Raw genomic sequence first — 56,072 nt, 5'->3', positions numbered from 1 at the left:
GTACAGGCTTGATGTGACGCGGGTCGCGGGTGAACAGCGGTTCGATGTAGAACGGCTTGTCGGCCACCACCACGAAGTCCACCCAGGACGCTGGAATGTCCACGCGTGGCAGGTCGCTGACGTCATCCACCAACTGGTTGACCTGGACAATGACAATCCCGTCGCTGAAAGCCGCCGGCTCGATCAGCGCCGGCGTGTCTTCGGTGCTGGGGCCGGTGTAGATGTTGCCGGCGCGGTCGGCCATGAAACCGGCCGAGAGCACCACGTTGGGAATCAGGTCCACCACCAGCCGGGCGTAGAGTTCGATGTAGGTGTGGATCGCGCCGACTTCCAGCAGGCCATCTTCCAGCAACTGGCTGATGCGCAGGCTCTGGGTGCCGGCGAAGGAGAAATCGAGTTTACGGGCAATACCGCGTTCGAACAGGTCCAGGTGCTCGGAGCGGCCGACGCTGGGCATGATCATGTGCAGATCGTGCAGCTTCGAAGGATCGGCCTTGGCCAGGGAACGCGAGAGGAAATCCGCCTGCTTCTGGTTGTTGCCTTCCAGCACCACTCGGTCGCCGGGCTCTATCAAGACCTGCAATGCCTCGACGATCCGGTCGGTGGGCAATACCACGCCATCGACCATGCCCTTCACCTGTTCGAGACGCCGCTGCTTTTCGCCGCGCCGCCGCGTCCAGCGCGAGTCGGGGGATATTGTTGTTGTCATGACCACTCCACGGGTTCGCTGTCGTGGGGGTTACCTTAGGAGTGATGAGGAGAGGACATCAATCAAGCTGGACGGCGGATCGTTACGCTTGGAGTAATGGTTGAAAGGAATCTGTATTCCGCATGGCGCGAGCTCTGTGGGAGCGGGCTTGCTCGCGAAAGCGGCGGTTCAGCCTGCATCGGTGCAGAATGGACAACCGCCTTCGCGGGCAAGCCCGGCTCCCACAAGTTCTGTGGTGTTCACAAAAGTAACGTCCACCGTCAATCCCTTGTGGGAGCGAGCCTGCTCGCGATGGCGGTGGGTCAGTCTGCATATGCTCTGAATGGGCCTCCGCTATCGCGAGCAGGCTCGCTCCCACAGGGTTGTGGTGGACTCAGATTCTGCGGCTTGCGTCAGGATCAGCAGATGTCCATCAGTCGCCGGACCCGCTCCAGAAGTTCCACAGCATTCTCAAATCAGTTGAGCGAGAAGCCCATGATCTTCATCCATATAGCCTTCGTATTCGGCAAGATTGCGCCGCTCATGGCAAAGCGCAAATATGCGGACCTGAAGCTTGCTGGCATCTGCCGTGTGAATCAGGCATTGAAAAACCAGATAACGCTTGTCCGAACGATAACCGCTCAAGCGCAGTGCCGTGAGCGTCAGAGCACCAAAGGGTCTTCACCCAGCAAGCTGATCTTGTCCTGTTGCGCTACTCGCGTCACGAAGCTGTTGCCAGCTGCGAATTTTGCGGCCCAGTCCTGAGGCGTGTAGAGCGTAGGGTTAAGAGGACGGCCCAGTTGCTCTTCCAGGGGCATAAGCCGCTCCATCACCTCACTGTAGTGCAGCCCATCGCCGATCAGCATGAGATCTATGTCACTGGATGCGTTTGCCTGATCCTTGGCGATAGAGCCGTAGACGAACGCCCATCTCAGCTGTCTGGAAAAAGGTTCCAATGCCTGGCGAATTGGCTCGGCCAGACCGATGGTCTTGCGAACGATGCCCAGCAGTTCAGCGTAAATAGGGCAGCGTGTATTGGCTTGATAGTGGGTTTGGTTACCTTGACGAGTCATCGTCAAAACACCCGAATTCTGCAAGCGCTCCAGCTCGCGCATCAGACTGCCTTTGCCCACTTGAGCCCTGCGAGCAATCTCATTGGTGTAGAAACTCTGTTCCGGTTTCCCGAACAACAAACTCAGGATCCGTTGCTGGGTTACGGTAAACAATGCATCGCTGAGAGAGAGATGATCCATGGGACTTATCAAGTCTTAAGGCCTTGCGGAGGGGCTAATGAGTCCGGCGGCGATTACCAACTCCTCCAACGCCAGTAAATCCGGCACCTTCGCCACATGCTCCCCCACCTGCACCGCCGCCTGCTCCAGCCCGCACAGCGGCACGTCGACGTAGCTCAATTGGCTATCAAGCTTGTAGGAGCGCGGAATGCCCTGCACCAGCAGGGCGATGAATTTCAGTTCCGCGCGACCGCCCAGGGCATTGAGCACGGCGATGCGGGCGCGCTCGCCGATCACGGTTTTCTGGTCGCAGGCCGACTCGAAGCTCAACAACGGGATCTGCCGTTCACGCCAGCTGACCCAGCCCAGGAACCACGGCGGAGTGTCCATATCGAAGGTGCCGCGCTGATAGTCGATCAGCTCGGCCACGGCCACGTTGGGCAGCACCAGATGCCGGTCGGCCAGGGGTAACAGCAGCCCGGTCAGGTAACGGGTACGGTGGTCATGCATCGGTCTTGCTCCAGTGGGCGATGCTCTCGAGCAGCACGGACTCCTGATAGGGCTTGCCCAGGTAGTCGTTGACGCCGATGGCCATGGCCCGGTCGCGGTGTTTCTGGCCGGTGCGGGAGGTGATCATGATGATCGGCAGGTGCGCCAGGCGCGGGTCGTTGCGCACTTGCGTCGCCACTTCGAAGCCGTCCATGCGGGGCATTTCGATGTCCAGCAGCATCAGGTCCGGGGTATGTTCGCTCAGCAGCGCCATGGCATCCACGCCGTCCTTGGCGGTCAGGACGTGCATGCCATGGCGCTCCAACAGGCGGCTAGTGACCTTGCGGACCGTCACCGAGTCGTCCACCACCAGCACCAGTAACGGCCGTTGATGCTCGCCCTCGCCTTCGGTCAGTACCGGCCGACGTGGGACCTGGCTGGGCATGGCGCGCAGCGGCGCCAACAGGTCGAGAATCAGCACCACCCGGCCGTCACCGAGGATGGTTGCGCCAGACAGGCCCTGCACCGCCGAGAATTGTGGGCCGAGGCTTTTGACCACGATCTCCCGGGTTCCGACGGTGGCATCCACCTGCACCGCAACATGCCGTTCGTTGCACTGCACCAGCAACAGCGGCAAGGGCTGGCTCTGGCCCAGCAGTTTCGGCCGGGGCGCGGTTTTCAGCAGCTCGCCCAGGTAGCACAACTCATACCGCTGCCCGGCGTAGCTGTAGGTCGGTGGATCGAGCTGGTAATAAGCCTCCAGCTCGGCGGGCAGCACCCGCACGATGCTTTCGATGGTATTCAAGGGGATCGCGTACTGGTCTTCGTGACATTGCACCATCAAGGCCCGGTTGACCGACACGGTAAAGGGCAGGCGGATGCGGAAATGCACACCCTGCCCCGGGGTCGAGTCGATGACCATGCTGCCGCCCAGTTGCCGCACTTCTTCGTGGACCACGTCCATGCCGACGCCGCGCCCGGAAATCTGGGTGATTTTCTCGGCGGTGGAGAACCCCGGCTGCAGGATGAACTGCAACACGTCGCGGTCGCTGATGTCACTGTCCGGTGCCAGCAACCCGCGCTTGATCGCCTTGCGCCGCACCGCGTCCAGCGGCACGCCGGCGCCGTCGTCGCGGATGTCGAAGACGATGTCGCCACCTTCCCGGGACAGGTCGAGGCTGATACGTCCACGGGCCGGTTTGCCTGCGGCAATGCGCACGTCGGCCGGTTCCAGGCCATGATCGACGGCATTGCGCAGCATGTGTTCCAACGGCGCGGCCATGCGCTCCAGCACGTTGCGATCCATCTCGCCTTCGGCGTTATCGACGACAAACTCCACATCCTTGCCCAGCTCCTGGGCCACTTGCCGGACGATGCGCTGGAGCCGCGGCACCATGCGCTCGAACGGCACCATGCGCGTGCGCATCAGGCCTTCCTGGAGCCGGGTATTGATGCGCCGCTGTTGCTGCAGCAGGGTCTCGGCATCATGGTTGCTGCGGTCCAGGGTTTCCTTGAGATCGAGCAAGTCCGAGGCGGACTCGAACAGCGCCCTGGACAACTGCTGTAATTGGGAATGCCGGTCCATCTCCAGCGGGTCGAATTCTTCGTAGCCCAGGCGCTCGGCTTCCACTTGCTGGCGACTGAGGATCCGCCCCTGGGTTTCGGTGTCCAGCCGTCGCAACTGGTCGCGCATGCGCTCGATGGTGGTTTCCATCTCGTTCAGGGCCACCTGTGCGTCGTTGACTTGCTGTTCGATTCGGCCACGGAAGATCGAGGTTTCCCCGGCCAGGTTCACCAGGTCGTCCAGCAGTTCGGCGGACACCTTGACCATGTCCGCACCGTCGCCCGATGCACCTGGCTCGGGCTTGACGGCCACGGGCGTCGTGGCCGCCGCGGGCATGACCGGGGCCACGGCGGGCGACGGAGCCGGCGTAGTGCTGTCCTGCGGGTGGTTGACCGCCTGGATCTGCGCAATCAGCCGGTCCGCCGGCGGGCACGCCAGGCCGGCCCGTACGGCATCGAGCATGTGGGCCAGGCGGTCATGACTGCTCTGCAGCAGGTCGAACAGCGCCGGCGTCGGTTGCAACAGGCCTGCGGACAAACCTTCGTAGAGGTTTTCCAGCTCATGGGCCAGGTCACCTATGGGCCCGATCTCCACCATCCGCGCACCGCCCTTGAGGGTGTGCAGGTCCCGCAGCAGGGTTTCCACCGCCTGGCGATTCGACGGTTCAGCCTGCCAACGCAGCAAAGCCGCGCCGGAGCTGTCGAGGATGTCGAAACCTTCTTCCAGGAAGATTTCCAGCAGCTCGGGATCATGGCCAGCGGCATCGCCCGGGATCGACCCGGCGCCTTCGATGGCGTTCGGCTTGTCCTGACGGAACCGGCGGATGGCGTCGATCAACGAAACCGGATCGCCCAAGGTCTGGCCCTGCTGCAATTGTCCGAGCAACAGGTCGAGGCGCTCGTGGCTGCTGTTGAGCAGGTGAGCCAGCTCATCGCTGTGGCTGTAGCGGCGATCCACCAGGCCTTCGTAGAGATTTTCCAATTCCTGGGCCAGATCGCTGATCGGCCGGATATCGGCCATCCGTGCGCCGCCCTTGAGGGTGTGCAGGTCCCGTTGCAACGAGGACAGCGGCGCGCTGTTGTCCGGGTCCGCCAGCCAGCGGTGCAGGGCCTGGGCCGCGCTCTCCAGGATGTCCTGGGCCTCTTCGAGGAAGATCGAGGTGATGTCGTCGCCCATCGACGTGTCAGCGGGTACGTCGCGTTCGAGTTCGGCGGTTGCATGACCCAGCTCGCGGATGCTCAAGGTACGGCTGCCATCGCTGCGGATCAGGCCGGTGGCCGACGGGTCGAGACCGCCCTCGAGCAACGCGTGCAGGGCCTTTACCCGCTCGGGCCGTGGATGCACGTGCTGACCGGCCGCCAACTCATCGAGCATGTCGATCAGCGCTTCGTGGGCTTGTTGCGCCTGCTGGAAAAATTCGTCGCTGACCGCCAGGCTGCTTTCTTCCACGGCGCCATAGAGATCGAGCAAGGCTTCGCAGAGCTCATCCACTGGCTGCAGATCGGCCAGGTGCGCCCCTTCGCCGAGGGTCGTCAACTCATCCAGCAACGCGCTTAATTCCTGGCCCTGGCCGGGGTGCTGCTGCCAGCGTTGCAGCAGGTTTTCGGCGTCCAGCAGGATATCCATGCCCTGGGCGAGAAAATCGTTGATCAGTTGCGGGTCGCGCTTGTTCCGCGCGCCATTGTCCGAGGTACCGCTGACCGCCTGCAAGCGCTCGGCCAACAGGGCCTGGGTACGTTGGATCAGGTCCGCAGCCCCGGGGATGGGCGCCAGCGGATCGCTGTGCAGCTGGCGCAGCCCCAGGCGCAGCAGGCCTTCGGCCTCCAGCAGGCACTCGACTTCATCCAGGTCGAGGGCAATCAGGTGCACCCTGTATTCTCGGGCAAGTCGGTCCATCGCCCCGGCCAGCTCGGCAATTGGCAACACGCCGGCCATCGATGCGCTGCCCTTGAGGGTGTGCAGGGCGCGCTGCAATTCATCGCTGGCCTGCAAGGGCAGGTGTTCGGCGGCCTGGTCGAGAAAACGGTTGAGGCCGGCGAGATGCCCCTGGGCTTCCTTGTCGAAGATCTTCAACAGCAGCGGGTCGAGGGCAGCCACGTCCCCCTGGTCTTCATCGAGCTCATCGCTGCCCTTGGCCAGGGCGTGCGCGCGTGCGGCCAAGCGGTCGACATCGTCACGCTGACGCTGGAGATGGGCGGCAAAATCAGCGACCAGCGCGGGCAGCAGCCGAACCGTGTCGTCCACCAGTTGCAGGACCGTAGCACTCGGCTCGACACTGCGCTCCAGCACCCGGTTGAGCAGGTTCTCCACCGCCCAGGCCAGTTCACCCAGCACCAGCGCCCGGACCATGCGGCCGCTGCCCTTGAGCGTGTGGAAGGCCCGGCGTACTTCGACCAGGGCGACCTGGTCAGCGGGTTGAGCGGCCCAGCGCGGCAGGTACTCGTGCAGCACCTCCAGCACTTCGCCGGTTTCTTCGAGGAAGACCTCGCGCAACTCTTCGTCCACCGGATGCTCATCCACCGGAGGCGGCAGCAGACTGCCCGGCGTGTTCCTGGCTGGCGGATTGACCGCCGAGACCGGGCTGGCCAGCATGTCGGCAAGGGACTGCACGGTCTGTGGATCATTCAGTTCCTGCAAGTCCTGCATGACCTGGGCTTCGTTGGGACTCAGCACGTCATCGAGCAACGGCACCCGGGCTTCGTCCGGAAGATAGCCGAGCGCGGCCAGGCTCCCCTCGACCCCATCCAACAGCGGCTCGTCCGGTGTTTCCGGGTCTTCGCTCAAGCGCTCCAGGTAGTATTCAAGGCCGGTGATCACGTCGGCCAGGTGGTCGAGCTCTTCCCAATCCGGTCGGGCCTGGCCCAGCAGCAAGTGGTCACGGATGAATCCGTTGCAAGCCTCCACCAGGCCGGCAGCGCGAGTCAGGGGGATCATCGCCAATGCACCGCGGACCTGGGTCAACAGGGTCGGCAGGGTCTGTAATTGCTCGCTGTTCCAGTCGGCGTCGATGTAGTCGACGATCATGTCCTTGGCCTGTTGGAGACAGGTGTGGGCCTCTTTGATGACGATCTGGTGGATCTGGGTCAGGTCGGTGGTGGGCAGTTGGCTGTCCTCGCGACTTTCAGGCTCGACGGTGCCGACCATGCCGGCGAGGTTGGCCTCGACATAGAGCAAGGCACCGGCAACGTCCATGAGGGTAGCGTCGTCGGGCTCGCGCTGGCCTTGGGAGAGGCTCAGCACCACCGCCAGTTGATCGATGATGACCTTGCGCGGCTGGCCGAAACCGAGCACCGCCAGGGTATCTGCAATCTGCCGCAGGGGCGCCAGCAGGCTGTCCAGCTCCGAGGCGTGCTGGCGGTCGCTGCGCACGAACAGGTCCAGCCGCTCCTTGACCCGCACCAGCTCCTCGCAGAGTGCGGTGAGCACCGAGCGCATGGCATCGCGGTCGGGCCCGGCCAGGCGCGCACGTTCTTCGTCGAGCATGGCGCTGTCAGGCAGCGCGTCGTCCAGTGAGTAGCGTTCTTTCATGATCTGCATCTGCCCGCTGGGATGTTCGGCCTTGGCAATATAGAACAACAAGCTCTTGAGCAGGTGCGGCGGTGCCGGTTGATTGATGCCGGGCATGCCCTGGTCGAGCAGGCGCTTGAGTTCCTTGTCGGCTTCCTTGAACAGACTGCGCAAGGCCGGGCTGTTGGCGATGCGCCCGTCACGCATGCCTTCTACCAGCGCCGACGCCACCTGCCACAGGGCATTGAGCGGCGCCCCGGCGCACAGTCCTTCCAGACGATGGAAGACCTTGGCCAGGTAACCGAGATGGGTGGCGTCATCCTGCTCGCGCAACAGGCCCACCAGAGCCACTTGCAAGGTCTGACGCAATTTGCGCAAGGTGCCGGGCAGGTCCGCCGGCTCGAGCCGCTTCAGAGCCGCATCGCCGAGGGGCGCGATATCGGGCAACTCCGGGCTGAACAGGCTGGTTTCCGATAACAGGCTTTCGCCTCGGGCACTGCGCAGGTCGTTGATCAGCGGCAAGACCACGAGTGGCAGGTCGCGGCGGGCCCCCTGGATGCGATCCAGGTACATCGGCAGTTGTCCCGAGGCCTGGCTCAACAGACTGATGGCTTCGTCGCGGTGGGCAATACGGTTGTTCTGCAGGGCGACGCACAGGTGCTCCATTTCTTCGGCCAACAACGCCGCGCCATAGAACTCGACCATCTGCAAGCCACCATGCACCTGGTGAATGCAGGCCAGGCATTGTTCAAGGGCATCCACCGCCTGCGGGTCATCCACCAGCCGGTTGAGGGCCAGATGGGCCTGCTTCAGCGTTTCGGCAATCTCGCCCTTGACCCATTCCAGGGCTACGTAGTCGTGCCGATCACCCATAACCACTCCAATCAACAGTCATATGCCAAGGGGTTGGGTAACCCTGTGGCGAGGGGATTTATCCCCTCGCCACAAATAATCCTCATCGCCAGGCAAATCCGGCTGTTCAAGCCTTGTCTTCATCAACAGCAGGCCCCGCCGGCAAGGTAAAACCCGACACCGACCGACGCAACTGGCTGGCCATTTTCGCCAGGTTGCCGATGCTCTCGGCGGTGGCGGTAGAGCCGGACGAGGTCTGCGTGGTGATCTGCTGGATCACGTTCATCGTCAGGGAAATCTGCCCCGCCGAAGTGGTCTGCTGCTGCGCCGCGTTGGAAATGCTCTGGATCAGCGCCGCCAGGGTCTTCGACACGCCCTCGATCTCTTCCAGGGCCACGCCGGCATCCTGGGCCAGCCGGGCGCCGCGCACCACTTCGCTGGTGGTCTGCTCCATGGAGATCACCGCTTCGTTGGTGTCGGCCTGGATCGCCCGCACCAACGTTTCGATCTGCCGGGTCGCGGCCGAAGAGCGCTCCGCCAGTCGCTGCACTTCGTCGGCCACCACCGCGAAGCCGCGCCCGGCATCCCCGGCCATGGACGCCTGGATCGCAGCGTTGAGGGCCAATATGTTGGTCTGGTCGGCAATGTCGTCGATCAGGCTGACGATGTCGCCGATTTCCTGGGATGACTCGCCCAGGCGCTTGATGCGCTTGGCGGTGTCCTGGATCTGCTCGCGAATGTTGTCCATGCCATGAATGGTGTTGTGCACCACCTCGTTGCCCTTGTTGGCAATTTCCACGGAACGCTCGGCCACCGCCGACGACTCGGCGGCGTTGGCCGATACCTGGTCGATGGACTGGGCCATTTCATTGATTGAAGTCGAAGCTTCGCTGATCTGCTGGGCCTGATGCTCCGATGCCTGGGCCAGGTGCATGGCGGTGGCCTGGGTTTCCTGCACCGCAGCGGCGACCTGGCCGGCAGTGAGGTTGATGGTGGCGACCAGGTCGCGCAACTGATCCACCGAATAATTGATCGAGTCGGCGATGGTGCCGGTGAAGTCCTCGGTGACCGAAGCGGTGACGGTCAGGTCGCCGTCGGCCAGATCGGCGATTTCGTCCAGCAGACGCATGATCGCGTTTTGGTTGCGCTCGTTCTTCTCCGCGGTTTCGTGCAGTTGGCGGTTGGTTTCACGCACCATTACCAGACCGATCAGAATGATCGACATCAGCGCCAGCAGCCCCAGCACGTAACCGCCAATGGCGTGGACGGAACGGCCACCGGCCAGGTTCTCCAGTGCCGTGGTCAGGTGCGAGGCTTCGTCCAGCAGGGTCTGCGACAGGTTGAAGATGTTGCCGGCCGATTCGCGGACCTTGAACAGTTCCGGCGAGGTTTCGAGGATTTCGTCCACCGAGCCCGAGACGAACTCGAACAGCTCACTGATTTCGCTCAGGCGTGCCCGGGCATCGCGATCCTGGACCTGGGAGATCTTCAACGCCGGATCGCCCTGCAACATGCCGTTGAGCACCTGGCCGAAACGCGCGGCATCGCGGCCAAAGGTATCGGCGGCCTGGCTGGCGTTCTCATCCCCCGCCAGCACGGTGTTCACCGCACCCAGTATGCGCTCGGCCAACAACGACTGGCGCTGGGCCATGGCCACCTGGGCCGCAGGCGCCCCCCGCTGCAGCAGGATCTCGACGACTTTTTCGTATTCGACCTGCAACTGCGGCACGGTTTCGGCCAGTGTCGCCGCCACCTGATGCAGCGACAGCACGGTCTGCTCGCTGGACAGGATGGCGTCGGTGTTCTTGAGCAGGCGCTCCCAGTCCAGTTGCACGGCGCGCAGCTGCGGCCGCAGGGTCGAAGGCGCCGGCGGCAGGCCGGTCACCGGGTCGCCCTGCTTGAGGTAGCCCCAGCGCTGGGCAAAATCGTTGCGTGCATCGCTCAGCAATTTGAACGCCGCAGCCTTGCCGGCGGCAGCCTCGGTGGCGTTCTTGGCAATGCGCTGGGACAGCACCCGCAACTCACCGGCATGACCGATGTACTGTTTATCGTAGGTGGACTGGGTGTTGAGGTACGCGAAATTGGCGAACAACAACATGATGAAGACAATCAGCGCGACGAACAGCACGATGATCTGCGAACGACTGCGCGACGCTTCCAGTGGCTTGCCTGTGTTTGCTTTGATCATCGATTTTCGCCTGTACTGCCCAAGACCCTGACCCACCGCTGTTACCCCTGAGGGAGCGAGCACGCTCGCTCCCACAGTCAACTTGCCACATCCATGAATCCCGTCGACTGCGTCAGCGCAAAAGGGCTGAACACCTGCCACTGCCGCTCGCCACGAAACCGGCCCTTGACGAAAGCGGCTTCCGGGCAGTCGCGCTCGCCCGCCTGCATCGGCTCCAGGCTGTCCTGGGTGAAATGCTGCAACCCGAGGACTTCATCCACCAGCAACCCGGCGAACACTTCGCCATGATCCACCACCAGCACCCGCCGCTGCTTGCGCGCCGTCGACAGTTCATGACCGAAAAAACCGCACAGGTCCATCAGCGGCAACAGTCGGCCCCGCAGGTTGGCCACGCCACGAACCCACGGCTTGACCCCGGGCAGATGCGTATGGCGCGGCTCGTGCAACACTTCGCTGACCTCATCCATGGGCGCCACGAACCAGCGTTCGCCCAGGCGAAAGCCGATACCGCTCCAGGCGTGCCGGTGGGTCGGTTGGGACGGCAGGTCCGCCGCCAGCGACCGGCAGCGTCGATCGATCTGCAGCAGCAGCTCGAACGCAGTCAGGGATGGGCTCATGGCCGCGCCGTCAACCCGCCAGGACGTTGTTCAGGGTCTTGATCAGGGTTTCTTCGTCGACCGGCTTGGTCAGGTAGTCCTTGGCGCCTTGACGCTTGCCCCAGACCTTGTCGGTTTCCTGGTCCTTGGTGGTGATGATGATGACCGGGATGTGGCCGGTCTCCAGATCCTTGGTCAGTTGGCGTGTGGCCTGGAACCCGTTGAGGCCGGGCATGACGATGTCCATCAGCACCGCGTCGGGCTTTTCCTGGCGGGCCAGGGCCACGCCGTCGGCGCCGTTCTCGGCCTTGAGAACCTGGTGACCGTGTTTTTCCAACATGCCGGTCAGCTTGTACATTTCAGTCGGCGAATCATCGACGATCAGAATTCGTGCCATGGTGTTCCCCATTCTTGTCGACCCCAGGCCCTGCGGCCGGGCGTCATTTAATGTGCCTGGTGCGGCTGGACGGCGGCAAAGCCCGGGACATGAGCTTGTATCGCGCCCAGCAGTTCTTCCTTGCTGAAAGGCTTGGTCAAAAACTGATCGGAACCGACGATACGTCCCTTGGCCTTGTCGAACAGCCCGTCCCGGGACGACAGCAGTATCACTGGCGTGGCCTTGAAGGCGCTGTTGTTCTTGATCAGGGCGCAGGTCTGGTAGCCGTCCAGACGCGGCATCATGATGTCGACAAAGATGATGCCCGGGTGATGGTCGGTGATCTTGGCCAGGGCATCGAAGCCATCGACCGCCGTGATCACCTCGCAACCCACATTGCGCAGCAAGGTTTCGGCGGTACGGCGAATGGTCTTCGAATCGTCGATGACCATGACCTTCAAGACGCTGGGTTGCTGCTGCGTAGGATGCTCTGCCATTGCCACTGCGAACCGGTTTTAAACGCGTAAATGCGACCGACGGCGCAAGCCCTTGATGTTCAAGGCCCGCGCGCCACATGGCAGCCTTTTTAGCACAGTCTCCAGCGCCGGGCTATCGGCCGGACGGCACGGTGGTTTTTCCTTGACCGCGAATCCGCCGGGCGCCACTCTGACGCCACTTTTTCACGCCATTTGTGCCCCATCAGATTTCGAGGAACCAAGCCATGAGCGTACGCGTCGGCATTGTCATGGACCCTATTGCCAGCATTTCCTACAAAAAGGATAGCTCGCTGGCCATGCTGCTGGCCGCTCAAAAGCGCGGCTGGGAATTGTTCTACATGGAACAGCGCGACCTCTACCAGGCCGAAGGCCAGGCCCGGGCGCGCATGAAACCGTTGAAAGTCTTCGCCAACCCGGAAAAATGGTTTGAACTGGGCGACGAGAACGATGCGCTGCTGAGCGACCTGGACGTGATCCTGATGCGCAAGGATCCGCCCTTCGATATGGAATTCGTGTATTCCACCTACCTGCTGGAACAGGCCGAAACCGCTGGCGTGCTGGTGGTCAACAAACCCCAGAGCCTGCGCGACTGCAACGAGAAGCTGTTCGCCACGCTGTTCCCGCAATGCACCCCACCGACCATCGTCAGCCGCCGCCCGGATGTCCTGCGCGAGTTTGCCGATCATCATGGCGACGTGATCCTCAAGCCCCTGGACGGCATGGGCGGTTCTTCGATCTTCCGCCACACCGCCGGCCACCCGAACCTCTCCGTGATCCTGGAAACCCTGACCCTGCACGGCAAGCAGCAGATCATGATCCAGGGCTACCTGCCGGCCATCGTCGATGGCGACAAGCGCATCCTGATGATCGACGGCGAGCCGGTGGACTATTGCCTGGCGCGCATTCCGGCAGCGGGCGAAACCCGCGGCAACCTGGCCGCCGGCGGCCGTGGCGAAGCCCGTCCACTGACCGAGAAGGATCGTTGGATCGCGGCCCAGGTGGGCCCGGCCCTGCGGGAAAAAGGTCTGCTGTTCGTGGGCCTGGATGTGATCGGCGAGCACCTGACGGAAATCAACGTCACCAGCCCGACCTGCATCCGCGAGATCGATAATGCCTTCGGCACCGACATCGGCGGGATGCTGATGGATGCCATAGAGAAGCAGCTGCAAGCTAGAAGCTCCAAACGGCAAGATTAATGCGTACAGCTTGTCGCTTGCAGCTTGCAGCTAAAAACCAACATTGCGCTATCATGCCGGGCCCTGAAAAAAAGCAATGTTGGTTTTTGCTGCCATGACCCTCCCGTCCGATCTGCCCCTAGAGCTCGCCCATCGTGGCGTGCGCCCGGCTGATCGTCTGGGCTTTACCCTGTTCCTGGCGGCGCTGATCCACCTGGCCCTGCTGCTGGGCGTCGGGTTCGCCACGGTCGAGCCCAAGCAGATCAGCCAGACCCTGGAAATCACCCTGGCCACCTTCAAGAGCGAAACCAAGCCGAAGCAGGCGGATTTCCTCGCCCAGGAAAACCAGCAGGGTAGCGGCACCCTGGAAAAGAAGGCGGTTCCCAAGACCACCGAGATCGCGCCGTTCCAGGATAACCAGGTCCAGAAGGCCACCCCTCCTCCGGCCGCCAAGCCCGAGGTCCAGGAAACGGCCCCCAAGGCGGCGGTGACCACTGTGGCACCGAAGCCGAAGAAGGCACCGGTCAAGGAAGAGGTCAAGCCCGACCCCAAGCCCAAGGCTCCGGCGCCGACCTTTGACAGCTCCCAGTTGTCCAGCGACATCGCCAGCCTGGAAGCCGAACTGGCCCAGGAACAGCAGCTCTATGCCAAGCGTCCGCGCATCCACCGCCTGAGCGCCGCTTCGACCATGCGTGACAAGGGCGCCTGGTACAAGGATGAGTGGCGCAAGAAGGTCGAGCGCATCGGCAACCTCAATTACCCCGAAGAAGCGCGGCGCAAGCAGATCTACGGCAACCTGCGGCTGATGGTCTCGATCAACCGTGACGGCTCCCTGTATGAAGTGCTGGTGCTGGAGTCCTCCGGCCAGCCGCTGCTGGACCAGGCGGCCCAACGCATCGTGCGCCTGGCGGCGCCGTTCGCGCCGTTTACCGGGGATTTGTCCGACATCGACCGACTGGAGATCATCCGCACCTGGAAATTCTCCCGGGGAGATCGGTTGTCCAGCAACTGACACCAATTCCTGTGGGAGCGAGCCTGCTCGCGATAGCGGTCTGCCAGTCGACATTTATATTGGATGATCAATAGCTATCGCGAGCAGGCTCGCTCCCACAAGGGTTCTACACCTATCTCGGGTATTTCCTGCACATCCCCAGCTTGTCAGTTCGCCCCTGCGCCGCCACACTATCGCCTATGAAAAACGTCAGCCCCACCTACCTCAAACATCATTTCCTGATCGCCATGCCGCATATGGCCGATCCGAACTTCGCCCACACCTTGACCTACATTGTCGAGCACACGGCCAATGGCGCCATGGGGCTGGTGATCAATCGCCCGCAGGAACTGAACCTGGCGGATATTCTCGAGCAGCTGCGACCTGAGGTGGAGCCGCCGATCCTGTGCCAGCACGTGCCGATTTTCATCGGCGGGCCGGTGCAGACCGACCGTGGCTTCGTCCTCCATCCGTCGGGTCCCAGCTACCAGGCCACCGTGGACCTCAACGGCGTATCGCTGTCGACCTCCCAGGACGTGTTGTTTGCCATCGCTGACGGTGTCGGGCCGGAGAAAAGCCTGATCGCCCTCGGCTACGCTGGTTGGGAAGCCGGGCAGCTGGAGGCCGAGCTGGCCGACAACGCCTGGCTGACCTGCCCGTTCGACGCCGACATCCTGTTCAACACCAGCAGTGAACTGCGCCTGGAAGCGGCGGCCAACCGCCTGGGGATCAACCTCAGCCTGCTCACCAGTCAGGCAGGACACGCCTGATGGCCCTGCGCCTGCTGCTGGGCTTCGACTACGGCACCAAACAGATCGGCGTTGCGGTCGGCCAGGTCGTTACCGGCCAGGCCCGCGAGCTGTGTACCCTCAAGGCGCAGAATGGCGTGCCGGACTGGAACCAGGTCGAAGCGCTGATCAAGGAGTGGAAACCCGACGCCGTGGTGGTCGGCCTGCCGCTGAACATGGACGGTACGCCCAGCGACATGTGCGTGCGCGCTGAAAAATTCGCCCGGCGACTCAATGGTCGCTACAACCTGCCCTTCTATACCCACGACGAACGCCTGACTACGTTCGAAGCCAAGGGCGAGCGCCTCGAGCGTGGCGGGCAGAAAGGCAGTTACCGCGACAACCCGGTGGACGCCATTGCCGCCGCCCTGCTGCTGCAGGGCTGGCTCGATGCCAACAGCGCCCTGTTCGACACCTGATTTTGAAAGCGCCGCCAAGGCGCTTTCTTTTAGCGATAGACCGGGCCTCACCGCCGGCCCGGGAACCTGAAGGAGCCAGCATGAGCCTGCCCAATCCTGCCGACCTGATCAGCCAGATGGCGATCCGTCTCACGGCACACCTGGAACAACGCGGCATCCGCGAACCGCGCTACATCGGTATTCGCACCGGCGGCGTCTGGGTCGCCCAGGCCCTGCTCGAGGAACTCGGCAGCCAAGCACCGCTGGGCACCCTGGACGTGTCCTTCTACCGCGATGACTTCAGCCAGAACGGCCTGCACCCACAAGTACGCCCTTCGGCGTTGCCGTTCGAGATCGAGGGCCAGCACCTGGTCTTGATCGACGACGTGCTGATGAGCGGCCGGACCATCCGCGCCGCCATGAACGAGTTGTTCGATTACGGCCGCCCGGCCAGCGTGACCCTGGTGTGTCTGCTGGACCTGGACGCCGCCGAGCTGCCGATCCGGCCGAACGTGGTCGGCGCGACGCTGGCACTGGCCGCGCACCAGCGGGTCAAACTCTCCGGCCCCGCACCGCTGCAACTCGAACTGCAAGACCTTGCCCTTTAACTGCCCTTGTAAGAGTCCATCGCGATGACGCCTCTCGAAACCAAGCGCCCGCTGCAGCTCAACGATCAGGGCCAGCTGCGGCACTTCCTGTCCCTCGACGGCCTGCGCCGCGAGCTGCTGACGGAAATCCTCGACACCGCCGACTCGTTCCTTGAAGTCGGCGCCCGGGCGGTGAAGAAAGTCCCGTTGCTGCGCGGCAAGACCGTGTGCAACGTGTTCTTCGAAAACTCCACCCGCACCCGCACCACCTTCGAACTGGCGGCCCAGCGGCTGTCGGCGGACGTGATCACCCTCAACGTGTCGACGTCCTCGGCGAGCAAGGGCGAAACCCTGCTGGATACCCTGCGCAACCTCGAAGCCATGGCGGCGGATATGTTCGTCGTGCGCCACGGCGACTCCGGCGCGGCACACTTCATTGCCGAACACGTCTGCCCGCAGGTGGCGATCATCAACGGCGGCGACGGCCGTCACGCCCACCCGACCCAGGGCATGCTGGACATGCTGACCATCCGCCGGCACAAGGGCAGCTTCGAGAACCTTTCGGTGGCGATTGTCGGCGACATCCTGCATTCGCGGGTCGCCCGCTCGAACATGCTCGCCCTCAAGACCCTCGGTTGCCCGGACATCCGCGTGATCGCGCCGAAAACCCTGCTGCCCATCGGCGTCGAGCAATACGGCGTGAAGGTCTACACCGACATGACCGAAGGCCTCAAGGATGTGGACGTGGTGATCATGCTGCGCCTGCAGCGTGAACGCATGACCGGCGGCCTGCTGCCCAGCGAAGGCGAGTTCTACCGCCTGTTCGGCCTCACCACCGCCCGTCTGGCCGGGGCCAAGCCGGATGCCATCGTCATGCACCCGGGGCCGATCAACCGCGGCGTGGAGATCGAGTCGGCGGTGGCCGACGGACCGCACTCGGTGATCCTCAACCAGGTGACCTACGGCATCGCCATCCGCATGGCCGTGCTGTCCATGGCCATGAGCGGGCAAACGGCCCAGCGCCAATTCGACCAGGAGAACGCCCAGTGAAGCTCAGCATTCTCGGCGCACGCGTGATCGATCCAGCCAGCGGCCTGGATCAAGTGACTGACATTCATATCGATGCCTGCAAAATCGTTGCCCTGGGTGCCGCCCCGGCCGGTTTCGTGGCGGTCGAGACCCTCGACGCCCAAGGCCTGGTGGCCGCCCCCGGCCTGGTCGACCTGAACGTCGCCCTGCGCGAGCCCGGCTACAGCCGCAAGGGCAGCATCGTCAGCGAAACCCGGGCCGCCGCCGCCGGTGGCGTGACCAGCCTGTGCTGCCCGCCACAGACCAAACCGGTGCTGGACACCTCGGCCGTGGCCGAACTGATCCTCGACCGCGCCCGCGAAGCCGGCAATACCAAGGTCTTTCCGATTGGTGCGTTAAGCAAAGGCCTCGACGGTGAACAACTGGCGGAGCTGATTGCGTTGCGCGATGCCGGCTGCGTGGCGTTTGGCAACGGTCTGAACAGTTTTCGTAACACCCGCACCCTGTGCCGCGCCTTGGAATACGCAGCCACTTTCGGTCTGACCGTGATATTCAACTCCCAGGATCACGACCTGGCCGAAGGCGGCCTCGCCCATGAAGGTCCGACCGCCAGCTTCCTCGGCCTACCGGGCATACCGGAGACCGCCGAGACCGTGGCCCTGGCCCGTGACCTGTTGCTGGTGGAGCAAAGCGGTGTGCGTGCGCACTTCAGCCAGCTGACCAGTGCCCGCGGCGCGGCGCTGATTGCCCAGGCCCAGGCCCGCGGCTTGCCGGTGACCGCCGATGTGGCGCTGTATCAACTGATCCTGACCGACGAAGCCCTGATCGATTTCAACAGCGTCTACCACGTCCAGCCACCGCTGCGCACCCGCGCCGACCGGGATGGCTTGCGCGAGGCGGTGAAGTCCGGGGTGATCTCGGCCATCTCCAGCCATCATCAACCCCACGAGCGCGATGCCAAACTGGCACCTTTTGGCGCGACCGAACCGGGCATCAGCAGCGTCGAACTGCTGCTGCCGCTGGCAATGACCCTGGTGGAAGACGGCCTGCTCGACCTGCCGACGCTGCTGGCGCGCCTCAGCGCCGGCCCAGCCCAGGCGCTGCAACTGCCGGCCGGTAAACTGGCGGTGGGTGCGGCAGCGGACCTGGTGCTGTTTGACCCGGCAGCCTCCACCGTGGCCGGGGAAGCCTGGCGCTCCAAAGGCGACAACTGCCCGTTCCTGGGCCACAGCTTGCCGAGTGTGGTGCGCTATACCTTGATGGATGGGCGGGTTACTCACCAGGCCTGACACTGCGTTGCGCCCATCGCGGGCAGACTCGCTCCCACATTGGATTTCAGGTACTCACACAATCTGTGCGTGCTGAAGATCCCTGTGGGAGCGAGCCTGCTCGCGATGGGAGCAACCCGGTCTTACCGAAACGCCCCACGCTTCTGCGCATTGCGAATCGAAACCTGGTCGTTCAGCGTCCAGAAGTCATACAGCACCCCCAGGAAGAACACCCCGCCGGTCAGCAGGTAAATGATCCCGCTGAGCCATTTGCCCTGATACATCCGGTGCACGCCGAACACCCCGAGAAACGTCAACAGGATCCACGCCACGGTGTATTCGATGGGGCCTGGGGTGAAGCGCAGGTCCGCTTCGCGGTCCATGGCAGGGATCAGGAACAGGTCGATCAACCAGCCGATGCCCAACAGGCCGAAGGTGAAGAACCAGATCGTGCCGGTGACCGGCTTGCCATAGTAGAAACGATGCGCCCCGGTGAAACCGAAAATCCACAGCAGATACCCGATGATTTTGCTGTGGGTATCGTGTGGGGCGTCCAGCTGATAGCTGTTCATGAATGACCTCTTTTGCCTCGATAGTTAAATTTGTTCGGACCTTTTGTGACTTTTGTGTGTCTTGCCGACAAGCGGCATGCGACACCCTGAACTCGGTAAAGCCCCCGTAAACCGGGGCCTGTGTCGGACAATCGGGCCAAAGTGTCGCAATTTAAGGGGTGGGGCGAAGGATTTCGAATCGACAAACGGACTCGGAATCAGCAAAAAAGCTGTTATAAAGTTGCGCGCTAACCTTCAAGAGCCCTGCCTAATGCGTCCATTTTTCAAGACATGGCTAACCATTTGCCTATTATTGCCCCTGGCCGCCCACGCCACCAATCGTGAGCAACGTCTTCCCAACGTCAACGGCTACACCCCGAAATCCCATGTTTCTGCTCCTTCGAGCAAGAACAAGCCAAGCGTCCAGTACACGACCACTGGCAGCAGCAAGCTGGTGCCCCCCATGGCGACCAAAGCGAGCAGCAACGTATTGAGCCGTGCCGTGAATGTACTGGGCACACCTTATCGTTGGGGCGGAAGCAGTCCAAGTAAAGGCTTCGATTGCAGTGGTCTGGTGAAATACGCTTTCAACGACAGCACTTTCGACCTGCCACGCACTTCAAATGCCATGGCAGCCGGTCACGGTGAGAAAGTCGAGCGCAAGGACCTCAAGCCCGGCGACCTGATTTTCTTCAAGCTCAAGAGCCGCCGGGTCAACCACGTGGCCATCTACCTGGGCAACGACCGTTTCATCCATGCGCCACGTCGCGGCAAGTCGGTGACTATCGACACTCTGAACAAGCCGTACTGGGACACCCACTACGTGGTTGCCAAGCGGGTGTTGCCGAAAGAGCCGGGTGGGATGCGGGTCGTCCAGCGCTGATGATCGTTCCCACGCTCTGCGTGGGAATGCCTCAGCGGACGCTCTGCGTTCGGCTCTCAGGGACGCGGAGCGTCCCCGGCTGCGTTCCCACGCAGAGCGTGGGAACGATCGGAAAACCCCTCAGAAATTATCCGGCGTACGCGCCCGCTCCCGTGCATGTTCACGGCTGATCAAGCCTTTGGTCACCAGATCCTTCAAGCACATGTCCAGCGTCTGCATCCCCAGCGAGCCTCCGGTCTGGATCGCCGAGTACATCTGCGCCACCTTGTCTTCACGGATCAGGTTACGAATCGCCGATGTACCCAGCATGATTTCGTGAGCGGCGACCCGGCCGCCGCCGATCTTCTTGATCAACGTCTGGGAAATCACCGCCTGCAATGATTCCGACAACATCGAGCGCACCATGGACTTCTCGTCTCCCGGGAACACGTCCACCACCCGGTCGATGGTCTTGGCCGCCGAGGTGGTGTGCAGGGTGCCGAAGACCAGGTGCCCGGTTTCGGCGGCGGTCAGCGCCAGGCGGATGGTTTCCAGGTCACGCATCTCCCCCACCAGAATCACGTCCGGATCCTCCCGAAGGGCCGAACGCAAGGCCGTGGAAAAACCCTGGGTGTCGCGGTGCACTTCGCGCTGGTTGATCAGGCATTTGCGCGGTTCGTGGACAAACTCGATGGGGTCCTCGATGGTAAGGATGTGATGGTGCTTATGGGTGTTGAGGTAGTCGATCATCGCCGCCAGGGTGGTGGACTTGCCTGAGCCGGTCGGCCCAGTCACCAGCACCAACCCGCGGGGGGCCTCGGTCACTTTGCGAAACACCTCGCCCATGCCCAGCTCTTCCATGGTCAGGACTTTCGACGGAATGGTCCGGAACACCGCCCCCGCGCCGCGATTCTGATTGAACGCGTTGACCCGGAACCGTGCTACCCCAGGTACATCGAAGGAAAAATCGGTTTCCAGAAACTTTTCGTAATCTACCCGTTGCCGGTCATTCATGATGTCGTAGATCAATTCATGAACCTGCTTGTGGTCCAGTGCTGGCAGGTTGATCCGCCGCACATCGCCATCAACCCGGATCATCGGCGGCAGCCCGGCGGACAGGTGCAGGTCCGACGCCCCCTGTTTGGCGCTGAACGCCAGCAGTTCAGTGATATCCATAGCGCTCCTCAATTCCAGTAGAATGCCGCGAACCTCAGACCGCTGGCGCTTCTTTATGTCCACGATAGCAGACAACATCGCTCAGGTTAGATCGCGCATCCGCGCTGCGGAGCAAGCCGCCCACCGCGCCGTAGACAGCGTGCAACTGCTGGCAGTGAGCAAGACCAAGCCCGCCCAGGCCCTGCGTGAAGCCTATGCCGCGGGCCTGCGGGACTTCGGTGAGAACTACCTGCAGGAAGCGCTGGGCAAGCAGGCCGAACTGACCGACCTGCCCTTGATCTGGCACTTCATCGGCCCCATTCAATCGAACAAGACCCGCGCTATCGCTGAACATTTCGACTGGGTGCACTCCGTGGACCGTTTGAAAATTGCCCAACGCCTGTCCGAACAGCGTCCGGACGGCTTGCTGCCGCTGAACATCTGCATTCAAGTCAACGTCAGTGGGGAAGCCAGCAAATCCGGTTGTACCCCGGAAGATCTGCCGGCCCTGGCCGAGGCAATCGGCGCGTTGCCACGCCTGACGCTACGCGGACTCATGGCAATCCCCGAGCCGACCGAAGAACGCGCCGCTCAGGACGCAGCCTTCGCAGCCGTCCAACGCTTGCAAGCCAGCCTGGCCCTGCCGCTGGATACCCTGTCCATGGGCATGAGCCACGACCTCGAATCCGCCATTGCCCAGGGGGCCACCTGGGTCAGGATCGGTACCGCCCTGTTTGGTGCTCGCGACTACAGCGGGAACCAGCCGTAAGCCATGCCGACTCAACTCTTCAATCAAGGACCTGTCATGAGCAACACGCGTATTGCCTTTATCGGCGCCGGCAACATGGCCGCCAGCCTGATCGGTGGCCTGCGGGCCAAGGGTCTGGACGCTGCGCAGATCCGCGCCAGCGATCCGGGGGTCGATACCCGTACCCGGGTGAGCGGCGAGCACGGCATCGAAACCTTTGCCGACAACGCACAAGCCATCGATGGCGCCGACGTCGTCGTGCTGGCGGTCAAGCCGCAAGCGATGAAAGCCGTGTGCGAAGCCCTTCGCCCAAGCCTCAAGCCCCATCAACTGGTGGTGTCGATTGCCGCTGGCATCACCTGCGCCAGCATGAACAAGTGGCTCGGCGAGCAGCCCATCGTGCGTTGCATGCCCAACACCCCGGCGCTGTTACGCCAGGGCGTCAGCGGCCTGTTCGCCACCCAACAGGTCAGCGCCGGACAACGCCAGCAGGCTGAGGAGCTGCTGTCGGCCGTCGGCCTGGCGCTGTGGTTGGAGACCGAGCAGCAACTGGACGCGGTCACCGCCGTTTCCGGTTCAGGCCCGGCGTACTTTTTTCTGCTGATCGAAGCCATGACCGCCGCCGGCGAAAAACTGGGCCTGCCCCGCGAGATTGCCGCGAAGCTGACCTTGCAGACCGCCCTAGGCGCTGCCCACATGGCCACCTCCAGCGACGTCGATGCGGCTGAGTTGCGCCGCCGCGTGACCTCGCCGGCCGGCACCACCGAAGCGGCCATCAAATCGTTCCAGGCCGGGGGTTTCGAAGCCCTGGTGGAAAAAGCACTCGGCGCCGCCGCGCACCGCTCGGCCGAAATGGCCGAACAACTGGGCCAATAAGGAGCCATTCATGATTGGATTGAACACCGCTGCGGTCTACGTGCTGCAAACCCTTGGCAGCCTGTACCTGCTGATCGTGCTGATGCGTTTCGTGCTACAACTGGTGCGCGCCAACTTCTACAACCCGCTGTGCCAGTTCGTCGTCAAGGCCACCCAGCCGCTGCTCAAGCCCCTGCGCCGGATCATCCCGAGCCTGTTCGGCCTGGACATGTCGTCGCTGGTACTGGCGATCCTCGTGCAAATGGCCCTGATGGCCCTGACCCTGCTGCTGACCTACGGCACCACCGGCAACCCGCTGCAACTGCTGATCTGGTCGATCATCGGCGTGACCGCGCTGTTCCTGAAGATTTTCTTCTTCGCCCTGATCATCAGTGTGATTCTGTCCTGGGTCGCCCCGGGCAGCCACAATCCGGGCGCCGAACTGGTGAACCAGATCTGCGAACCGGCCCTGGCTCCGTTCCGTCGCATCGTGCCGAACCTCGGCGGCCTGGATATCTCGCCGATCCTGGCGTTCATGGTGCTCAAGCTGCTCGACATGCTGGTGATCAACAACCTGGCGGCCATGACCATGATGCCGGATATCCTGCGCGTCCTGATCTGACGAGGCGAACATACCTTGTGGCGAGGGGATAAATCCCCTCGCCACAGATAAATACCCTTGCAAGAAATCCCCCCGCGCCTTTGCTTGCCGCTAACCCCAGCGGTCTTTAGACTTACGCCTCATTTCAACGAGAGCAGGGTCGATGCCAGCTGCCTTTCCCCCCGATTCCGTTGGTCTGGTGACGCCGCAAATGGCGCATTTCAGCGAGCCCCTGGCCCTGGCCTGCGGTCGTTCGTTGCCAGCCTATGACCTGATCTACGAAACCTATGGCACGCTCAACGCCACGGCGAGCAATGCCGTGCTCATCTGCCACGCCTTGTCGGGGCATCACCATGCCGCCGGCTACCACAGCATCGACGACCGCAAGCCCGGCTGGTGGGACAGTTGCATTGGCCCCGGCAAGCCGATCGACACCAACCGGTTCTTCGTGGTCAGCCTGAACAACCTCGGCGGCTGCAACGGCTCCACCGGCCCCAGCAGCCTCAACCCGGATACCGGCAAGCCCTTCGGCGCCGATTTCCCGGTGCTGACCGTGGAAGACTGGGTCCACAGCCAGGCCCGCCTGGCCGACCGTCTCGGGATCGCCCAGTGGGCCGCCGTGATCGGCGGCAGCCTGGGGGGCATGCAGGCCCTGCAATGGACCATCACCTACCCGGACCGCGTGCGCCACTGCCTGGCAATCGCCTCGGCCCCCAAGCTGTCGGCGCAGAACATCGCCTTCAACGAAGTGGCGCGCCAGGCGATCCTCACCGACCCGGAATTCCACGGTGGTTCGTTCCAGGAGCACGGCGTGATCCCTAAGCGCGGGCTGATGCTGGCGCGGATGGTCGGGCATATCACCTACCTGTCCGACGACTCCATGGGCGAGAAATTCGGCCGTGGCCTCAAGAGCGAAAAGCTCAACTATGACTTCCACAGCGTCGAGTTCCAGGTGGAAAGCTACCTGCGTTACCAGGGCGAGGAGTTCTCCGGGCGCTTCGACGCCAACACCTACCTGCTGATGACCAAGGCCCTGGACTATTTCGATCCGGCGGCGAGCTTCGACGATGACCTGGCGAAAACCTTCGCAGGCGCCACCGCCAAGTTCTGCGTGATGTCGTTCACCACCGACTGGCGCTTCTCCCCGGCGCGCTCGCGGGAGCTGGTGGACGCGCTGATGGCCGCGCGCAAGGACGTCTGCTACCTGGAAATCGACGCGCCCCAGGGCCACGACGCCTTTCTGATTCCGATCCCGCGCTACCTGCAGGCGTTCGGCAACTACATGAACCGTATTACGCTGTGAGGACGCCATGAGAGCCGATCTGGACATCATCCAGGAATGGATCCCCGCCGGCAGCCGTGTGCTCGACCTGGGCTGCGGCAACGGCGAACTGCTGACCTGGCTGCGGGACCACAAGCAAGTCACCGGCTACGGCCTGGAAAACGACCCGGACAACATCGCCGAGTGCGTCGCCAAGGGCATCAACGTCATCGAACAGGACCTGGACAAGGGCCTGGGCAACTTCGCCAGCAACAGCTTCGACATCGTGGTCATGACCCAGGCCCTGCAAGCGGTGCACTACCCCGACAGGATCCTCGACGAAATGCTCCGGGTCGGACGCCAGTGCATCATTACCTTCCCCAACTTCGGGCACTGGCGCTGCCGCTGGTACCTGGCGAGCAAAGGTCGCATGCCGGTATCGGAGTTCCTGCCCTACACCTGGTACAACACACCGAACATCCACTTCTGCACCTTCGCGGACTTCGAAGCGTTGTGCCGCGAACGCCAGGCCAAGGTCATCGATCGCCTGGCGGTGGACCAGCAGCACCGCCACGGGTGGGCCAGCAAGCTATGGCCTAATCTGTTAGGTGAGATAGGCATTTATCGGGTCAGCAGCCCAGGTCTCGCTGACCACCAGGTCGCGGTGTAATCCCTGCCTAATCAGGAGCACGACATGAAACGTCTAGCGTTGTTTCTCATTACCGCCTGCCTGAGCATCGGCGTCATGGCAGCCGATGCCATCAGGCCGGACCGCAAGGAAGTGTTCGGTGACGTCACGGTGCACTACAACACATTCAACTCGACCTTCCTGACGCCGGATATCGCCAAGGCTGCCGAGCTGATCCGCAGCAAGAACCAGGGCATCATCAACATCTCGGTGCTCAAGAGTGGCAAGCCTTTGTCGGCCCAGGTCAGCGGCTCGGTCAAAGACCTCACCAGCAGCAGCGTCCCGCTGAAGTTCAAGCAGGTGACCGAGCAAGGTGCGATCTATTACATCGCCCAGTATCCGGTGAACCAGCGGGAAGTCCGCACCTTCGAGATCAAGGTGCAGACCGGCGACAAGATCAATACCTTCAATTTCAACCAGGAACTGTTCCCCGGCGAATGATGAACCTCACCCAACTCGTACTCGCCAGCCATAACGCCGGCAAACTCAAGGAACTCCAGGCCATGCTCGGCGGGTCGGTGCAGTTGCGCTCGATTGGCGAATTCAGCCAGGTGGAACCGGAAGAAACCGGCCTGTCGTTCGTCGAGAACGCGATCCTCAAGGCCCGCAACGCCGCACGCATCTCCGGCCTGCCGGCGCTGGCGGACGACTCGGGACTGGCGGTGGATTTCCTCGGCGGCGCTCCGGGTATCTACTCGGCTCGTTATGCCGACGGCAAGGGTGACGCGGCGAACAACGCCAAGCTGCTCGACGCCCTCAAGGACGTGCCCGAAGCCGAGCGCGGCGCGCAGTTTGTCTGTGTGCTGGCCTTGGTGCGCCACGCCGACGATCCACTGCCGATCCTCTGTGAAGGCCTGTGGCATGGGCGTATTCTCACCGAGGCCAGCGGCGAGCACGGCTTCGGCTACGACCCGCTGTTCTGGGTGCCGGAGCGCAACTGTTCCAGCGCCGAGCTGGGCCCGGTGGAAAAGAACCAACTGAGCCACCGCGCCCGCGCCATGGCCCTGCTGCGTCAGCGCCTGGGCCTGCAATGAACAATGACTCTCCCGCGCCGCTGATTCATGGCGGCGCACACACGCCTCGGGCACCGCTGCCAGTGTTGCCGCCCCTGGCGTTGTATGTCCACATTCCGTGGTGCGTACGCAAATGCCCGTATTGCGACTTCAACTCCCACACCGCCAGCCCTCAGTTGCCAGAAGAAGAGTACGTCGACGCCTTGCTGGCCGATCTCGACCAGGATCTGCACAGCGTATATGGTCGTAAACTGAGTTCGATTTTCTTCGGCGGCGGTACCCCCAGCCTGTTCAGTGCCCAGGCCTTGGGCCGGCTGCTCCAGGGCGTCGAGGCGCGGATAGCCTTCGCAGACGACATCGAAATCACCCTGGAAGCCAACCCGGGTACCTTCGAGCAAGAGAAATTCGTGGCTTACCGGGCCTTGGGCATCAATCGCCTGTCCATTGGTATCCAGAGCTTCCAGCAGGCCAAGCTCCAAGCCCTGGGCCGGATCCATAACGGTGACGAAGCGGTGCGCGCCGCCGGCATGGCGCGCCAGGCCGGGTTCGATAATTTCAACCTGGACCTGATGCATGGCCTGCCTGACCAGTCCCTTGAGGACGCCTTGAGCGACCTGCGCCAGGCCATCGCCTTGAAGCCGACCCATCTCTCCTGGTATCAGCTGACGCTGGAGCCCAACACGGTGTTCTGGAACCAGCCGCCAACGTTGCCGGAAGACGATACGTTGTGGGACATCCAGGAAGCCGGACAAGCGCTGCTGGCCGAACATGGTTACGCCCAATACGAAGTATCGGCCTACGCCCAACCGGGTCGAGCGGCGCAGCATAACCTCAATTACTGGAGCTTCGGCGACTTCATCGGCATCGGTGCCGGTGCCCATGGCAAGCTCAGCCATCCAGACGGGCGCATCGTGCGCACCTGGAAGACCCGCCTGCCCAAGGACTACCTCAACCCGGCCAAGCGCTTCCTGGCCGGCGAGAAAACCCTGGCCAACGACGAACTGCCCTTCGAATTCCTGATGAACGCCCTGCGCCTGACCGACGGGGTGCAAGCGCGGCTATACCCGGAACGCACCGGCCTGCCCCTGCAAAGCCTGGCCGAAGGTCGCCGCGAAGCCGAACAAAGCGGGTTGTTGCAGGTCGAACCGTCACGTCTGGCGGCCACCGAGCGCGGCCAGCTGTTTCTCAATGACTTGCTGCAGAAATTTCTGAGCTGATCAACACAAGGAAATCGAATGGATCTGGTACTCGACCTGCTCGCCACCGTGTCCCGCTGGAGCCGCAGTAACCTGTCAGAAATCTCCCTGGCACTGGTCGGCTGCCTGCTGGTGCTGTTCGGCGCAGACATCAAGGCCTGGGTCGAACAACGCCTGGGCAGTATCGCCGGCGCGTTGCGCGTCCCGCTGATCGCCTTGCTGTGCATGATCGGCAGCGGCGCGGCGCTGATCTACGCCACGCCCTGGGTGGTGCGCGGGCTGAGCCAGTTCAACAATTACAGCCTGGCACCGGTGCTGTTGGTGGTGTTGGTGTTGATTGGCGTGGTGGCGGATCGGCGCTGACCTTCGCAGCGCCCTGAAACAACTGTGGGAGCGAGCCTGCTCGCGATGAGGCCTTAACATCCAACATCAATGTTGACTGTCAGGCCGTCATCGCGAGCAGGCTCGCTCCCACAGGGGATCCCATTTCAACAGGATCTACTGGTACTTACGCCAACTTCTCGAACTTCAAATCCCAAACCCCATGCCCCAGCCGTTCGCCACGGCGCTCGAACTTGGTGATCGGCCGTTCGGCCGGGCGTGGTACGTATTTGCTGTCTTCGGCGAGGTTGCGATAGCCAGGGGCGACGTTCATCACTTCCAGCATGTATTCGGCATAGGGCTCCCAATCGGTGGCCATATGCAGCACACCGCCGACCTTCAACTTGCTGCGCACCAGCTCGGCGAACGAAGCCTGGACGATACGGCGCTTGTGATGACGACTCTTGTGCCATGGGTCCGGGAAGAACAGCATCAGCCGGTCCAGGCTGTTGTCGGCCACGCATCGGTTGAGCACTTCGATGGCGTCGCAATCGTAGACCCGCAGGTTGGTCAGCCCTTGGGTCAGGACGCCATTGAGCAACGCGCCGACGCCGGGACGGTGCACTTCCACGCCGATGAAATCCTGCTCCGGCGCAGCCGCGGCCATTTCCAGCAGCGAATGACCCATGCCGAAACCGATTTCCAGAGAGCGCGGGGCCGAGCGGCCAAATACCTGGTCGAAGTCCACCGGCGCATCGGCCAAGGGCAGGACGAACAGAGGGGCGCCCTGCTCCAGGCCGCGCTGCTGGCCTTCGGTCATGCGCCCGGCGCGCATCACGAAACTCTTGATGCGGCGATGCTGGCGCTCTTCGCCTTCGTCCGGCTGGACAGGCGTGTCGTTCGATTCAATCATCAATGGCTCTTACTTGATCAGACCATCCAGCGGCGAGGAGGCGCTGGCGTAAAGTTTTTTCGGCATGCGCCCGGCGAGGTAGGCCAGGCGCCCGGCGACAATGGCGTGTTTCATCGCTTCGGCCATCAGGATCGGCTGCTGGGCGTGGGCGATGGCGGAGTTCATCAGCACCGCTTCGCAGCCCAGCTCCATGGCAATGGTGGCGTCGGAGGCGGTACCGACGCCGGCATCCACCAGTACCGGGATTTTGGCTTCTTCAAGAATGATCTGTAGGTTGTACGGGTTACAGATCCCCAGGCCCGTACCGATCAGGCCGGCCAGCGGCATGACCGCGATGCAGCCGATTTCCGCCAGTTGCCGGGCGATGATCGGATCGTCGCTGGTATATACCATGACGTCGAAACCTTCCTTGACCAGGGTTTCAGCGGCCTTGAGGGTTTCGATCACGTTGGGAAACAGGGTTTTCTGGTCCGCCAGCACTTCCAGCTTCACCAGGTTGTGGCCATCGAGCAGCTCACGGGCCAGGCGACAGGTGCGCACGGCCTCGATGGCGTCGAAGCAACCGGCGGTATTCGGCAGGATGGTGTAGCGATCCGGCGGCAGGATATCCAGCAGGTTCGGTTCGCCCGGGTTCTGGCCGATGTTGGTCCGGCGCACCGCGACGGTGACGATCTCGGCGCCCGAAGCCTCGATGGCCAGGCGGGTTTCTTCCATGTCGCGGTACTTGCCGGTACCTACCAGCAAGCGCGACTGGTAGGTACGACCGGCCAGGACGAAGGGCTTGTCGCTACGAACGATGCTCATGGGAAATCCTCTGTTGGGGTGAGGTTCTTGCGAAATGCTGCGAAACCGTTAGTGGCCTGTGTGGCTAATTCGTGCACTCAACTTCGGCGCCAGAACTTGCCAGGCTGCGTTGCCACTCCTCGCCGTAGCGGGGCTACGACTCGTCATGGCGCCTTGCCTGACAAGCCCTGACACTCGAGTTTGAGTACTCGAATTAACCGTACAGGCCACTAGCCGCCGCCGATGGCGTGCACGACTTCAACCTGGTCACCCTCATTGAGGGCGGTATCGGCATGCTGGCTGCGCGGGACGATATCCAGATTGAGTTCCACCGCGACGCGACGCCCGGTGAGATCCAGACGGGTCAGCAGGGCCGCAACGGTTTCACCGTCGGGCAATTCAAAGGGTTCGCCGTTCAACTGAATGCGCATGCCGGATGCCGCCATCATTTTTAGGGGCTGGCATTCTAGCCCGATCAGCCTGGGTGACCCAAGTCCCTTGGTCAGCTACAAGCTTCAAGCGGCAAGTTGCAGGCGCCAGGCGGCGAGGCCCAGGCAGAGCCAGCCGATCAGGAACGCTACGCCACCGAACGGGGTGATGATGCCAAGCTTGCTGATACCCGTGAGGGTCAACAGGTAGAGGCTGCCGGAGAACAACAGGATGCCGAGCACAAACGAAATCCCGGCCCAGGTGACGATGCGGCCGGGGATGTGCGTGGCCAGCAGCGCAACGCCGAGCAAGGCCAGGGTGTGCACCAGTTGGTAGGTGACACCGGTGTGGAAAATCGCCAGGTAATCGGCGCTCAGGCGGTTTTTCAGGCCGTGAGCGGCAAAGGCTCCGAGTGCCACGCCGGTGAAGCCGAAAAAGGCAGCCAGCATCAGAAAGCTACGCAGCATGAGAACTCCAGTCAGACTCGGTGGACAGGGTCTGTATAATGGCCCGCTCGACGGGTTCGGCCAAGCCATCTCTATGCTGCGTACATTGTTTCGACGATTCCTCAAAGCCCTGCTCTGGTTCGCCGTCGGCAGCGTTGTCCTAGTGCTGCTATTGCGTGTGGTGCCGCCGCCATTCACGGCGCTGATGATTGAGCGCAAGGTTGAATCCTGGGTCGACGGCGAACCGATCGACCTGCAACGCACCTGGCAACCCTGGGATCGGATCTCCGATAGCCTCAAGGTTGCGGTGATTGCTGGCGAAGACCAGAAATTCCCCGAGCACTGGGGCTTCGACATCGGCGCGATCCAGGCCGCATTCGCCCATAACGGCCGCGGCGGTTCGATTCGCGGCGCCAGCACCCTCAGCCAGCAAGTCTCGAAGAATCTGTTCCTGTGGTCGGGCCGCAGCTGGCTGCGCAAGGGCTTCGAAGCCTGGTTCACCGCGCTGATCGAAGTGCTTTGGCCCAAGCAACGGATTCTTGAGGTGTACCTCAACAGTGTGGAATGGGATAACGGCGTGTTCGGCGCCGAAGCCGCAGCACGACACCACTTCCGCGTGGGCGCCGACGCCTTGTCCCGCCAGCAGGCAAGCCTGCTGGCGGCGGTACTGCCCAACCCGAGGAAATGGAGCGCCAGCCGGCCAAGCCCGTACGTACTGCGCCGGGCAAGCTGGATACGCCAGCAGATGAATCAATTGGGGGGCGACAGTTATCTGCTGGGACTCAATGACTCGCGGCGGGCGCCCTGGGCCCAGTAATACCCCCTGTGGGAGCCTACTCGCGATAGCGGTGTATCAGACACATTGATGCTAACTGACATACCGCCTTCGCGAGCAGGCTCGCTCCCACAGAGAAGTCTCGGATATCCACAGAATGCTGTACACCGCCTATCCCTGTGGGAGCGGGCTTGCTCGCGAAAGCGCTGTATCAGACACATTGATGCCCACTGGCACACCGCCTTCGCGAGCAAGCCCGCTCCCACAGGGGGCTGCATCGTTTCCAATATCGGGCACAAACAAAAACGCCCCGATCATCGCTGATCGGGGCGTTTTTTATTGCCGTTACACCGGTTAAGCCGCAATCGACAGCTTGAGCTTGTTCATCGCGCTTTTCTCAAGCTGGCGAATCCGCTCCGCCGACACGTTGTACTTCTGCGCCAGGTCGTGCAGCGTGGCCTTTTCCTCTGCCAGCCAGCGCTGGTAGAGGATGTCGCGACTGCGCTCGTCCAGCACTTCCAGGGCTTCATGCAGGTTGGTGTTGGAATTGTCGCTCCAGTCGGCGTCTTCCAGCTGGCGCGCCGGGTCATACCGGTGGTCTTCCAGGTAGTTGGCCGGCGATTGGAAGGCGCTGTCGTCGTCCGCTTCGGCGGCCGGGTCGAAGGCCATGTCCTGGCCGGTCAGACGACTTTCCATTTCGCGGACTTCGCGAGGCTCCACACCGAGGCTTTCGGCTACCCGATGGACTTCTTCGTTGTTCAGCCAGGCCAGACGCTTCTTCTGGCTGCGCAGGTTGAAGAACAGCTTGCGCTGGGCCTTGGTGGTCGCCACCTTCACGATGCGCCAGTTGCGCAGAATGAACTCGTGGATTTCCGCCTTGATCCAGTGCACCGCGAACGATACCAGGCGCACACCCATTTCCGGGTTGAAGCGCTTGACCGCCTTCATCAGGCCAACGTTGCCTTCCTGAATCAGGTCGGCCTGGGCCAGCCCGTAGCCGGAATAGCTGCGGGCGATATGTACGACAAAACGCAGGTGGGCGAGCACCATTTGCCGAGCCGCCTCAAGATCCTGCTCATAATAGAGACTCTCGGCCAGTTCACGCTCCTGCTCCGGTGTCAGCAACGGGATGCTGTTCACCGTGTGCACATAGGCCTCCAGGTTCGCACCCGGGACCAGAGCATACGCAGGTTGCAAAGAAGTGGTCATACGAAAAAACCTCCGACTCACATAACTCGTGCAGTTCAGCACTGCGAAAATTGACCGGGAACCATAGGACAAGTTCCCACAAAAACTGAAAGGTCAATACGCGCAAAATGACTCTATTTTGGCGCAAGCTCACGCAAGTGGCGTGCGACCGCAATCCATGCACCGATATAACCCAACAGCACCGCGCCAAGCAAGAGCGACAGACCGTCGGCGACTGGCACTCCGGCCAGCGCGAAATCACTGCCGTACAAACCGGCCAGCCCCACTACCGCATCGTTCAGCCAGTCCAGGCCGAACGCCAATACACCCCAGGACAGGATCCCGGCACCGAAGCCATACAACGCGCCCATATAAAGGAAGGGCCTGCGCACATAACTGTCCGTACCGCCGACGAGTTTAATCACTTCTATCTCGGTGCGGCGGTTTTCAATATGAAGACGAATGGTATTGCCTATCACCAAAAGTAATGCAGACACCAGCAGCACCGTCAGACCGAAGACAAACCGGTCGCCGAGCTTGAGGATCGCCGCAAGACGCTCGACCCAGACTAGATCAAGTTGCGCCTGTTGTACCTTTGGCAATTCGGAAAGTCTTTGTCTTAATGCTTCAAGAGTCGGCTTGTCGACTTCCTTCGGCGTCACCAACACCACGCCCGGCAATGGGTTTTCCGGCAGCTCCTTGAGCGCCTCGCCCAAGCCGGACTGCTGCTGGAACTCTTCGAGCGCCTGATCGCGGCCGATGTATTCGGCATCGGCCACGCCCGGCATGGCTTTGATCTGCTCGCGCAATGCCTGGCCTTCGCCCGGCGTCGCCTCCAATTGCAGGTACAGGGAAATCTGCGCCGCGCGCTGCCAGGAACCTCCCAGGCGCTCCACGTTATTCAGCAGTAATGACAGCCCCATCGGCAGGCTCAGGGCGACCGCCATGACCATGCAGGTGAAGAAACTGCCGATCGGCTGCTTGCCCAGGCGCCGCAGGCTGTCGAGCAGGCTGGCGCGATGGCTTTCGATCCAGGCATGCAGCAGCGTGCTGAAGTCCGGGCCGTCGTCCTCGTCGCGTTTTTTCTTTTGCGGTTGCGGGTCGGAGGCCTTGGGGGCCACACGCTCGGCCACTTTCGGGCTGCGGGTTGCGCTCATACGCCAGCCTCCCCGTCACCGATCAGACGACCGCGCTGCAGCGTGAGCATGCGGTGGCGCATGCGTGCGATCAGGGCCAGGTCGTGACTGGCGATCAGCACGCTGGTGCCCAAACGGTTGATGTCTTCGAATACGCCCATGATTTCCGCCGCCAGACGCGGGTCGAGGTTACCGGTGGGTTCGTCCGCCAGCAGCAAGGCCGGACGGTGAACGATGGCGCGGGCGATGCCGACGCGCTGTTGCTGGCCGGTGGACAGGTCGCCCGGGTACAGGTCGGTCTTGTCCGACAGGGCCACCCGCTCCAGGGCCGAATCCACTCGCTTGTTGATCTCGGCCTTGGACAAGCCAAGGATCTGCAAGGGCAACGCCACGTTGTTGAACACGGTGCGATCGAACAGCAACTGATGATTCTGGAACACCACGCCGATCTGCCGCCGCAGGTAGGGAATCTGGGCATTACTGATGGTGCTCAAGTCCTGGCCGGCCAGCAGCAACTTGCCGGTGGTGGGCCGCTCCATCGCCAGCAGCAGGCGCAGCAATGTGCTTTTACCGGCGCCGGAATGGCCGGTGACAAACAGAAACTCACCCCGACGCACCCGAAAGCTCAGCTCATGCAGGCCGACGTGACCGTTCGGATAGCGCTTACCGACCTGTTCGAAACGAATCATGAATGCTCCCGCTCGGCAAACAGTGCCTGGACAAAGGGCTCGGCCTCGAAGGTACGCAGGTCGTCGATGCCTTCGCCCACGCCGATGTAGCGGATGGGTAGGCCGAACTGCTTGGCCAGGGCGAAGATCACCCCGCCCTTGGCGGTACCATCGAGCTTGGTCAGCGCCAGCCCGGTCAGTTCGACGGTCTGGTTGAATTGCTTGGCCTGGTTGATGGCGTTCTGGCCGGTACCGGCGTCCAGCACCAGCAGCACTTCGTGGGGCGCGTCGGCATCGAGCTTGCCGATTACCCGGCGAACCTTCTTCAACTCTTCCATCAGGTTGTCTTTGGTGTGCAGGCGACCGGCCGTATCGGCGATCAGCACGTCAATGCCACGGGCCTTGGCGGCTTGCACGGCGTCGAAGATCACCGAAGCGGAATCGGCGCCGGTGTGCTGAGCGATCACCGGGATCTTGTTGCGCTCGCCCCATACTTGCAACTGCTCCACGGCAGCGGCGCGGAAAGTATCGCCGGCGGCCAGCATGACCTTCTTGCCTTCAAGTTGCAGTTTCTTCGCCAGCTTGCCGATGGTGGTGGTCTTGCCGGCGCCATTGACGCCGACCACCAGGATCACGAACGGCTTGTTTTGCGAAGCGATCACCAGCGGCTGCTCCACCGGCTTGAGCAGGTTGCCCAGTTCGGCTTGCAAGGATTTGTACAGCGCGTCGGCATCGGTCAACTGTTTGCGCGCGACCTTCTGGGTCAGGCTCTGGATGATCACCGACGTTGCCTCGACGCCGACATCGGCGGTCAGCAGGCGGGTCTCGAGGTCATCCAGCAATTCGTCGTCGATGACTTTCTTGCCCAGGAACAGGCTGGCCATGCCCTCGCCAATGCTGGCGCTGGTCTTGGACAGGCCTTGCTTGAGGCGGGCGAAAAAACCGACCTTGCCGGGTTCGGAGGAAGGTGCGGGCTCGACGACAGGCGGTGTATCAACCACGACTGGCGGCGCCTCGACGACAGGCTCCGCAACCGGTTGTGGCGGGGCTGGGATCGGCGGCGTGACATGGGGAGCCAGTGCGTCCTCGACCAATGCCACCGGCTCTTCCGCCACCGGCAGGGTCGGCCAGGGGCTCTGCCCGACGGGAGGCGTCAACGGCAGCTCGACCGCCGGTGCCGCGGGCTCAGGCTCGGCCGGTTGCAGCACCGGTTCGGCCAGTGGCAGAACGATCGGTGCAGCGTCTTCGGCCACCGTCTCTGCCGCAGATTCAGCGGCAGGCTCGGGCAGCGGTTGCGGCTGTTCGACGACGGTTTCCTGCGGCTTCTTGCGCAGCCATCCGAACAGGCCTTTTTTTTCGCCAGCTTCAGCTGGGGTCTTCTTGTCGTCGTTGGAACCAAACATGGAGGACGGCTATCTCACGGTAGCGACGCGCCACGAGGGCGCCTCGGTGATGAATATTCGATGCTGAACAGACTGCGTTTCATCCAGCTTGTTCACGCGCAACAGATTGTCGAAATGTCCCAAGGACACCTCATCGTCGATTTTTTCGAAGGACTGGCAAGGCATCGTCGGCGAAAACGCAGGGATCCACGGAAAAAACCGACGCTTCTGCGCATAACCCGGACAACCCCGGGCCGATAAAAGGCCCGATAGGCGTGGCCGCCAGTAAAACGGATCAGTATCCTAGCACCCTCTCGCCCGCCGACGCTAAGACCTAGCGGGCAGCCCAACAGGTTTAAACACGAATGAATGCTCTTGCCCGCCGCGTTGCAGGCCTGCTGTTCAGCACAGTTTGTCTGCCCCTTTCAGCCCTGGCTGCCGATCCACAACCCACCCATGAATTCACCCTCGATAACGGCCTGAAGGTCGTGGTGCGCGAAGATCATCGTGCCCCGGTGGTGGTTTCCCAGGTCTGGTACAAGGTCGGCTCCAGTTATGAAACACCGGGCCAGACCGGTTTGTCCCACGCCTTGGAACACATGATGTTCAAGGGCAGCGAAAAAGTCGGCCCCGGCGAAGCATCGCTGATCCTGCGGGACCTGGGTGCCGAGGAAAACGCCTTCACCAGCGATGACTTCACGGCTTATTACCAGGTACTGGCCCGGGATCGCCTGGGCGTGGCCTTCGAGCTGGAAGCCGACCGCATGGCCAGCCTGCGCCTGCCGCCTGAAGAGTTCAGTCGCGAGATCGAAGTCATCAAGGAAGAGCGCCGAATGCGCACCGACGACAAGCCGATGTCCAAGGCCTTCGAGCGCTTCAAGGCCATGGCTTATCCGGCCAGCGGCTATCACACGCCAACCATCGGCTGGATGGCCGACCTGGACCGCATGACCGTCCAGGAACTGCGCCACTGGTACGAATCCTGGTACGCGCCGAACAATGCCACCCTGGTGGTGGTCGGCGACGTGACACCGGACGAGGTCAAGACCCTCGCCCAGCGTTATTTCGGCCCGATTGCCCGGCGTGCCGTGCCGACGGCGAAAATCCCCCTGGAATTGGCCGAACCCGGCGAGCGCCAGATCACCCTGCATGTGCAGACCCAACTGCCCAGCCTGATGCTGGCCTTCAACGTGCCGAGCATCGCCACCGCGACCGATAAGCGCTCGGTCAACGCCCTGCGGCTGATCTCGGCCCTGCTGGATGGCGGCTACAGCGGCCGGATTCCGACCCAGCTGGAGCGCGGCGAAGAGCTGGTGTCCGGCGGCTCATCGAGCTACGACGCCTACACCCGCGGCGACACACTGTTCACCCTGTCGGCGGCGCCCAATACCCAGAAGAACAAGACCATGGCCCAGGCCGAAGCCGGCCTTTGGCGCTTGCTGGAGCAATTGAAAACCACCGCCCCGACTGCCGAGGAGCTGGAGCGCGTCCGTGCCCAGGTAATCGCCGGCCTGGTCTACGAGCGCGACTCGATCACCAGCCAGGCCACCGCTATCGGCCAGTTGGAGACCGTCGGGTTATCCTGGAGGCTGATGGACACCGAACTCGCCGAATTGCAAAGCGTGACCCCGCAAGACATCCAGAAGGCAGCCCAGCTGTATTTCACCCGCTCGCGCCTGAGCGTTGCGCACGTCCTGCCCGAGGAGAAAGCTCATGAGTGAGCGCAAATCATCACGCCCGCTGCTGATCGGCCTGGTGCTCATCGCCCTGGTCGCAGCCCTGGCCTTCTACCTGTCCCCTGCCACTGACGTGACTGCCAGCCAGGCCCTGGATAACGCCAAGTCCGGCAACAAGTTGCAATCGCTGGCGGAATTGGACGGCAAGGCGCCCGGCCACCGTCAACTCGACGTGCAAACCTGGAAAACCGCCGACGGCGCCAAGGTACTGTTCGTCGAAGCTCGGGAACTGCCGATGTTCGACTTACGCTTGACCTTCGCCGCCGGCAGCAGCCAGGACGGCAACGTTCCCGGCCTGGCGCAGTTGACCAACGCCATGCTTAACGAAGGCGTGGCCGGCAAGGATGTCAGTGCCATCGCAGAAGGGTTCGAAAGCCTCGGCGCGGACTTCGGCAACGGTGCCTACCGGGACATGGCCGTGGCCTCCCTGCGCAGCCTCAGCGCGGTGGACAAGCGTGAGCCGGCATTGAAGCTGTTCGCCGAAGTGGTCGGCAAGCCGACCTTCCCCGCCGACTCCTTCGCCCGCATCAAGAACCAGATGCTCGCCGGCTTCGAGTACCAGAAACAGAACCCCGGCAAACTGGCGGGCCTGGAACTGATGAAGCGCCTGTACGGTGAGCATCCTTACGCCCATTCCAGTGATGGCACCGCGCAAAGCATTCCGCCGATTACCTTGGCCCAGGCCCGGGCCTTTCACGCCAAGGCCTACGCCGCCGGCAACGCGGTGATTGCGATGGTGGGAGACCTGTCTCGCGCCGAGGCCGAGGCGATTGCCAACCAGATGTCCGCCGCACTGCCCAAAGGTCCGGCCCTGGCAAAAACACCCTCGCCCGTCGAACCGAAGGCGAGCGTCAGCCACATCGAGTTTCCGTCCAAACAGACCAACCTGATGCTCGCACAACTGGGCATCGACAGGGATGACCCGGACTTTGCGGCCGTGTCCCTGGGCAACCAGATCCTCGGCGGCGGTGGTTTCGGCACGCGCTTGATGACCGAAGTGCGGGAAAAGCGCGGCCTGACCTACGGCGTGTACTCCGGCTTCACGCCGATGCAGGCCCGTGGCCCGTTCATGATCAATCTGCAGACCCGCGCCGAAATGAGCGAAGGCACTCTCAAGCTGGTGCAGGATGTGTTCGCCGAGTACCTGCAGAACGGTCCGACCCAGAAAGAACTCGATGACGCCAAGCGTGAGCTGGCCGGCAGTTTCCCCCTGTCGACCGCGAGCAACGCCGACATTGTCGGCCAACTCGGAGCCATGGGCTTCTACGACCTGCCGCTGAGCTACCTGGAGGACTTCATGCGTCAGTCCCAGGCGTTGACGGTAGATCAGGTCAAGGCCGCCCTGAACAAACACCTGAGCATAGACAAGATGGTCATCGTCACGGCCGGCCCGACCGTGCCGCAAAAGCCGTTGCCGGCCCCCACTGACAAACCTGCCGAGCAACCGCTCGGGGTTCCGGAGCACTAATGGCCCGTCCACCGAATTCCAGCAAGAAACCCACTCACAACGGCATCAACCAGCTGCGTATCATTGGCGGCGAATGGCGCAGCCGGCGCCTGAGCTTCCCCGACGCCCCGGGCTTGCGCCCGACACCGGATCGGGTGCGTGAGACCCTGTTCAACTGGCTCGCCCCCTACGTGGCCGGCGCCCGGGTGCTCGACCCGTTTGCCGGCAGCGGCGCGCTGTTTCTCGAAGCGCTGTCCCGTGGCGCCGCCATGGGCCAGGCACTGGACGCCAACAGCCTGGCGGTCTCCAGCCTGAAAGAACACCTGGGCACCCTGCGTTGCACGGTCGGCCAGGTGCAGACCGCCGACGCCTTGCGCTATCTGGACAGTCAACCGGCCAGCCCTTTCGACCTGGTGTTTCTCGACCCACCGTTCAACCAGAACCTGTTGCCGACGGTCTGCGCGCTGCTCGAGGAACGCCAGTGGCTGGCCGAGGATGCCTGGGTCTACACTGAAAGTGAAACCGCTCCATCGATCCTCGGCTTGCCGGGCAATTGGCGCTTGCATCGCGAGCAGAAATCCGGACGGGTGTACTACGCATTGTGGCAACGCATGGCAGAAGCCGTCGACTGACGGCTGGCCGCAGCATCGAGAACAATAATAATGGCCGCTGCATCTGAACGCTTCGTCCCCGCCAGGGGCCTTGGCAACCCCCACCTGCAAACCCTGTGGGGCCCGTTATGGCGCAAGACCACGCACATCGTTCGCCAACGCGAGCGCCTGTGGCTGGACGACGGTGACTTCCTCGATCTCGACTGGCACGGCCCACACAGCGTCAAGGCGCCACTGGTGCTGGTGCTTCACGGGCTGACTGGTTCCTCCAACTCACCTTACGTGGCTGGTTTGCAACAAGCCCTTGGGCATCAGGGTTGGGCCAGCGTCGCGCTGAACTGGCGCGGCTGCTCAGGCGAACCGAACCTGCTGCCCCGCAGCTACCACTCCGGCGTCAGCGAAGACCTGGCCGCCACCATCACTCACCTGCAGACGCGACGCCCCCTGGCGCCATTGTTTGCGGTGGGTTATTCGTTAGGTGGCAATGTATTGCTCAAGCACTTGGGAGAAACCGGCAGCGCCAGCCAATTGCTCGGCGCCGTGGCCGTTTCGGTGCCATTTCGGCTCGACCAGTGTGCCGACCGCATCGGACAAGGGTTTTCCAGGTTCTATCAGGCGCATTTCATGCGGGAACTGGTGGCTTACGTGCGCAACAAGCAACGCCGGTTCAAGCACGACGGACGCCACGAAGGCCTGGCCACCCTGGCGGCGCTGGGCCCGCTGGAGAACATGCGCACCTTCTGGGATTTCGACGGCCGGGTGACGGCGCCGCTGCACGGTTTTTCCGATGCCTCGGACTATTACCGCCGCGCATCCAGCCGCTATTACATGAGCGAAATCAACACCCCGACCCTGGTCATCCAGGCCGCCGACGACCCCTTCGTGTTCCCCCACAGCCTGCCCGAACCCCACGAGCTGTCCGCCTGCACCCAACTTGAACTGCATGCCCAGGGTGGGCACGTGGGATTCGTCGAAGGCACCTTACGCTCGCCCGGATACTACCTGGAGCGACGTATTCCCCAATGGCTGGCAAGCCTGGGTCACGGATGAACTGCCGCCAACATCATTCCCCCTGTGGGAGCGAGCCAGCTCGCGATAGTGGACTGTCAGTCACTTCAATGTTGCTGACCCGCCGTCATCGCGAGCAGGCTCGCTCCCACCCCATTACTCGCCCTTCGCCACCCCACGCTGCGGATCATTGATCCATTCACTCCACGACCCGGCATACAACCTCCCCAACGGATACCCCGCCAGGCACAAGGCAAATAGGTTATGGCACGCAGTCACGCCGGAGCCGCAATAGGCCACCAGCTCAGTCGGCGAACGATCGCCCAGTTTCTCGGCGAAGCGCTTCTTGAGCCGATCTGCCGGCAGAAACCGCCCATCAGAACCAAGGTTATCGGTAAATGCCGCGCATTGCGCTCCCGGGATATGTCCGGCCACCGGGTCGATCGGCTCGACTTCGCCCTTGAAGCGCGGCAACGCGCGGGCATCCAGAAGCGTCATGTCCGGTTGACCGAGGCATTGTTGCAGCGCCTGGGCGTCGAGTAGCAAGGCCTCATCCGGCGACCCGCTGAACATCCCGCGGCCGCCCGCCGGCGGATCGAGGCTCAGGGGCAAACCCTCGGCATGCCAGGCCTTGAGCCCGCCATCGAGAAGATACACGCCCTCGCGCTTACCCAACCAGGCCAGCAACCACCAGGCCCGGGCCGAATAGGCACCGGGACCATCGTCGTATAGCACGATGTCGCTGTCGTTATTGATGCCCCAGGCACGCAAGCGCTCTATCAACGCTCCGGGCTCGGGCAGCGGGTGACGTCCGGTCACCCCCTTGATCACCGGGCCACTCAGGTCACGCTCAAGATCGGCGAACGATGCACCGGCGATATGCCCCTCGGCGTAGCTGCGCTGGCCATAATCCGGGTCATCGAGGGCAAAACGGCAATCGAGGATCACCAGCCCGGGCTGTGCCTTCCTCTGCTCGAGGGCTTGAGGGCTGATGAGTTGAGCGATGGGCATGGCGAGCTCCTGTGGCGAAATGGGTGGCCTGTGGGTTCAGATCCGATTCCTACTGCCCTTCCTCCAGCGTCTGAGGCAGAGGGACGTAATATTCTTTGAACAGTGCATCCACCGCTTCGCGAGCCTGATCGGTCACGAAACCGGCCTCCAGCACCAACACCTGGTATACCCCGCGCTTGATGGCCTGTTCACTCAAATGACTGGAGTTTTCCCGCGTGGTGCAAAGAAAACGCACCCAGGACGTCAGGATGATCCAGGCATTAAGGGTCAGGGACTCGATCTGCACCCGGTCCATCTTCAGGATGCCGGCCGCGACGAAGCCCTCATAGATGGCGGTCCCGTGGATCAGGCAACGCTGGGAAAACCGGCGATAGCGGGCCGCAAGGTCCGGATCGCTGTCGAGCAGATGCTCCAGGTCCCGGTGCAGGAAGCGATAGCTCCACATCGCCGACAACAGCTCCTTGAGATAGAAGCGCTTGTCCTCCACCGTGGCCGCCCGGCCCTGGGGCGGGCGCAGGAAGCTGTCCACCAGGTTTTCGTACTCACTGAACAGCACGGCGATGATCGCCTGCTTGTTAGGGAAGTGGTAGTAGAGGTTGCCCGGAGACATGTCCATGTGGGCAGCAATGTGGTTGGTGCTGACACTGCGCTCGCCCTGCTGGTTGAACAGTTCGAGACTGTTTTGCACGATGCGCTCGCTGGTTTTCATTCGTATGGCCATGGCTTGGGCTTTAATTCGACGAAAGCATTGCGGCATCTTACGACCTATCGCCCGGAGGACAAACCCAAAGCCGGCAAGGATGTCATTTGACTTTCTAGAGCATAAGCTCTAGAAAACACCCACACTAATAAGAACTGGTGCCTGACGATGCCTGCCGACATTGCTTATCTGCGTGATTCCCAACAGCAATTGAATGAGCTGCAGTCACACTTCGAGGCACAACGCCAGGCCTATGCCGCTCATCCAATGCCGCCGGTAGAGCAGCGCCGTCAATGGCTCAAGTCTCTCCGGGAAATGCTGAGCAATGAACGACAAGCCCTGATCGATGCCATCAGCGAGGATTTCAGCCACCGCAGCGCCGACGAAACGCTGTTGGCCGAGCTGATGCCGAGCCTGCGCGGCATCCATTACGTCAGCCGACACCTCAAGGGCTGGATGAAACCCTCCCGGCGCAAGGTAGGCATGGCCTTCCAGCCGGCGTCGGCGAAGGTGATCTACCAGCCGCTGGGCGTGGTCGGAGTCATCGTGCCGTGGAACTATCCTCTGTTCCTGGCCATCGGGCCGTTGGTCGGGGCCTTGTCGGCGGGCAATCGGGTGATGCTCAAGCTCAGCGAAGCCACACCGGCCACTGGGCTGTTGCTCAAGCAATTGCTGGCGCGGATCTTTCCTCAGGATCTGGTATGCGTGGTGCTCGGTGAGGCAGATGTCGGCGTAGCCTTTTCCAGGCTACCGTTCGACCACCTGTTGTTTACCGGCGCTACCAGCGTCGGCAGGCATGTCATGCGGGCCGCCGCCGAGAACCTGACCCCCGTCACCCTGGAACTGGGTGGAAAGTCGCCCGCCATCGTCTCCACCGATGTGCCCCTGAATGATGCCGCCGAGCGCATTGCCTTCGGCAAGATGCTGAATGCCGGACAAACCTGTGTCGCACCTGATTACGTGTTGGTGCCGCAAAAACGCATCGGCGAATTCGTCGATGCCTATCGCGAGGCGGTTCGCAGGCTTTATCCGACCCTGGCTGACAACCCGGACTACACCGCGATCATCAACGAACGACACCTGGCACGGCTCAACGGCTACATCAGCGACGCTACCAGTAAGGGTGGATTACTGATCGAGTTGTTCGACCAAGGCCAGGGACGCCGCATGCCCCACAGCCTGCTACTTAACGTCAGCGACGACATGACTGTCATGCAGGATGAGATCTTCGGCCCGCTGCTGCCCGTCGTGCCCTATGACGACCTGGACCAGGCGTTTGCCTACATCAATCAACGGCCTCGTCCGTTGGCACTCTACTATTTCGGCTACAACAAGGCCGAACAGAATCGCGTACTCCACGAAACCCACTCCGGCGGCGTCTGCCTGAACGACACCTTGCTCCACGTCGCTCAGGATGACTTGCCATTCGGTGGCATCGGTCCCTCGGGAATGGGGCATTACCACGGGCACGAAGGTTTCCTGACTTTCAGCAAAGCCAAGGGCGTGCTGAGCAAACAGCGCTTCAATGCTGCCAGACTGATTTATCCGCCCTATGGCAAGCCACTCCAGAAGCTGATTCAGAAGTTGTTTGTCCGTTAACCAGGTGCCTGATCGGGTAATAACAATAATGAACCCAAGCCTGACCGATACACCCGCGCTGTCACGACGTGGCCTACTGAAATTCAGCCTCGGCGCCAGCGCCCTCCTGAGCACAGTGGGGCTGGGGGCCAGCCTGAGCGGTTGCTCGCCAAGCCTACCGGCCAAGGGCCTTGCCGCCCTGCGGGACAGCGACCTGCCGTTCTTGCGCGCAGTCATTCCAGTGATGCTGGAGGGCGCCGTGACCGTTGAACAACGCACCGCCGCCGCTGACGCCACCCTTGAAAGCCTGGATACCGGCCTGGCCCACCTGTCCCCACCCATGCTCAAGCTCACCCGACAACTGTTCGATGTACTCACGCTGGGTATTACTCGCGGGCCGCTGACCGGTGTCTGGGGCTCGTGGGAAACCGCCAGCGCCGATGACATCCGCCAGTTTCTCGATCGCTGGGAGAACAGCTCGCTGGACCTGCTACGCCAAGGCCACAGTTCATTGCTGCAAATGGTGATGATGGCCTGGTACAGCCGGGTCGAGGCTTGGACACACTGCGGGTATCCAGGGCCACCCACAGTTTGAAGAGGCCGATGAGGGGCCCGCTCCCACAAGAGGCCCATCGCCCATCCATCACAACAAGAGAGCCCGAACATGCCCGTACCCGACCCCTTCCGCGAGGGCCTCGCCCGCGGCTGGACCACCTACAACGGCGCTCGACTGCCCCAGGACCTGACCCTGGAAGCAGACGTGGCAATCATCGGCAGCGGCGCGGGCGGCGGTAACACGGCGGAGATCCTCAGCGCGGCCGGCTACAACGTATTACTGATCGAGGAAGGCCCGCTCAAGACCAGCAGCGACTTCAAGCTGCTTGAGGACCAGGCCTACACCAGCCTGTACCAGGAAGGCCTGGGGCGCATGAGCAAGGATGGCGCCATTACCATCCTCCAGGGCCGGGCCGTGGGTGGCACGACCTTGATCAACTGGACCTCGAGCTTTCGCACACCGGACCAGACCCTGAATCACTGGGCGGCCGAGCACAACGTCAGAGGGCACAGTCCTGCCCAGATGGCGCCCTGGTTCGAGCGGATGGAACAACGCCTGGGCGTGGCACCGTGGCTGATTCCACCGAATGCCAACAACGACGTCATCCGCAAAGGCTGTGAACGATTGGGCTATAGCTGGCACGTCATCCCGCGTAACGTGCGTGGCTGCTGGAACCTGGGCTATTGCGGCATGGGCTGCCCGACCAACGCCAAGCAGTCGATGCTGGTCACCACCATTCCGAGCCTGCTCGACAAGGGCGGCGCGTTGCTTTACCTGGCGCGGGCCGAGCGCCTGACTCTCAAGAACGATACGGTCGTCGACCTGCAATGCCTGGCCATGGACGAGCGCTGCGTGGCACCCACCGGACGGCGCATTACCGTCAAGGCGCGCCACTACGTACTGGCCGGCGGCGGCATCAACAGTCGGCACTGTTACTGCGCTCCGATGCACCAGACCCTCATGAACGCCTGGGCAAACGGACATTCCTGCATCTGGTGAACATATCGGCCGGGCAGTTCGAAGAGGTCATCAACCCGTTCTACGGCGCACCACAATCGATCTATTCGGATCACTTCCAATGGCAGGACGGCGCTACCGGCAGAATGTCCTACAAACTCGAAGTACCCCCCTTGCATCCCGCCCTCGCCGCCACGTTGCTGGGCGGTTTCGGCACACAGAGCGCCGAGCGCATGGCGCAACTGCCCCATACCCATGCCATGCTGGCCTTGCTGCGCGACGGTTTTCATCCGGACAGCCCCGGCGGCAGCGTCGAGTTGCGCAGCGATGGCACGCCGGTGCTCGACTATCGCGTTTCACCCTACGCCTGGGACGGCTTGCGCCGTGCGTTCCATAGCATGGCCGAGATTCAGTTCGCCGGCGGCGCCAAGGCGGTCATGCCACTGCATGGTGATGCCCGCTACGTGACTACACTGGCCGAAGCCCGAAACCTGATCGACGGGCTGGACCTTGCCTTGTATCGCACACGCCTGGGCAGCGCCCATGTGATGGGCGGTTGCGCGATGGGCGAAACGCCGCAAACCGCCGTCGCCGATAGCCTCGGTCGCCATCATCAGCTCAGTAACCTTTCGATCCACGACGGCTCGCTGTTCCCCACCAGCATCGGCGCCAACCCGCAATTGTCGGTGTATGGGTTGACGGCAAAACTGGCGACATCCCTGGCCGAACGTCTGGGAAATCCATGAATATCCAGATCATTCGCAGCGTCTATAGTACTTTCTTATCCCACAGCCGACTTGGCCGACCGAGAAGGCTGCGATACCATCCGACTCCCCAACGGACTCCCGCCAGGACGACGCGATGAACCGAGTGTTGTACCCAGGTACCTTCGACCCTATTACCAAGGGCCATGGCGATCTGGTCGAACGCGCCGCGCGCCTGTTCGATCATGTGATCATTGCCGTTGCCGCCAGCCCGAAGAAAAACCCACTGTTCCCGCTGGAACAACGGGTGGAGTTGGCCCGTGAAGTCACCAAGCACCTGCCCAACGTAGAAGTGGTCGGTTTCTCGACGCTGTTGGCGCACTTTGCCAAGGAACAGAACGCCAATGTGTTCCTGCGCGGCCTGCGGGCGGTTTCGGACTTCGAATACGAGTTCCAGCTGGCCAACATGAACCGCCAGTTGGCCCCGGACGTCGAAAGTCTTTTCCTGACGCCGTCGGAGCGCTATTCGTTCATCTCATCGACCCTGGTACGCGAAATTGCGGCCTTGGGCGGCGACATCACCAAGTTCGTCCACCCGGCCGTGGCCGATGCGCTGACCCTGCGCTTCAAGAAGTAGTCCGGCTGGCTGCGATCCACTTCGCGGCAACGCGAGCGCAGTCCATCGCACCCGCGTGCACTGCGCTCGCCAATGCGGCACAATTGCGCATATTCGTTTTCAGATGCCCGGGCCCAACGCCCCGGCAGGAGCCTGCATGTCCCTGATCATCACCGACGACTGCATCAATTGCGACGTCTGCGAACCCGAATGCCCGAACGAGGCCATTTCACAAGGCGAAGAGATCTACGTCATCGATCCGAACCTGTGCACCCAGTGCGTCGGCCATTACGACGAGCCCCAGTGCCAGCAAGTCTGCCCGGTGGATTGCATTCCGCTGGACGAAGCCCATCCGGAAACCGAAGAACAGTTGATGGCGAAATATCGCAAAATCACTGGCAAGGGTTGAGCCAGAAGGTTTTGTAGCGCTTTTGCGGGCTTCTTCGCGAGCACGCCCGCTCCCACAGGGGAATCTGCTCCAGACGCTGATTCGGTGAACGGAGCAAATTATCTGTGGGAGCGGGCTTGCTCGCGAAGAGGCCGCCAGCCATACCCCAAACCAACAGTCTTCATTCCTGCTGCTCAAACCCCTCCCCAACACACCCCAGGCACCGCACGAAGGTGGCCTTCGCCGGATCCACCACCAGCGCCTTCCCCGCATCGCCGACCCCGCCACCCAACGCGGTAAAGGGCAACGACACCACGAACGCCCCCGCACCGATCACGGTGGCGGCGAGCAGCAGCGGTCGGGCGATCAACAAATCGCCGATCATCGCGAAGGCGGGCGGATTCTGGATGGTGTAGCGCGGATCGCCACTGCCGCTATTCGCCAGGACGGGCAAACCCAGGGTCAGCAGCAGCGTCAGAACAACAGGTCGGAGCAGTCTCATGGGGGTCGATCCTTCGGCTGATCAGTTTGACTACTGACTATAGACCGTAGGGCGAATCAGCTTTGGCAACGCGGACACCAGACGCTCGCACGCTGGACCAAGCGAATTTCCCGCAAGCCCGTGCCACAGACCTTGCACAGCGCCCCGCCCCGGCCGTACACGAACAGTTCCTGCTGGAAATACCCGGGCTGGCCATCGCCGCCAATGAAATCCCGCAACGTGGTACCGCCGCGCTCGATGGCATGGGTAAGGATGCGTTTGATTTCGATGGCCAGTTTCAGGTAGCGGGCCCGGGAAATGCCTCCAGCGGCCCGACGCGGGTCGACGCCGGCGGCAAACAGTGCTTCGGTCGCATAGATATTGCCCACCCCTACGACCACCGCGTTGTCCATGATGAACGGTTTGACCGCCATGGAGCGCCCACGGGAGAGCTGGAACAGACGCTCACCGTCAAACAGATCGGTCAACGGCTCCGGGCCGAGGCGGACCAGCAATTCATGGTTGAGCGGGTCGAGACTCCAGAGCATTGCGCCAAAGCGTCGCGGGTCGGTATAGCGCAACGCCAGGCCGGACTCCAGCTCGATGTCCACATGCTCGTGCCTGGCGGCAGGCATGCCCACCTCCACCAGCCGCAGATTGCCGGACATGCCCAAGTGGCTGATCAGGGTGCCGACCTCGGCATTGATCAACAGGTATTTGGCCCGCCGCTCCACCTGCACGATGCGTTGGCCCGAAAGCCGCACATCGAGATCTTCCGGAATCGGCCAGCGCAGGCGGCGGTCGCGCACGATCACACGGCTGACCCGCTGCCCTTCAAGGTGTGGCGCGATTCCGCGACGGGTGGTTTCGACTTCCGGCAGTTCTGGCATGGGACTCTCGAGTCAGGCGAGCTGGGCACTCAACGAGTGGCGAGGTCGCGAATTTCCTGTTTCTGGGTCTGGAAGTCGTATTCGGACAAACCGATGTAATCGAGCACCAGGGGACCGACACAATCCCATTCATGGTCTTCCGCCTGATTGCCCAGCACCCGGTGGGACGCACAAATGTTCTCGGACATCTTCAGGATCGCCAGCAAGTTCTTCAGCGAGCTGTTGTTGCGTGAAGAATCATCGCTGAAAACCGCCAGGGCATTGTGGTGATTGGCGATGGCCTGGCTGACATGATCGGGCAGGCGCCAGGATTTGGAGGTGTAATAACCGACTACGGCATGGTTGGTATTGAATACGCGGTTCTCCGTATCCACCACCCGGCATTCGGCACTCGCACTGGCGTAAGCCTCCTCGAGCACGGCCATGTAGCTGGGAAACTGCTTGAGCATCAGCGGCACGCCGCAATCGTGGAACAACCCCAGGGCATAGGCCTCATCGCCATTCTCCAGGCCGACCCGCTTGGCCAGGGTCAGGCAGGTCATCGCCACGTCCTGAGCCGTATCCCAGAAGCGGTTCAGGGTGACGATGGCATCGTCGTGCAACTCACCCTTGATCGACTGCGCGTTGATCAGGTTGATGATCGAACGGCTGCCCAACAGGTTCACTGCGCGCTGGATCGACGTGATCTTGTTGCGCAAGCCGTAATACGGCGAATTGACGATTTTCAGCAAAGCCCCCGAAAGCCCCGGGTCCTGGGAAATCAGCTTGGCGATGGTATCGAGGTCCGGATCGGGCATGTACTGTTCCATCTGCAGATCCACCATGATCTGCGGCTGGGGCGGGACACTGATGCCTTGCAGGGACTGTTGGATCTGTTCGGTGGAAAGCTCTTTGGACATGGGCACACTCTCTGGGACAGGCAAGGATTCTAACTCTGAAAAACGGATCCGACACACCACCTGGGTAGATCGGAGAAACTTTCATGAGGCTCAGGCCTGAGTCGGCAGCGCCTCCATTGAGCTTGAGCTGTTTTTCGTGCCGGCGATCCGGTTGCCACCTATCGACCTCCAGGCCCGCCAATCCCCCCAACACGGTATACTCCCGCTCTTTTTTTCGGAGCGACGTCATGTCCCTGCCCAGCCTGCGCCTCAAAGCCAACGCCGACCGTCGCCTGCGCGCCGGCCACCTGTGGGTCTACAGTAACGAAATCGACGTGGCGGCCACGCCGCTGCATGGTTTCAAGGCCGGCGACCAGGCGATCCTCGAAGCCGCTGGTGGCAAACCTCTGGGCATCGTCGCGATGAGCCCCAACAACCTGATCTGCGCCCGCCTGCTGTCCCGTGACGCGAAATTACCATTGGACAAATCCCTGCTGGTGCATCGTCTCAACGTGGCGTTGTCTTTGCGCGAGCGGCTGTTCGACAAGCCGTTCTATCGCCTGGTCTATGGCGATTCCGACCTGTTGCCGGGCCTGGTGGTCGACCGCTTCGGCGACATCCTGGTGGTGCAGATCGCTTCCGCCACCATGGAAGCCCACAAGGATGACGTGATCGCCGCCCTGACCCAGGTGCTCAAGCCCAGCGGCATTCTATTCAAGAACGACTCTGCCGCTCGCGATGCCGAAGGTCTGCAGCGCTACGTCGAAACCGTGTTCGGCCTGGTGCCGGAATGGGTTGCCCTGGAAGAGAACGGCGTGAAATTCGAAGCACCGGTCATGGAAGGCCAGAAGACCGGCTGGTTCTACGACCACCGCATGAACCGCGCACGCCTGGCGCCTTACGCCAAGTGCAAGCGCGTACTTGACCTGTTCAGCTACATCGGCGGCTGGGGCGTGCAAGCCGCGGCGTTCGGCGCCAGCGAAGTCTTCTGCGTCGACGCCTCGGGATTCGCCCTCGACGGTGTCGAACGCAACGCGGCGCTGAATGGCTTTGCCGAAAAGCTGACCTGCATTGAAGGCGACGTCTTCGAAGCCCTGAAGGAACTCAAGGCCAGCGAAGAGCGTTTCGACGTGATCGTGGCCGACCCGCCAGCCTTCATCAAGCGCAAGAAAGACCTCAAGAATGGCGAAGGTGCCTATCGCCGCCTCAATGAACAAGCCATGCGCCTGCTCACCAAGGACGGCATTCTGGTCAGCGCTTCGTGCTCTATGCACTTGCCGGAAGACGACCTGCAGAACATCCTGCTGACCAGCGCCCGTCACCTGGACCGCAACATTCAATTGCTTGAACGCGGCGGCCAGGGCCCGGATCATCCGGTTCACCCGGCCATCCCCGAGACTCGCTACATCAAGAGCATCACCTGCCGGCTGTTGCCCAACAGCTAAGTCTCGCGGCGGTATGCAGCCACCCCAATCGCAGCTTCGGCTGCGATTTTTTTGCGTCTGAAAAGTTACCCTGCATTGAAGTTAACGCTGACGCCTGCAATTCTTTGTAAGACCCCTCCCACATTATTACTGGAGCTTTCCTACTCAATCTCCTCTTGCCAAGTACTCATTAAAAACTATGATTGAACAGTCACTTCACAAGTGGCAAATATTAAAAACACAACACTTATTCAACGCAAAGGAGCTGCATCATGAAAGCAATCAATCTGGAAGCTGACAAAATCGCAAATCTGGCGGGCCTGATTGTTCCAAAGAACCGTTAAGGCAGTAAACGCTTGAAGTAAACGATGGGCTGAGGAGTGCCGGCGCCTCAGCCCCATCCGAACGTTTTTCTCAGCGGAATCCTTCTGCATGCATATAAATCCGTGCATTTTCGTTCTTGCGCGCCCGCCGCACCAAATTATATGGAACTATGAGCGCCATACCCAATTCGAACTCGACCTGCATTATTCGACACGACTGGCGCAACTTATAGCTAACCCAATGCAATTCGACATCAATAATTCTATCGATGCCGACCTCCTGAAAGCGGACATACTCATCGAAGAACCGAAATCCCCCATTGAGTGGCACTGGGATGAGTTATCCAGGATATTCCACATCGGTACAAAGAATATTCCTTGTGCACAAGTTCCCAAGGATGTGAATGAATGGGCGACCGAGTACCTGCAACATTGCAATGATGTGCTGTCTTCACCAGCACCTCTCGCCCGGACAAGAGCGTATCCTGCCGACCGGATCGTCCTGGCTCCCTGTACGCTGATCGACATGCCGGACGTTTCGTTGTCCCAGACCCTGGTGGGTCGAAACACTTCCCGCTCATTCAACGAGCAAGCCATCTCGATCGAACAGGTCGGCACGCTCCTGTACCTGACCCTGGGTTACCTGAACGAACGCCGGGGCGCCCGGGAGGCCACCTGCCCCGATGCACTGGAGGCCAGGCGCAGCAGCCCTTCGGGGGGTGGCCTGAATGCCTGTGAGGGTTACCTGTATGTACGCAACGTGACGGGCCTGGCGCCCGGCATCTACGCCTATCATCCGGACGCACATGCCCTGAGTCCGATCCAGTCCCTGCCCGCCGAACCTCTGGGCAACCTGTTGTGCGGTCAACACTTCATCAATCCCCTGCCGTTCGGGCTGTTCCTCACCTCGCGCTTCGACAAGCTCTGGTGGAAATACCCACACTCTCGCGCCTACCGGATGGCTTTCGTCGAAACCGGTCACGTGTCCCAGACCTTCCTGATGGTTGCGACAGCGCTAGGCCTCGACACCTGGCTGACCGGCGCATTGGCCGACCGTGAAGTCGAACACTTGCTCGGCCTTGAAGGCGCTTGCGAACAACCGTTGTTTTTTGTCGGCTGCGGTCACGGCGACGGGCAGGTGCACTGCAAGGAGCTGATGGCGTTGATCGAAGGGCTGGAGATTCCGTCATGACCGGACCAGCCTACAGCCGGACGCCTCACTACACGTTGGGTGACTGGGAACACAAAGCCACCGTGCGCGTCGGCAAAGGTGGCTATCGTCTGCCGGAGAACCTGGAGCAACAGCTCCGCAGTCGAGACTGGTTTCCGCCAGCCTTCATTCCCTATATCGAACATCCGTTGATTCACGAAGCGGGCCGCTCCATTGCCCAGCGTCTTGCGGCCAACCACCTGGTGCATTTCCTCGACTACACCACGCTGCTCGAACATCGGGTCGTCAATCGCGCCGTGGAAACCATCGTCCATGGCGAACTGGCCTTGCCGATCCCCCAGCCAATGAAAACCGCGGCCCTGCAGCTCTATACAGACGAGGGCTACCACGCACTTTTTTCCAATGACGTGGCCGAACAGGTCGCAGCCCTCTACGGCATCAGCGACCGACAACCACCCAAGCGCATCCAGCGCCTGCTGGGCCTGATCGATACTGTCGCCCCCGGGGATCGGCCTTTGGCGTGGTTCCTGCTGGGGTTCGTCTCCGAGACGATCATCGCCAGGGAGTTACTGGCCATTACCCGCGACACTTTGGTGTGCACCGTATACCGGATGCTCAGAAGCCATCTCGAGGACGAGGCACGCCATAGTCGCTACTTCAGCGAAGTGTTCCAGTACCTGTGGAGCGCCCTGGATCCCACGCAACGCAACCTCGCGGCGAACATGCTGCTGCGGATCGTCGGCCTCTATTTCGAACCGGACCTGCCCTGGCTGATGCGCAGCCTGGCCAGCGTCGGTTTCAACGAGCGGTCGGCCCTCCAGATCACTGGCGACCTTCTGCAGCCAGACGCCCATGGCCGACGCGTACGCTCGGGTGCGGTGTCGACCTTCGCGGCCATGCGCAAGGCAGGATTCTTCGACCACGAACACCACCGGCGGCTTTTCGCCCAGGCGGGGTTTATCGATGGATGAACCCAAAAACCTTCCGGGCCGCAAACCTGCCACCGTCGGCCTGTTGCTGACGATGACCTTGCTCGGCGTGTTCCCGATCGACGTCGTGCTGCCCTCGTTCCCGGCACTGTCCGAACATTTCGGACGCTCCTCGTCCGACATCGCCCTGTCGGTCAGCCTGTTCGCGATAGGTATCGCCCTTTCGCAACTGCTGGTCGGTCCGCTCTCCGACACCATGGGACGAAAGAACCTGCTGTTGATCGGGATCACCGTTTCAGCCGTCGGGGCCATGGGCTGCGTACTCACCGACGACTACGGAGCATTCCTGTTCTTCCGCGTCGTCCAAGCGCTGGGGTGCGGTTGTTTCGTGCTGTCCCAGGCATTGATCCAGGATCTGTTCACCGGTCTGGAACAGCAGCGGCTGCGCATCTTTCTGGTCACCTGCGGTGGCATTTTCATTTCCGTTTCGCCCCTGGCCGGTACCGGACTGCAGCACTGGATGGGGTGGCGCGGCAGCTTCCTGGTGTTCATTGCTCTGGCAATCGGTGTATTCGCAAGCGCCCGGGTTTTATTGAGCAACGCCATGGCGGGCAGCAACCCCAGGCGCCTGGACTTCATCGGCGCCTATCGCACGGTATGCAGCGACTTCTGCTTCATGGCCTACTGGCTGACCTCGGCACTGGCCTTTTCCTGCCACTTTTCATTCATCGTCATTTCGCCGCTGGTGTTCATCGACCAGCTACAGCTCTCGCCCGAGGCTTTTTCCCTGGCACTACTGGGTTACGGACTGGCCTACATCGGCGGCGGCGCGCTGGCGACGGTGCTGAGCAACCGGATCGACTCACAGACGCAGATCGTCACCGGCCTGAGCCTGATCCTGCTGGCGGGCGTCCTGATGTTCGGGCTATCCAGCTATTTCGGATTGTCGGTCTCCACCGTCTTGCTGCCCATGATCGTCTGCACCGCCGGAACCACCATCGCCCGGGCGGCGGCCCATACACGGGCCATGAACCTGTTCCCTGAGCAAGCCGGTACGTCAGCTTCGGCCGGCAGCGTGCTGATCTTCATTGTCGGCGGGCTGACCAGTGCCGCGATCAGCCTCACCCCGCTTGATCTGCAAACCACCCTGGCGGCGTGCCTGGTGCTGCTCAGTCTCCTGGGATTGGCGCTCAATGGCCTGATCCGGCACCGTCGCCAGGGGCTTTTGACCGGTTGAGCGCCGCCGGTCGTCATCCCGAGCGCGACATTGGCATCCGATCAGCGCTTTGCGTCATTTCATCCTGGCGCCAGCGGTGTAGAATCGCGACATTCATCGCCATTCATCCCCGGCGGGTTTATGAGCTCATGCTGAGGCGCGCAGCGATCCTGCACAGTCATCGGCCACTTCCGGACACACGGCCAACCCCGAGTGCTCCAGACGTCATACAGAAGCTCACTTTCCCCTTGATATCTGATTAGCCGCCCGGAGTGCTCCATGCCTGATTACCGCTCGAAAACATCCACCCACGGCCGCAACATGGCCGGCGCCCGCGCATTGTGGCGCGCCACGGGGATGAAGGATGACGACTTCAAGAAGCCGATCATCGCCGTTGCCAACTCCTTCACCCAGTTCGTACCCGGTCACGTACACCTCAAGGACCTGGGACAACTGGTTGCCCGCGAGATCGAACGCGCCGGCGGTGTGGCCAAGGAATTCAACACCATTGCCGTAGATGACGGTATCGCCATGGGTCACGACGGCATGCTTTATTCGCTGCCGAGCCGGGAGATCATCGCCGACTCCGTCGAATACATGGTCAACGCCCATTGCGCCGACGCCATCGTGTGCATTTCCAACTGCGACAAGATCACCCCCGGCATGCTCATGGCGGCCCTGCGCCTCAACATCCCGGTGATCTTCGTGTCCGGCGGCCCGATGGAAGCCGGCAAGACCAAGCTTGCCAGCCACGGCCTGGACCTGGTGGACGCCATGGTCATCGCTGCCGACTCCAGCGCCTCCGATGAGAAGGTCGCCGAGTATGAGCGCAGCGCTTGCCCGACCTGCGGTTCGTGCTCCGGCATGTTCACCGCCAACTCGATGAACTGCCTGACCGAAGCCCTGGGCCTGGCTCTGCCGGGCAACGGTTCGACCCTGGCCACCCACAGCGATCGCGAACAGCTGTTCCTGCAGGCCGGCCGCACCATCGTCGAACTGTGCAAACGCTACTATGGCGAGAACGACGAGTCAGTGTTGCCGCGCAACATCGCCAACTTCAAGGCGTTCGAAAACGCCATGACCCTGGACATCGCCATGGGCGGTTCCACCAATACCATCCTGCACCTGCTGGCCGCCGCCCAGGAAGCCGAGATCGATTTCGACCTGCGCGACATCGACCGCCTGTCCCGTAACGTGCCACAGTTGTGCAAGGTTGCACCGAACATCCAGAAGTACCACATGGAAGATGTGCACCGTGCCGGCGGGATCATCAGTATCCTCGGATCCCTGGCCCGTGGCGGCCTGTTGCACACCGACCTGCCGACCGTGCACAGCAGGACCATGGCCGACGCCATCGCCAAATGGGACATCACCCAGACCACCGACGAAGCCGTGCACCACTTCTTCAAGGCCGGTCCGGCGGGCATTCCGACGCAAACCGCGTTCAGCCAGTCGACTCGCTGGGAAACCCTGGACGACGATCGTGAAAACGGCTGCATCCGCAGCGTCGAGCACGCTTACTCCAAGGAAGGCGGCCTGGCGGTGCTCTACGGCAACATCGCTCTGGACGGCTGCGTGGTGAAAACCGCCGGCGTCGACGAGTCGATCCATGTGTTCGAAGGCAACGCCAAGATCTTCGAAAGCCAGGACAGCGCCGTGCGCGGGATCCTAGCCGACGAAGTGAAAGCCGGCGATATCGTGATCATCCGCTACGAAGGCCCGAAAGGTGGCCCGGGCATGCAAGAAATGCTCTACCCGACCTCCTATCTCAAGTCCAAGGGCCTGGGCAAAGCCTGCGCCCTGCTGACCGACGGCCGTTTCTCCGGTGGCACCTCGGGCCTGTCCATCGGCCACGCTTCGCCTGAAGCCGCCTCTGGCGGTGCCATCGGCCTGGTGCGCGACGGCGACAAAGTGCTGATCGACATTCCGAACCGCTCGATCAACCTGTTGATCAGCGACGAAGAACTGGCCGCGCGCCGCGTCGAACAGGACAAGAAAGGTTGGAAGCCGGCGGAAGTGCGTCCACGTAAAGTGACCACCGCCCTCAAGGCCTATGCGTTGCTCGCTACCAGTGCCGACAAGGGCGCGGTGCGTAACAAAGCGATGCTGGACGGGCTGTAAGCTTCCAGCACCGCAATAAAAAGCCCCGCAAATGCGGTAATGCTGTTCACTTAAGCATTTGAGTCCAAGCCGGGCTTTCTAGAAAATCCGATACCAGTCCTCTGGTATCGGATTTTTTATGCCCATTCAGC

At 62.0% G+C, this 56,072-nt stretch carries 54 protein-coding genes and 2 pseudogenes (1 of these 56 running past the window's edge); 32 read left to right on the top strand and 24 right to left on the bottom strand.

Translation table 11 applies throughout. The features are described from left to right. From mdcA to FBX99_RS19025, 9 genes and pseudogenes are all read right to left on the bottom strand, one after another. On the bottom strand, positions 1–709 hold the 5' end (the start) of the coding sequence (gene mdcA, locus FBX99_RS19075; RefSeq protein ID WP_144926225.1) for a malonate decarboxylase subunit alpha. The gene continues 962 nt to the left of window position 1, outside the view; 709 of the gene's 1,671 nt are visible here — the first part of the coding sequence; its start codon is at positions 707–709; the stop codon falls past the left edge of the window. A gap of 398 nt (positions 710–1,107) precedes the next feature. Beyond that, a pseudogene (locus FBX99_RS19060) lies at positions 1,108–1,357 on the bottom strand (hypothetical protein); the annotation flags it as partial. Then, the gene (locus tag FBX99_RS19055) at positions 1,351–1,941 is read right to left on the bottom strand and encodes a transcriptional regulator (RefSeq protein WP_144926222.1); all 591 of its coding nucleotides are present in this window, start codon (positions 1,939–1,941) and stop codon (positions 1,351–1,353) included. The gene FBX99_RS19055 and the pseudogene FBX99_RS19060, both read right to left, overlap by 7 nt. Positions 1,942–1,956: 15 nt before the next feature. Continuing rightward, positions 1,957–2,430, bottom strand: coding sequence for a chemotaxis protein CheW (locus FBX99_RS19050; RefSeq protein WP_144926219.1), 474 nt, complete (start codon positions 2,428–2,430; stop codon positions 1,957–1,959). Continuing rightward, on the bottom strand, positions 2,423–8,353 hold the full coding sequence (locus FBX99_RS19045; RefSeq protein ID WP_144926216.1) for an Hpt domain-containing protein: 5,931 nt from the start codon (positions 8,351–8,353) through the stop codon (positions 2,423–2,425). Before FBX99_RS19045 ends, FBX99_RS19050 begins: the two co-directional genes overlap by 8 nt. 106 nt (positions 8,354–8,459) lie before the next feature. Continuing rightward, entirely contained in the window at positions 8,460–10,520 is a 2,061-nt protein-coding gene (locus tag FBX99_RS19040) for a methyl-accepting chemotaxis protein (RefSeq protein ID WP_144926213.1), read from the bottom strand. 77 nt (positions 10,521–10,597) lie between these two features. Further along, positions 10,598–11,137 carry a chemotaxis protein CheW gene (locus FBX99_RS19035; RefSeq protein ID WP_145132546.1) on the bottom strand — a complete coding sequence of 180 codons (540 nt, stop codon included), beginning with the start codon at positions 11,135–11,137 and terminating at the stop codon, positions 10,598–10,600. Between the two features lie 10 nt (positions 11,138–11,147). Then, a complete protein-coding gene (gene pilH, locus FBX99_RS19030; protein ID WP_144926207.1) occupies positions 11,148–11,513 on the bottom strand; it encodes a twitching motility response regulator PilH in 366 nt (121 codons plus the stop codon). A 47-nt stretch (positions 11,514–11,560) separates the two neighbouring features. Next, a complete protein-coding gene (locus FBX99_RS19025; protein WP_145132544.1) occupies positions 11,561–11,989 on the bottom strand; it encodes a PleD family two-component system response regulator in 429 nt (142 codons plus the stop codon). A gap of 224 nt (positions 11,990–12,213) precedes the next feature. Between FBX99_RS19025 and gshB the strand changes: the two genes are divergently transcribed. The 7 genes from gshB to FBX99_RS18990 all read left to right on the top strand — a co-directional run bounded on the left by gshB (position 12,214) and on the right by FBX99_RS18990 (position 18,246). Further along, positions 12,214–13,185 (top strand): glutathione synthase, encoded by a 972-nt coding sequence (gene gshB, locus FBX99_RS19020; protein WP_144926201.1) that lies wholly within the window; start codon positions 12,214–12,216, stop codon positions 13,183–13,185. Positions 13,186–13,279: 94 nt separating this feature from the next. After that, the gene (locus FBX99_RS19015; protein ID WP_144926198.1) at positions 13,280–14,176 is read left to right on the top strand and encodes an energy transducer TonB; all 897 of its coding nucleotides are present in this window, start codon (positions 13,280–13,282) and stop codon (positions 14,174–14,176) included. Positions 14,177–14,355: 179 nt separating this feature from the next. Beyond that, a complete protein-coding gene (locus FBX99_RS19010; protein ID WP_024778884.1) occupies positions 14,356–14,925 on the top strand; it encodes a YqgE/AlgH family protein in 570 nt (189 codons plus the stop codon). Then, positions 14,925–15,362, top strand: coding sequence for a Holliday junction resolvase RuvX (gene ruvX, locus FBX99_RS19005; RefSeq protein ID WP_041023970.1), 438 nt, complete (start codon positions 14,925–14,927; stop codon positions 15,360–15,362). Before FBX99_RS19010 ends, ruvX begins: the two co-directional genes overlap by 1 nt. Before the next feature lie 80 nt (positions 15,363–15,442). Then, positions 15,443–15,949 (top strand): bifunctional pyr operon transcriptional regulator/uracil phosphoribosyltransferase PyrR, encoded by a 507-nt coding sequence (gene pyrR / locus FBX99_RS19000; protein WP_047702441.1) that lies wholly within the window; start codon positions 15,443–15,445, stop codon positions 15,947–15,949. 24 nt (positions 15,950–15,973) lie between these two features. After that, the gene (locus FBX99_RS18995) at positions 15,974–16,978 is read left to right on the top strand and encodes an aspartate carbamoyltransferase catalytic subunit (RefSeq protein ID WP_003177495.1); all 1,005 of its coding nucleotides are present in this window, start codon (positions 15,974–15,976) and stop codon (positions 16,976–16,978) included. After that, complete coding sequence (locus tag FBX99_RS18990) at positions 16,975–18,246, top strand: dihydroorotase (RefSeq protein ID WP_144926195.1); 1,272 nt, start codon at positions 16,975–16,977, stop codon at positions 18,244–18,246. The genes FBX99_RS18995 and FBX99_RS18990 overlap by 4 nt, the downstream gene beginning before the upstream one ends. Positions 18,247–18,368: 122 nt before the next feature. Here FBX99_RS18990 and FBX99_RS18985 read toward each other — a convergent pair whose 3' ends face one another. Then, on the bottom strand, positions 18,369–18,797 hold the full coding sequence (locus tag FBX99_RS18985; RefSeq protein WP_144926192.1) for a TM2 domain-containing protein: 429 nt from the start codon (positions 18,795–18,797) through the stop codon (positions 18,369–18,371). Positions 18,798–19,047: 250 nt separating this feature from the next. Here FBX99_RS18985 and FBX99_RS18980 point away from each other — a divergent pair, with 250 nt between their 5' ends. After that, complete coding sequence (locus tag FBX99_RS18980) at positions 19,048–19,659, top strand: C40 family peptidase (protein ID WP_144926190.1); 612 nt, start codon at positions 19,048–19,050, stop codon at positions 19,657–19,659. Positions 19,660–19,779: 120 nt separating this feature from the next. Here FBX99_RS18980 and FBX99_RS18975 read toward each other — a convergent pair whose 3' ends face one another. Next, positions 19,780–20,814, bottom strand: a complete 1,035-nt coding sequence (locus FBX99_RS18975; RefSeq protein ID WP_139640879.1) for a type IV pilus twitching motility protein PilT — start codon at positions 20,812–20,814, stop codon at positions 19,780–19,782. A gap of 55 nt (positions 20,815–20,869) precedes the next feature. Between FBX99_RS18975 and FBX99_RS18970 the strand changes: the two genes are divergently transcribed. The 9 genes from FBX99_RS18970 to FBX99_RS18930 all read left to right on the top strand — a co-directional run bounded on the left by FBX99_RS18970 (position 20,870) and on the right by FBX99_RS18930 (position 27,518). Next, entirely contained in the window at positions 20,870–21,562 is a 693-nt protein-coding gene (locus tag FBX99_RS18970; RefSeq protein ID WP_144926187.1) for a YggS family pyridoxal phosphate-dependent enzyme, read from the top strand. A 36-nt stretch (positions 21,563–21,598) separates the two neighbouring features. Beyond that, positions 21,599–22,417, top strand: a complete 819-nt coding sequence (proC, locus tag FBX99_RS18965) for a pyrroline-5-carboxylate reductase (protein WP_144926184.1) — start codon at positions 21,599–21,601, stop codon at positions 22,415–22,417. A 10-nt stretch (positions 22,418–22,427) separates the two neighbouring features. Then, positions 22,428–23,018 carry a YggT family protein gene (locus FBX99_RS18960; protein WP_041023978.1) on the top strand — a complete coding sequence of 197 codons (591 nt, stop codon included), beginning with the start codon at positions 22,428–22,430 and terminating at the stop codon, positions 23,016–23,018. Between the two features lie 142 nt (positions 23,019–23,160). Beyond that, positions 23,161–24,300: a homoserine O-acetyltransferase gene (locus tag FBX99_RS18955; RefSeq protein WP_144926182.1), complete on the top strand. Its 1,140-nt coding sequence runs from the start codon at positions 23,161–23,163 to the stop codon at positions 24,298–24,300. A 7-nt stretch (positions 24,301–24,307) separates the two neighbouring features. Continuing rightward, on the top strand, positions 24,308–24,928 hold the full coding sequence (gene metW, locus FBX99_RS18950) for a methionine biosynthesis protein MetW (RefSeq protein ID WP_145132542.1): 621 nt from the start codon (positions 24,308–24,310) through the stop codon (positions 24,926–24,928). 24 nt (positions 24,929–24,952) lie between these two features. Further along, positions 24,953–25,387 (top strand): DUF4426 domain-containing protein, encoded by a 435-nt coding sequence (locus FBX99_RS18945; protein ID WP_144926177.1) that lies wholly within the window; start codon positions 24,953–24,955, stop codon positions 25,385–25,387. Next, positions 25,384–25,980, top strand: coding sequence for an RdgB/HAM1 family non-canonical purine NTP pyrophosphatase (gene rdgB / locus FBX99_RS18940; protein WP_092474680.1), 597 nt, complete (start codon positions 25,384–25,386; stop codon positions 25,978–25,980). Before FBX99_RS18945 ends, rdgB begins: the two co-directional genes overlap by 4 nt. Further along, positions 25,977–27,176 carry a radical SAM family heme chaperone HemW gene (hemW, locus tag FBX99_RS18935; protein ID WP_144926171.1) on the top strand — a complete coding sequence of 400 codons (1,200 nt, stop codon included), beginning with the start codon at positions 25,977–25,979 and terminating at the stop codon, positions 27,174–27,176. Before rdgB ends, hemW begins: the two co-directional genes overlap by 4 nt. An 18-nt stretch (positions 27,177–27,194) precedes the next feature. Then, complete coding sequence (locus FBX99_RS18930) at positions 27,195–27,518, top strand: DUF3392 domain-containing protein (protein WP_024778900.1); 324 nt, start codon at positions 27,195–27,197, stop codon at positions 27,516–27,518. Positions 27,519–27,663: 145 nt separating this feature from the next. Here the strand turns inward: FBX99_RS18930 and trmB are convergent, their stop codons facing one another. The 4 genes from trmB to FBX99_RS18910 form a co-directional block, all read right to left on the bottom strand. Continuing rightward, positions 27,664–28,389, bottom strand: coding sequence for a tRNA (guanosine(46)-N7)-methyltransferase TrmB (trmB, locus tag FBX99_RS18925; RefSeq protein WP_144926168.1), 726 nt, complete (start codon positions 28,387–28,389; stop codon positions 27,664–27,666). Positions 28,390–28,398: 9 nt separating this feature from the next. Beyond that, on the bottom strand, positions 28,399–29,193 hold the full coding sequence (locus FBX99_RS18920; RefSeq protein ID WP_003177480.1) for a thiazole synthase: 795 nt from the start codon (positions 29,191–29,193) through the stop codon (positions 28,399–28,401). Between the two features lie 209 nt (positions 29,194–29,402). Further along, entirely contained in the window at positions 29,403–29,603 is a 201-nt protein-coding gene (gene thiS, locus FBX99_RS18915; protein WP_024778903.1) for a sulfur carrier protein ThiS, read from the bottom strand. Between the two features lie 84 nt (positions 29,604–29,687). Beyond that, a complete protein-coding gene (locus FBX99_RS18910; RefSeq protein WP_144926165.1) occupies positions 29,688–30,068 on the bottom strand; it encodes a DUF423 domain-containing protein in 381 nt (126 codons plus the stop codon). Positions 30,069–30,141: 73 nt separating this feature from the next. Between FBX99_RS18910 and mtgA the strand changes: the two genes are divergently transcribed. Continuing rightward, the gene (gene mtgA / locus FBX99_RS18905) at positions 30,142–30,864 is read left to right on the top strand and encodes a monofunctional biosynthetic peptidoglycan transglycosylase (RefSeq protein ID WP_144926162.1); all 723 of its coding nucleotides are present in this window, start codon (positions 30,142–30,144) and stop codon (positions 30,862–30,864) included. Positions 30,865–31,176: 312 nt separating this feature from the next. On the opposite strand, the gene rpoH is transcribed toward mtgA, so the two are convergent. The 4 genes from rpoH to ftsY all read right to left on the bottom strand — a co-directional run bounded on the left by rpoH (position 31,177) and on the right by ftsY (position 35,217). After that, positions 31,177–32,031 (bottom strand): RNA polymerase sigma factor RpoH, encoded by an 855-nt coding sequence (gene rpoH / locus FBX99_RS18900; protein ID WP_024778906.1) that lies wholly within the window; start codon positions 32,029–32,031, stop codon positions 31,177–31,179. Positions 32,032–32,144: 113 nt separating this feature from the next. Continuing rightward, entirely contained in the window at positions 32,145–33,167 is a 1,023-nt protein-coding gene (ftsX, locus tag FBX99_RS18895) for a permease-like cell division protein FtsX (RefSeq protein WP_144926159.1), read from the bottom strand. After that, on the bottom strand, positions 33,164–33,835 hold the full coding sequence (gene ftsE, locus FBX99_RS18890; RefSeq protein WP_024778908.1) for a cell division ATP-binding protein FtsE: 672 nt from the start codon (positions 33,833–33,835) through the stop codon (positions 33,164–33,166). The genes ftsX and ftsE overlap by 4 nt, the downstream gene beginning before the upstream one ends. Further along, on the bottom strand, positions 33,832–35,217 hold the full coding sequence (ftsY, locus tag FBX99_RS18885) for a signal recognition particle-docking protein FtsY (RefSeq protein ID WP_144926155.1): 1,386 nt from the start codon (positions 35,215–35,217) through the stop codon (positions 33,832–33,834). The genes ftsE and ftsY overlap by 4 nt, the downstream gene beginning before the upstream one ends. Positions 35,218–35,561: 344 nt before the next feature. On the opposite strand from ftsY, the gene FBX99_RS18880 reads away from it, so the two are divergent. Genes FBX99_RS18880 through FBX99_RS18865 form a run of 4 tightly spaced genes read left to right on the top strand, consistent with a single transcriptional unit; the run spans position 35,562 to position 40,040 of the window. After that, on the top strand, positions 35,562–36,917 hold the full coding sequence (locus tag FBX99_RS18880) for a pitrilysin family protein (RefSeq protein ID WP_145132540.1): 1,356 nt from the start codon (positions 35,562–35,564) through the stop codon (positions 36,915–36,917). Then, positions 36,910–38,400 carry a pitrilysin family protein gene (locus tag FBX99_RS18875; RefSeq protein ID WP_144926148.1) on the top strand — a complete coding sequence of 497 codons (1,491 nt, stop codon included), beginning with the start codon at positions 36,910–36,912 and terminating at the stop codon, positions 38,398–38,400. Before FBX99_RS18880 ends, FBX99_RS18875 begins: the two co-directional genes overlap by 8 nt. Further along, the gene (gene rsmD / locus FBX99_RS18870) at positions 38,400–39,011 is read left to right on the top strand and encodes a 16S rRNA (guanine(966)-N(2))-methyltransferase RsmD (RefSeq protein WP_144926145.1); all 612 of its coding nucleotides are present in this window, start codon (positions 38,400–38,402) and stop codon (positions 39,009–39,011) included. Before FBX99_RS18875 ends, rsmD begins: the two co-directional genes overlap by 1 nt. 30 nt (positions 39,012–39,041) lie before the next feature. After that, positions 39,042–40,040 carry a hydrolase gene (locus FBX99_RS18865; protein ID WP_145132538.1) on the top strand — a complete coding sequence of 333 codons (999 nt, stop codon included), beginning with the start codon at positions 39,042–39,044 and terminating at the stop codon, positions 40,038–40,040. 114 nt (positions 40,041–40,154) lie between these two features. On the opposite strand, the gene FBX99_RS18860 is transcribed toward FBX99_RS18865, so the two are convergent. Both FBX99_RS18860 and FBX99_RS18855 read right to left on the bottom strand, forming a co-directional pair. After that, positions 40,155–41,009, bottom strand: a complete 855-nt coding sequence (locus tag FBX99_RS18860) for a sulfurtransferase (RefSeq protein WP_144926139.1) — start codon at positions 41,007–41,009, stop codon at positions 40,155–40,157. Positions 41,010–41,058: 49 nt separating this feature from the next. Then, positions 41,059–41,730: a TetR/AcrR family transcriptional regulator gene (locus FBX99_RS18855; protein ID WP_144926136.1), complete on the bottom strand. Its 672-nt coding sequence runs from the start codon at positions 41,728–41,730 to the stop codon at positions 41,059–41,061. A gap of 147 nt (positions 41,731–41,877) precedes the next feature. Between FBX99_RS18855 and FBX99_RS18850 the strand changes: the two genes are divergently transcribed. From FBX99_RS18850 to FBX99_RS18830, 5 genes and pseudogenes are all read left to right on the top strand, one after another. Beyond that, a complete protein-coding gene (locus tag FBX99_RS18850) occupies positions 41,878–43,308 on the top strand; it encodes a coniferyl aldehyde dehydrogenase (RefSeq protein ID WP_145132536.1) in 1,431 nt (476 codons plus the stop codon). Between the two features lie 28 nt (positions 43,309–43,336). Next, positions 43,337–43,882, top strand: coding sequence for a twin-arginine translocation pathway signal protein (locus FBX99_RS18845; protein WP_144926130.1), 546 nt, complete (start codon positions 43,337–43,339; stop codon positions 43,880–43,882). A 69-nt stretch (positions 43,883–43,951) separates the two neighbouring features. Next, positions 43,952–45,546 (top strand): annotated as a pseudogene (locus FBX99_RS18840) (GMC family oxidoreductase N-terminal domain-containing protein). A 115-nt stretch (positions 45,547–45,661) separates the two neighbouring features. Further along, positions 45,662–46,141 (top strand): pantetheine-phosphate adenylyltransferase, encoded by a 480-nt coding sequence (coaD, locus tag FBX99_RS18835; RefSeq protein ID WP_040071510.1) that lies wholly within the window; start codon positions 45,662–45,664, stop codon positions 46,139–46,141. Positions 46,142–46,277: 136 nt separating this feature from the next. Further along, positions 46,278–46,529, top strand: a complete 252-nt coding sequence (locus FBX99_RS18830; protein WP_144926124.1) for a YfhL family 4Fe-4S dicluster ferredoxin — start codon at positions 46,278–46,280, stop codon at positions 46,527–46,529. 160 nt (positions 46,530–46,689) lie between these two features. Here FBX99_RS18830 and FBX99_RS18825 read toward each other — a convergent pair whose 3' ends face one another. From FBX99_RS18825 to FBX99_RS18815, 3 genes are read right to left on the bottom strand one after another with little or no spacing between them, the layout of a single operon-like run. After that, complete coding sequence (locus FBX99_RS18825) at positions 46,690–47,010, bottom strand: hypothetical protein (RefSeq protein ID WP_047702469.1); 321 nt, start codon at positions 47,008–47,010, stop codon at positions 46,690–46,692. 56 nt (positions 47,011–47,066) lie between these two features. Then, positions 47,067–47,879, bottom strand: coding sequence for a bifunctional DNA-formamidopyrimidine glycosylase/DNA-(apurinic or apyrimidinic site) lyase (mutM, locus tag FBX99_RS18820; protein ID WP_144926121.1), 813 nt, complete (start codon positions 47,877–47,879; stop codon positions 47,067–47,069). 29 nt (positions 47,880–47,908) lie between these two features. After that, positions 47,909–48,778 (bottom strand): HDOD domain-containing protein, encoded by an 870-nt coding sequence (locus tag FBX99_RS18815; protein ID WP_144926118.1) that lies wholly within the window; start codon positions 48,776–48,778, stop codon positions 47,909–47,911. 227 nt (positions 48,779–49,005) lie between these two features. Here FBX99_RS18815 and FBX99_RS18810 point away from each other — a divergent pair, with 227 nt between their 5' ends. From FBX99_RS18810 to ilvD, 5 genes are all read left to right on the top strand, one after another. Further along, positions 49,006–50,202, top strand: a complete 1,197-nt coding sequence (locus FBX99_RS18810) for a class I SAM-dependent rRNA methyltransferase (RefSeq protein WP_144926115.1) — start codon at positions 49,006–49,008, stop codon at positions 50,200–50,202. A gap of 411 nt (positions 50,203–50,613) precedes the next feature. Beyond that, entirely contained in the window at positions 50,614–51,696 is a 1,083-nt protein-coding gene (locus tag FBX99_RS18805; RefSeq protein ID WP_144926112.1) for a SagB family peptide dehydrogenase, read from the top strand. Then, positions 51,693–52,646, top strand: a complete 954-nt coding sequence (locus tag FBX99_RS18800) for a diiron oxygenase (RefSeq protein WP_145132534.1) — start codon at positions 51,693–51,695, stop codon at positions 52,644–52,646. The genes FBX99_RS18805 and FBX99_RS18800 overlap by 4 nt, the downstream gene beginning before the upstream one ends. Beyond that, the gene (locus tag FBX99_RS18795) at positions 52,639–53,841 is read left to right on the top strand and encodes an MFS transporter (RefSeq protein ID WP_144926106.1); all 1,203 of its coding nucleotides are present in this window, start codon (positions 52,639–52,641) and stop codon (positions 53,839–53,841) included. Before FBX99_RS18800 ends, FBX99_RS18795 begins: the two co-directional genes overlap by 8 nt. Before the next feature lie 258 nt (positions 53,842–54,099). Then, entirely contained in the window at positions 54,100–55,941 is a 1,842-nt protein-coding gene (ilvD, locus tag FBX99_RS18790; RefSeq protein ID WP_144926103.1) for a dihydroxy-acid dehydratase, read from the top strand. The last annotated feature ends 131 nt before the right edge of the window (positions 55,942–56,072 follow it).

The sequence above is a fragment of the Pseudomonas sp. SJZ074 genome (genome assembly GCF_007828215.1).
In the GTDB taxonomy this organism is placed as follows: domain Bacteria; phylum Pseudomonadota; class Gammaproteobacteria; order Pseudomonadales; family Pseudomonadaceae; genus Aquipseudomonas.
This window is presented reverse-complemented; position numbering and strand designations above follow the sequence as displayed.

What these genes read in the sequence shown, in the direction of transcription:
- FBX99_RS19040 (WP_144926213.1), bottom strand. Translation starts at nt 10,520, where the DNA reads ATGATCAAAGCAAACACAGGCAAGCCACTGGAAGCGTCGCGCAGTCGT.
- pilH (WP_144926207.1), bottom strand. Translation starts at nt 11,513, where the DNA reads ATGGCACGAATTCTGATCGTCGATGATTCGCCGACTGAAATGTACAAG.
- FBX99_RS19045 (WP_144926216.1), bottom strand. Translation starts at nt 8,353, where the DNA reads ATGGGTGATCGGCACGACTACGTAGCCCTGGAATGGGTCAAGGGCGAG.
- trmB (WP_144926168.1), bottom strand. Translation starts at nt 28,389, where the DNA reads ATGATTGAATCGAACGACACGCCTGTCCAGCCGGACGAAGGCGAAGAG.
- proC (WP_144926184.1), top strand. Translation starts at nt 21,599, where the DNA reads ATGAGCAACACGCGTATTGCCTTTATCGGCGCCGGCAACATGGCCGCC.
- FBX99_RS18980 (WP_144926190.1), top strand. Translation starts at nt 19,048, where the DNA reads ATGCGTCCATTTTTCAAGACATGGCTAACCATTTGCCTATTATTGCCC.
- hemW (WP_144926171.1), top strand. Translation starts at nt 25,977, where the DNA reads ATGAACAATGACTCTCCCGCGCCGCTGATTCATGGCGGCGCACACACG.
- FBX99_RS18985 (WP_144926192.1), bottom strand. Translation starts at nt 18,797, where the DNA reads ATGAACAGCTATCAGCTGGACGCCCCACACGATACCCACAGCAAAATC.
- FBX99_RS18920 (WP_003177480.1), bottom strand. Translation starts at nt 29,193, where the DNA reads ATGAGCATCGTTCGTAGCGACAAGCCCTTCGTCCTGGCCGGTCGTACC.
- pyrR (WP_047702441.1), top strand. Translation starts at nt 15,443, where the DNA reads ATGAGCCTGCCCAATCCTGCCGACCTGATCAGCCAGATGGCGATCCGT.
- ftsX (WP_144926159.1), bottom strand. Translation starts at nt 33,167, where the DNA reads ATGAGCGCAACCCGCAGCCCGAAAGTGGCCGAGCGTGTGGCCCCCAAG.
- FBX99_RS18945 (WP_144926177.1), top strand. Translation starts at nt 24,953, where the DNA reads ATGAAACGTCTAGCGTTGTTTCTCATTACCGCCTGCCTGAGCATCGGC.
- FBX99_RS19055 (WP_144926222.1), bottom strand. Translation starts at nt 1,941, where the DNA reads ATGGATCATCTCTCTCTCAGCGATGCATTGTTTACCGTAACCCAGCAA.
- FBX99_RS18845 (WP_144926130.1), top strand. Translation starts at nt 43,337, where the DNA reads ATGAACCCAAGCCTGACCGATACACCCGCGCTGTCACGACGTGGCCTA.
- ilvD (WP_144926103.1), top strand. Translation starts at nt 54,100, where the DNA reads ATGCCTGATTACCGCTCGAAAACATCCACCCACGGCCGCAACATGGCC.
- thiS (WP_024778903.1), bottom strand. Translation starts at nt 29,603, where the DNA reads ATGCGCATTCAGTTGAACGGCGAACCCTTTGAATTGCCCGACGGTGAA.
- FBX99_RS19025 (WP_145132544.1), bottom strand. Translation starts at nt 11,989, where the DNA reads ATGGCAGAGCATCCTACGCAGCAGCAACCCAGCGTCTTGAAGGTCATG.
- ruvX (WP_041023970.1), top strand. Translation starts at nt 14,925, where the DNA reads ATGGCCCTGCGCCTGCTGCTGGGCTTCGACTACGGCACCAAACAGATC.
- FBX99_RS18880 (WP_145132540.1), top strand. Translation starts at nt 35,562, where the DNA reads ATGAATGCTCTTGCCCGCCGCGTTGCAGGCCTGCTGTTCAGCACAGTT.
- FBX99_RS18995 (WP_003177495.1), top strand. Translation starts at nt 15,974, where the DNA reads ATGACGCCTCTCGAAACCAAGCGCCCGCTGCAGCTCAACGATCAGGGC.
- FBX99_RS18815 (WP_144926118.1), bottom strand. Translation starts at nt 48,778, where the DNA reads ATGTCCAAAGAGCTTTCCACCGAACAGATCCAACAGTCCCTGCAAGGC.
- FBX99_RS18930 (WP_024778900.1), top strand. Translation starts at nt 27,195, where the DNA reads ATGGATCTGGTACTCGACCTGCTCGCCACCGTGTCCCGCTGGAGCCGC.
- ftsE (WP_024778908.1), bottom strand. Translation starts at nt 33,835, where the DNA reads ATGATTCGTTTCGAACAGGTCGGTAAGCGCTATCCGAACGGTCACGTC.
- FBX99_RS18875 (WP_144926148.1), top strand. Translation starts at nt 36,910, where the DNA reads ATGAGTGAGCGCAAATCATCACGCCCGCTGCTGATCGGCCTGGTGCTC.
- FBX99_RS18960 (WP_041023978.1), top strand. Translation starts at nt 22,428, where the DNA reads ATGATTGGATTGAACACCGCTGCGGTCTACGTGCTGCAAACCCTTGGC.
- mtgA (WP_144926162.1), top strand. Translation starts at nt 30,142, where the DNA reads ATGCTGCGTACATTGTTTCGACGATTCCTCAAAGCCCTGCTCTGGTTC.
- FBX99_RS18825 (WP_047702469.1), bottom strand. Translation starts at nt 47,010, where the DNA reads ATGAGACTGCTCCGACCTGTTGTTCTGACGCTGCTGCTGACCCTGGGT.
- ftsY (WP_144926155.1), bottom strand. Translation starts at nt 35,217, where the DNA reads ATGTTTGGTTCCAACGACGACAAGAAGACCCCAGCTGAAGCTGGCGAA.
- metW (WP_145132542.1), top strand. Translation starts at nt 24,308, where the DNA reads ATGAGAGCCGATCTGGACATCATCCAGGAATGGATCCCCGCCGGCAGC.
- FBX99_RS18800 (WP_145132534.1), top strand. Translation starts at nt 51,693, where the DNA reads ATGACCGGACCAGCCTACAGCCGGACGCCTCACTACACGTTGGGTGAC.
- FBX99_RS18795 (WP_144926106.1), top strand. Translation starts at nt 52,639, where the DNA reads ATGGATGAACCCAAAAACCTTCCGGGCCGCAAACCTGCCACCGTCGGC.
- FBX99_RS18805 (WP_144926112.1), top strand. Translation starts at nt 50,614, where the DNA reads ATGCATATAAATCCGTGCATTTTCGTTCTTGCGCGCCCGCCGCACCAA.
- coaD (WP_040071510.1), top strand. Translation starts at nt 45,662, where the DNA reads ATGAACCGAGTGTTGTACCCAGGTACCTTCGACCCTATTACCAAGGGC.
- FBX99_RS18830 (WP_144926124.1), top strand. Translation starts at nt 46,278, where the DNA reads ATGTCCCTGATCATCACCGACGACTGCATCAATTGCGACGTCTGCGAA.
- FBX99_RS18910 (WP_144926165.1), bottom strand. Translation starts at nt 30,068, where the DNA reads ATGCTGCGTAGCTTTCTGATGCTGGCTGCCTTTTTCGGCTTCACCGGC.
- FBX99_RS18810 (WP_144926115.1), top strand. Translation starts at nt 49,006, where the DNA reads ATGTCCCTGCCCAGCCTGCGCCTCAAAGCCAACGCCGACCGTCGCCTG.
- FBX99_RS18955 (WP_144926182.1), top strand. Translation starts at nt 23,161, where the DNA reads ATGCCAGCTGCCTTTCCCCCCGATTCCGTTGGTCTGGTGACGCCGCAA.
- FBX99_RS18855 (WP_144926136.1), bottom strand. Translation starts at nt 41,730, where the DNA reads ATGGCCATACGAATGAAAACCAGCGAGCGCATCGTGCAAAACAGTCTC.
- rpoH (WP_024778906.1), bottom strand. Translation starts at nt 32,031, where the DNA reads ATGACCACTTCTTTGCAACCTGCGTATGCTCTGGTCCCGGGTGCGAAC.
- rsmD (WP_144926145.1), top strand. Translation starts at nt 38,400, where the DNA reads ATGGCCCGTCCACCGAATTCCAGCAAGAAACCCACTCACAACGGCATC.
- FBX99_RS18865 (WP_145132538.1), top strand. Translation starts at nt 39,042, where the DNA reads ATGGCCGCTGCATCTGAACGCTTCGTCCCCGCCAGGGGCCTTGGCAAC.
- FBX99_RS19035 (WP_145132546.1), bottom strand. Translation starts at nt 11,137, where the DNA reads ATGAGCCCATCCCTGACTGCGTTCGAGCTGCTGCTGCAGATCGATCGA.
- FBX99_RS18970 (WP_144926187.1), top strand. Translation starts at nt 20,870, where the DNA reads ATGTCCACGATAGCAGACAACATCGCTCAGGTTAGATCGCGCATCCGC.
- gshB (WP_144926201.1), top strand. Translation starts at nt 12,214, where the DNA reads ATGAGCGTACGCGTCGGCATTGTCATGGACCCTATTGCCAGCATTTCC.
- mutM (WP_144926121.1), bottom strand. Translation starts at nt 47,879, where the DNA reads ATGCCAGAACTGCCGGAAGTCGAAACCACCCGTCGCGGAATCGCGCCA.
- FBX99_RS18860 (WP_144926139.1), bottom strand. Translation starts at nt 41,009, where the DNA reads ATGCCCATCGCTCAACTCATCAGCCCTCAAGCCCTCGAGCAGAGGAAG.
- FBX99_RS19050 (WP_144926219.1), bottom strand. Translation starts at nt 2,430, where the DNA reads ATGCATGACCACCGTACCCGTTACCTGACCGGGCTGCTGTTACCCCTG.
- FBX99_RS19010 (WP_024778884.1), top strand. Translation starts at nt 14,356, where the DNA reads ATGAAAAACGTCAGCCCCACCTACCTCAAACATCATTTCCTGATCGCC.
- FBX99_RS18975 (WP_139640879.1), bottom strand. Translation starts at nt 20,814, where the DNA reads ATGGATATCACTGAACTGCTGGCGTTCAGCGCCAAACAGGGGGCGTCG.
- FBX99_RS19015 (WP_144926198.1), top strand. Translation starts at nt 13,280, where the DNA reads ATGACCCTCCCGTCCGATCTGCCCCTAGAGCTCGCCCATCGTGGCGTG.
- FBX99_RS18850 (WP_145132536.1), top strand. Translation starts at nt 41,878, where the DNA reads ATGCCTGCCGACATTGCTTATCTGCGTGATTCCCAACAGCAATTGAAT.
- rdgB (WP_092474680.1), top strand. Translation starts at nt 25,384, where the DNA reads ATGATGAACCTCACCCAACTCGTACTCGCCAGCCATAACGCCGGCAAA.